General features: G+C 62.7%; 43 protein-coding genes, 1 tRNA gene, 2 pseudogenes and 2 riboswitches (1 of these 48 cut by a window edge). Of the genes and pseudogenes, 29 read left to right on the top strand and 17 right to left on the bottom strand.

Annotated features, from left to right (window positions below; all coding sequences use genetic code 11):
- The first annotated feature begins 161 nt into the window (after positions 1-161).
- The 3 genes from NB311A_RS00585 to NB311A_RS00595 all read left to right on the top strand — a co-directional run bounded on the left by NB311A_RS00585 (position 162) and on the right by NB311A_RS00595 (position 5,328).
- Positions 162-3,329 carry a tetratricopeptide repeat protein gene (locus tag NB311A_RS00585; protein WP_009796446.1) on the top strand — a complete coding sequence of 1,056 codons (3,168 nt, stop codon included), beginning with the start codon at positions 162-164 and terminating at the stop codon, positions 3,327-3,329.
- A gap of 287 nt (positions 3,330-3,616) precedes the next feature.
- Positions 3,617-4,543, top strand: a complete 927-nt coding sequence (locus NB311A_RS00590) for a sulfite exporter TauE/SafE family protein (protein ID WP_040673706.1) — start codon at positions 3,617-3,619, stop codon at positions 4,541-4,543.
- Positions 4,544-4,545: 2 nt separating this feature from the next.
- On the top strand, positions 4,546-5,328 hold the full coding sequence (locus NB311A_RS00595) for a TIGR02186 family protein (protein WP_009796448.1): 783 nt from the start codon (positions 4,546-4,548) through the stop codon (positions 5,326-5,328).
- A gap of 64 nt (positions 5,329-5,392) precedes the next feature.
- Here the strand turns inward: NB311A_RS00595 and pdeM are convergent, their stop codons facing one another.
- Both pdeM and NB311A_RS00605 read right to left on the bottom strand, forming a co-directional pair.
- Entirely contained in the window at positions 5,393-6,064 is a 672-nt protein-coding gene (pdeM, locus tag NB311A_RS00600) for a ligase-associated DNA damage response endonuclease PdeM (RefSeq protein ID WP_009796449.1), read from the bottom strand.
- A 67-nt stretch (positions 6,065-6,131) separates the two neighbouring features.
- Positions 6,132-8,654: a ligase-associated DNA damage response DEXH box helicase gene (locus NB311A_RS00605; protein WP_009796450.1), complete on the bottom strand. Its 2,523-nt coding sequence runs from the start codon at positions 8,652-8,654 to the stop codon at positions 6,132-6,134.
- 288 nt (positions 8,655-8,942) lie between these two features.
- Between NB311A_RS00605 and NB311A_RS00610 the strand changes: the two genes are divergently transcribed.
- From NB311A_RS00610 to NB311A_RS00620, 3 genes are all read left to right on the top strand, one after another.
- Positions 8,943-10,304 carry an outer membrane protein gene (locus NB311A_RS00610; RefSeq protein ID WP_009796451.1) on the top strand — a complete coding sequence of 454 codons (1,362 nt, stop codon included), beginning with the start codon at positions 8,943-8,945 and terminating at the stop codon, positions 10,302-10,304.
- A gap of 311 nt (positions 10,305-10,615) precedes the next feature.
- The gene (gene htpX, locus NB311A_RS00615) at positions 10,616-11,539 is read left to right on the top strand and encodes a zinc metalloprotease HtpX (RefSeq protein WP_009796453.1); all 924 of its coding nucleotides are present in this window, start codon (positions 10,616-10,618) and stop codon (positions 11,537-11,539) included.
- Positions 11,540-11,969: 430 nt separating this feature from the next.
- Positions 11,970-14,789: a PAS domain-containing sensor histidine kinase gene (locus NB311A_RS00620; RefSeq protein ID WP_009796454.1), complete on the top strand. Its 2,820-nt coding sequence runs from the start codon at positions 11,970-11,972 to the stop codon at positions 14,787-14,789.
- 133 nt (positions 14,790-14,922) lie between these two features.
- On the opposite strand, the gene NB311A_RS00625 is transcribed toward NB311A_RS00620, so the two are convergent.
- Entirely contained in the window at positions 14,923-15,591 is a 669-nt protein-coding gene (locus tag NB311A_RS00625; RefSeq protein ID WP_009796455.1) for an MBL fold metallo-hydrolase, read from the bottom strand.
- A 281-nt stretch (positions 15,592-15,872) separates the two neighbouring features.
- Here NB311A_RS00625 and NB311A_RS00635 point away from each other — a divergent pair, with 281 nt between their 5' ends.
- The gene (locus tag NB311A_RS00635; protein ID WP_009796457.1) at positions 15,873-16,364 is read left to right on the top strand and encodes an MmcB family DNA repair protein; all 492 of its coding nucleotides are present in this window, start codon (positions 15,873-15,875) and stop codon (positions 16,362-16,364) included.
- Positions 16,365-16,514: 150 nt separating this feature from the next.
- Here the strand turns inward: NB311A_RS00635 and NB311A_RS00640 are convergent, their stop codons facing one another.
- The 3 genes from NB311A_RS00640 to NB311A_RS19865 form a co-directional block, all read right to left on the bottom strand.
- On the bottom strand, positions 16,515-17,069 hold the full coding sequence (locus tag NB311A_RS00640; protein WP_009796459.1) for an ActR/PrrA/RegA family redox response regulator transcription factor: 555 nt from the start codon (positions 17,067-17,069) through the stop codon (positions 16,515-16,517).
- A 91-nt stretch (positions 17,070-17,160) separates the two neighbouring features.
- Positions 17,161-18,501 (bottom strand): ActS/PrrB/RegB family redox-sensitive histidine kinase, encoded by a 1,341-nt coding sequence (locus tag NB311A_RS00645; RefSeq protein WP_009796460.1) that lies wholly within the window; start codon positions 18,499-18,501, stop codon positions 17,161-17,163.
- A gap of 9 nt (positions 18,502-18,510) precedes the next feature.
- A protein-coding gene (locus NB311A_RS19865; protein WP_116394691.1) for an IS5 family transposase occupies positions 18,511-19,280 on the bottom strand; the annotation gives its coding sequence in 2 pieces (ribosomal slippage) (positions 18,511-18,966 and positions 18,969-19,280; 768 coding nt in all).
- Positions 19,281-19,691: 411 nt separating this feature from the next.
- On the opposite strand from NB311A_RS19865, the gene NB311A_RS00660 reads away from it, so the two are divergent.
- Entirely contained in the window at positions 19,692-21,026 is a 1,335-nt protein-coding gene (locus tag NB311A_RS00660) for a polyhydroxyalkanoate depolymerase (protein WP_009796463.1), read from the top strand.
- Between the two features lie 208 nt (positions 21,027-21,234).
- Positions 21,235-22,071 (top strand): M48 family metallopeptidase, encoded by an 837-nt coding sequence (locus NB311A_RS00665; RefSeq protein ID WP_040673661.1) that lies wholly within the window; start codon positions 21,235-21,237, stop codon positions 22,069-22,071.
- Positions 22,072-22,224: 153 nt separating this feature from the next.
- On the opposite strand, the gene NB311A_RS00670 is transcribed toward NB311A_RS00665, so the two are convergent.
- Together NB311A_RS00670 and NB311A_RS00675 are read right to left on the bottom strand one after the other, a co-directional pair.
- A complete protein-coding gene (locus NB311A_RS00670; RefSeq protein ID WP_009796465.1) occupies positions 22,225-24,414 on the bottom strand; it encodes a transglycosylase domain-containing protein in 2,190 nt (729 codons plus the stop codon).
- A gap of 294 nt (positions 24,415-24,708) precedes the next feature.
- On the bottom strand, positions 24,709-27,486 hold the full coding sequence (locus NB311A_RS00675) for a [protein-PII] uridylyltransferase (RefSeq protein WP_009796466.1): 2,778 nt from the start codon (positions 27,484-27,486) through the stop codon (positions 24,709-24,711).
- Positions 27,487-27,768: 282 nt separating this feature from the next.
- Between NB311A_RS00675 and NB311A_RS00680 the strand changes: the two genes are divergently transcribed.
- Entirely contained in the window at positions 27,769-28,773 is a 1,005-nt protein-coding gene (locus NB311A_RS00680) for an Hsp33 family molecular chaperone (RefSeq protein ID WP_009796467.1), read from the top strand.
- Between the two features lie 222 nt (positions 28,774-28,995).
- Here NB311A_RS00680 and apaG read toward each other — a convergent pair whose 3' ends face one another.
- Positions 28,996-29,391 carry a Co2+/Mg2+ efflux protein ApaG gene (gene apaG / locus NB311A_RS00685; RefSeq protein WP_009796468.1) on the bottom strand — a complete coding sequence of 132 codons (396 nt, stop codon included), beginning with the start codon at positions 29,389-29,391 and terminating at the stop codon, positions 28,996-28,998.
- A gap of 201 nt (positions 29,392-29,592) precedes the next feature.
- On the opposite strand from apaG, the gene NB311A_RS00690 reads away from it, so the two are divergent.
- Entirely contained in the window at positions 29,593-30,840 is a 1,248-nt protein-coding gene (locus NB311A_RS00690; RefSeq protein WP_009796469.1) for an OpgC domain-containing protein, read from the top strand.
- The gene (locus NB311A_RS00695) at positions 30,837-31,601 is read left to right on the top strand and encodes a GDSL-type esterase/lipase family protein (RefSeq protein WP_009796470.1); all 765 of its coding nucleotides are present in this window, start codon (positions 30,837-30,839) and stop codon (positions 31,599-31,601) included. The genes NB311A_RS00690 and NB311A_RS00695 overlap by 4 nt, the downstream gene beginning before the upstream one ends.
- 268 nt (positions 31,602-31,869) lie before the next feature.
- On the opposite strand, the gene NB311A_RS00700 is transcribed toward NB311A_RS00695, so the two are convergent.
- Entirely contained in the window at positions 31,870-33,063 is a 1,194-nt protein-coding gene (locus NB311A_RS00700) for an O-succinylhomoserine sulfhydrylase (protein WP_009796471.1), read from the bottom strand.
- Between the two features lie 71 nt (positions 33,064-33,134).
- Positions 33,135-33,214, bottom strand: a riboswitch (SAM riboswitch).
- A 185-nt stretch (positions 33,215-33,399) separates the two neighbouring features.
- Between NB311A_RS00700 and NB311A_RS00705 the strand changes: the two genes are divergently transcribed.
- The 6 genes from NB311A_RS00705 (at position 33,400) to NB311A_RS00735 (ending at position 37,397) form a co-directional block, all read left to right on the top strand.
- Positions 33,400-34,506: a 2'-deoxycytidine 5'-triphosphate deaminase gene (locus NB311A_RS00705; RefSeq protein ID WP_009796472.1), complete on the top strand. Its 1,107-nt coding sequence runs from the start codon at positions 33,400-33,402 to the stop codon at positions 34,504-34,506.
- Between the two features lie 203 nt (positions 34,507-34,709).
- A riboswitch (Fluoride riboswitch) is annotated at positions 34,710-34,770 on the top strand.
- A gap of 52 nt (positions 34,771-34,822) precedes the next feature.
- Positions 34,823-35,008, top strand: a complete 186-nt coding sequence (locus NB311A_RS00710; RefSeq protein ID WP_009796473.1) for a hypothetical protein — start codon at positions 34,823-34,825, stop codon at positions 35,006-35,008.
- A 24-nt stretch (positions 35,009-35,032) separates the two neighbouring features.
- Complete coding sequence (crcB, locus tag NB311A_RS00715) at positions 35,033-35,413, top strand: fluoride efflux transporter CrcB (protein ID WP_009796474.1); 381 nt, start codon at positions 35,033-35,035, stop codon at positions 35,411-35,413.
- A gap of 105 nt (positions 35,414-35,518) precedes the next feature.
- Positions 35,519-35,592, top strand: a tRNA-Gly gene (locus NB311A_RS00720).
- Between the two features lie 511 nt (positions 35,593-36,103).
- Entirely contained in the window at positions 36,104-36,562 is a 459-nt protein-coding gene (locus NB311A_RS00730) for a hypothetical protein (protein ID WP_040673707.1), read from the top strand.
- A gap of 238 nt (positions 36,563-36,800) precedes the next feature.
- Positions 36,801-37,397, top strand: coding sequence for an SCO family protein (locus tag NB311A_RS00735; protein ID WP_009796477.1), 597 nt, complete (start codon positions 36,801-36,803; stop codon positions 37,395-37,397).
- Positions 37,398-37,402: 5 nt separating this feature from the next.
- Here NB311A_RS00735 and NB311A_RS19870 read toward each other — a convergent pair whose 3' ends face one another.
- Together NB311A_RS19870 and NB311A_RS22350 are read right to left on the bottom strand one after the other, a co-directional pair.
- Positions 37,403-38,272, bottom strand: coding sequence for a glycosyltransferase (locus tag NB311A_RS19870; protein ID WP_371256447.1), 870 nt, complete (start codon positions 38,270-38,272; stop codon positions 37,403-37,405).
- Positions 38,166-38,927 (bottom strand): annotated as a pseudogene (locus NB311A_RS22350) (glycosyltransferase); the annotation flags it as partial. The pseudogene NB311A_RS22350 and the gene NB311A_RS19870, both read right to left, overlap by 107 nt.
- Positions 38,928-39,474: 547 nt before the next feature.
- Between NB311A_RS22350 and NB311A_RS00745 the strand changes: the two are divergent.
- From NB311A_RS00745 to pyrE, 4 genes are all read left to right on the top strand, one after another.
- Entirely contained in the window at positions 39,475-40,410 is a 936-nt protein-coding gene (locus NB311A_RS00745) for a transporter substrate-binding domain-containing protein (protein WP_040673708.1), read from the top strand.
- Positions 40,411-40,459: 49 nt separating this feature from the next.
- Positions 40,460-42,091 carry a lysine--tRNA ligase gene (locus tag NB311A_RS00750; protein ID WP_009796481.1) on the top strand — a complete coding sequence of 544 codons (1,632 nt, stop codon included), beginning with the start codon at positions 40,460-40,462 and terminating at the stop codon, positions 42,089-42,091.
- A gap of 175 nt (positions 42,092-42,266) precedes the next feature.
- A complete protein-coding gene (locus NB311A_RS00755; RefSeq protein ID WP_009796482.1) occupies positions 42,267-42,785 on the top strand; it encodes a L,D-transpeptidase in 519 nt (172 codons plus the stop codon).
- Between the two features lie 208 nt (positions 42,786-42,993).
- On the top strand, positions 42,994-43,596 hold the full coding sequence (gene pyrE / locus NB311A_RS00760; RefSeq protein ID WP_050752041.1) for an orotate phosphoribosyltransferase: 603 nt from the start codon (positions 42,994-42,996) through the stop codon (positions 43,594-43,596).
- 93 nt (positions 43,597-43,689) lie between these two features.
- On the opposite strand, the gene NB311A_RS00765 is transcribed toward pyrE, so the two are convergent.
- Both NB311A_RS00765 and NB311A_RS00770 read right to left on the bottom strand, forming a co-directional pair.
- Positions 43,690-44,262 carry a thermonuclease family protein gene (locus NB311A_RS00765; RefSeq protein ID WP_040673662.1) on the bottom strand — a complete coding sequence of 191 codons (573 nt, stop codon included), beginning with the start codon at positions 44,260-44,262 and terminating at the stop codon, positions 43,690-43,692.
- A gap of 161 nt (positions 44,263-44,423) precedes the next feature.
- The gene (locus NB311A_RS00770) at positions 44,424-44,642 is read right to left on the bottom strand and encodes a DUF1674 domain-containing protein (RefSeq protein WP_009796486.1); all 219 of its coding nucleotides are present in this window, start codon (positions 44,640-44,642) and stop codon (positions 44,424-44,426) included.
- Between the two features lie 189 nt (positions 44,643-44,831).
- Here NB311A_RS00770 and NB311A_RS00775 point away from each other — a divergent pair, with 189 nt between their 5' ends.
- The 4 genes from NB311A_RS00775 (at position 44,832) to NB311A_RS00790 (ending at position 50,632) form a co-directional block, all read left to right on the top strand.
- Positions 44,832-46,184 (top strand): RsmB/NOP family class I SAM-dependent RNA methyltransferase, encoded by a 1,353-nt coding sequence (locus NB311A_RS00775; protein WP_040673711.1) that lies wholly within the window; start codon positions 44,832-44,834, stop codon positions 46,182-46,184.
- A 127-nt stretch (positions 46,185-46,311) separates the two neighbouring features.
- Entirely contained in the window at positions 46,312-48,066 is a 1,755-nt protein-coding gene (locus NB311A_RS00780; RefSeq protein ID WP_009796488.1) for a heparinase II/III family protein, read from the top strand.
- A 191-nt stretch (positions 48,067-48,257) separates the two neighbouring features.
- A complete protein-coding gene (gene purH / locus NB311A_RS00785) occupies positions 48,258-49,850 on the top strand; it encodes a bifunctional phosphoribosylaminoimidazolecarboxamide formyltransferase/IMP cyclohydrolase (RefSeq protein ID WP_009796489.1) in 1,593 nt (530 codons plus the stop codon).
- A gap of 125 nt (positions 49,851-49,975) precedes the next feature.
- Positions 49,976-50,632, top strand: a complete 657-nt coding sequence (locus tag NB311A_RS00790) for a cytochrome c (protein WP_009796490.1) — start codon at positions 49,976-49,978, stop codon at positions 50,630-50,632.
- A gap of 117 nt (positions 50,633-50,749) precedes the next feature.
- On the opposite strand, the gene NB311A_RS00795 is transcribed toward NB311A_RS00790, so the two are convergent.
- Complete coding sequence (locus NB311A_RS00795; protein WP_009796491.1) at positions 50,750-52,138, bottom strand: MFS transporter; 1,389 nt, start codon at positions 52,136-52,138, stop codon at positions 50,750-50,752.
- A gap of 107 nt (positions 52,139-52,245) precedes the next feature.
- Here NB311A_RS00795 and ggt point away from each other — a divergent pair.
- A pseudogene (gene ggt / locus NB311A_RS00800) lies at positions 52,246-54,002 on the top strand (gamma-glutamyltransferase).
- Between the two features lie 168 nt (positions 54,003-54,170).
- Entirely contained in the window at positions 54,171-55,091 is a 921-nt protein-coding gene (gene panE / locus NB311A_RS00805; RefSeq protein WP_040673713.1) for a 2-dehydropantoate 2-reductase, read from the top strand.
- A gap of 27 nt (positions 55,092-55,118) precedes the next feature.
- On the opposite strand, the gene NB311A_RS00810 is transcribed toward panE, so the two are convergent.
- Complete coding sequence (locus NB311A_RS00810; RefSeq protein ID WP_009796494.1) at positions 55,119-55,811, bottom strand: glutathione S-transferase family protein; 693 nt, start codon at positions 55,809-55,811, stop codon at positions 55,119-55,121.
- Positions 55,812-56,088: 277 nt separating this feature from the next.
- Here NB311A_RS00810 and NB311A_RS00815 point away from each other — a divergent pair, with 277 nt between their 5' ends.
- Positions 56,089-56,895 (top strand): undecaprenyl-diphosphate phosphatase, encoded by an 807-nt coding sequence (locus NB311A_RS00815; RefSeq protein ID WP_009796495.1) that lies wholly within the window; start codon positions 56,089-56,091, stop codon positions 56,893-56,895.
- A gap of 132 nt (positions 56,896-57,027) precedes the next feature.
- On the opposite strand, the gene NB311A_RS00820 is transcribed toward NB311A_RS00815, so the two are convergent.
- Positions 57,028-57,671: the 3' portion of a complex I NDUFA9 subunit family protein gene (locus NB311A_RS00820; protein ID WP_009796496.1), read on the bottom strand. 325 nt of this gene lie beyond the right edge of the window; 644 of the gene's 969 nt are visible here — the last part of the coding sequence; the start codon falls outside the window, past its right edge; its stop codon occupies positions 57,028-57,030.

Raw genomic sequence — 57,671 nt, forward strand, 5'->3', positions numbered from 1 at the left:
TTAGCAAGCGGAGACCCCGCTCCTTAACCGCTTGTTTACCGTAACACGAAAAGGTTGAGCCTCGAGGGCGAGACCCGCGCCGGTTTGAATCGTTCCTTATCAAGCAGGCGGGGGGAAACGCGAGGGCGCATTTGGGTGCGCGGTCGATACCGGACGAAAGCATGAATTCGCGTGGATCGTCGAGCGACGACGGAATCGAATCATCCGACGCTGCCGCGCGCCGCGCCGGCATAACCCCTCCCGACGGGCTCAGTTCCGGCGCCGGCAGCACCCTGGAGGATCCGGCCCAGCCCGAAGCCGCGAGCCAGGACATCCGCGACGTGGCGGATATTCATCAACGGCTGGATTCCATCACGCGCCAGATCGATCAGTTGTCAAACCCGGCCGCGGATAGCGGCGAACCTGCGGTCGCCCGCCAGCTCAACGATGCCATTTCGCGGCTCGATGCCCGGCTCGCCAGGGTCGCCGCCCAGACGGCCGGAGACGATCCGCAGCAACGTATGGCCGACCGGGGATTAACCGAGATCTACAATCGATCGCCATCGCCGGATTCCGTCACGCTCGAATCTGCGATCGCGGAGGTCGTCGCCCGCCAGCATGAACTCGATGAGGCTTCACGCGCGACGTTCTCAAACAGCTCGGCACCTTTAACCTCGGGGTTGAGAACACCGCGACCGGCGACGGATTTCTCCAGCCTCGAACGGCAACTCTTCAAGATCACGAGCCAGATCGAATCGTTGCAACGCCCGGAGGGAATCGAGCAGTCGATCGCCGCATTCCGCATTGAGCTTGCCGGTATCCGTCACGTTATTACCGAAGCAATGCCGCGCCGTGCGATCGAATCGATCGAAAACGAGATTCGCTCGCTGTCGCGGCGCATCGAGGAGGTCCGTCACAACGGCAGCGACGGTCAGGCGCTGGCGAGTATCGAACAGGCCCTCAATGAAATCCACGAGGCGCTGCGATCGCTGAAACCGGCGGAGCAGCTCGCAGGATTCGACGAGGCCATCCGCAATCTCGGCGGCAAGATAGATACGATCGTGCGGGACAGCGGCGATAGCGGCATGACGCAGCAGCTGGAGAACGCGATCGGCGCGCTTCGCAGCATCGTCTCGAACGTCGCCTCCAACGACGCGTTGGAGCGGCTCAGCAACGATCTCAGCATGCTGTCGTCTAAAGTCGATCAGCTTAATCGGCCCGAAAGCCACGGCGATTCTTTCTCCGCGCTCGAACAGCGCATGGCCGCGCTAACGGCGACCCTGGAGAACCGCGAAGGCCCGGCCCCCGGCGGCAGTTCCGAACAACTTGAAGAGGTGGTGCGGGCGCTGTCCGAGCGCCTCGACCGTCTGCCCGCCGGTCACGATTCGTCCTCTGCTCTGGCCCACCTCGAACAGCGAGTTTCACTGCTGCTCGAACGCCTGGAGACCGCGAGCGACCATTCAGGATCCCATCTCGGGCGCGTCGAGGAGGGGTTGCAGGACATCCTGCGTTGCCTGGAACGGCAGCAGGCCGGACTCGTGGCGATGTCCGAAAACGGTCCGCGTAGCGCCGCCCCAACCATGGACAGCGAGGTCGTCGAAGCGATCAAGCGCGAATTGTCCGAGATGCGCTTCTGCCAATCGGAAAACGACCGTCATACCCAGGACTCGCTCGAGGCCGTTCACAACACGCTGGAGCATGTGGTCGACCGGCTGGCGATGATCGAAAGCGACCTTCGCGCGGTTCGCGCCATGCCCACCCGGGCCGAGCCGTCCCGCGGCGGAATCCCAGAACGGGCAGCCGATCTGCCGCCCAAGCCGGAACTGCCGAACCCCGTTCTATCGCAGATGGCCACGCCGCCCGCTCCGACCCTCACCGCAAAAGCGGCGTCGACCCCGCACGCCAAGGCTGACGTCCTGATTCCGAGAGACACCTCCGATGCGGATCGCGTCGCGCCATCGGTGACCGCGCCCTCGCCGCGTCCGGCGATCGACCCGGCGCTGCCGCCCGATCATCCACTCGAGCCCGGCACCCGTCCGGCAGGACGCCCAGCATCGCCGCCGGAGCGAATCGCGGCCTCCGAAAGCGCGATCGGCGCCGTCGCCGAAGCCCCACGCGACCAGTCCGGCTCATCATTCATCGCCGCCGCTCGCCGCGCGGCGAAGGCGGCCGCCGCCGCTGGGGCATCGCCCGACAAATCCGGCCGAACCAAGGTCGCCATCGAACCGGCGCGTCCCGCCACAGGCGGATCGGACATCACCTCCAAAATCCGCTCACTGCTCGTTGCAGCGAGCGTGATCGTGATCGTTCTCAGCAGTTTCAAGTTCGCGATGACGCTGCTCGACAGTCCCCCGCGCGAGATCCTCAGCGAGAGCGGCCCGGCCGCTCCCGTGACGAAGCCGCCAGCCGAAGCCGAGCCCGGCGCCGAGATTCCGCCGTCGCCTTCGACGAACGCGCCCACACCGATCGACCGGCACTCGATGGTTACACCGCCGGCAGGCGACAGTGCGGCTCCGACCGAAGAGCCGTCAGATGTGCCGGCAAGCCAGCGGGCAACCACATCCGCCGACATCACGGGTACGATCCCTGACGAACACGTGCTCGAACCGGCGGCAACTTCGCCTTCCGAATCACTGCCCGACAGCATCGGCGGCGCGACACTGCGCACTGCCGCGCTGCAAGGCGACGCGGCGGCCGCATTCGAAGTCGGCGTTCGCTATGCCGAAGGCAAAGGCGTCGCCGTCAATTACAACGAGGCCGCGAAGTGGTACGAGCGGGCCGCGCATGCTGGCATCGTGCCGGCCATGTTCAGGCTTGGCACTCTGCATGAAAAGGGGCTCGGCGCGAGCAAGGACATCGATGCGGCGCGCCGCTATTATATGCTGGCGGCCGACCGGGGCAACGCCAAGGCGATGCATAACCTCGCCGTGCTCGATGCCGATGGCGGCGGCAAAGGCGCCGACTACACGAGCGCTGCGCAATGGTTTCGCAAGGCGGCTGAGCGGGGTATTGCCGACAGCCAGTTCAATCTCGGTATTCTTTACGCACGCGGCATTGGCGTCGAACAGAATCTCGCGAAATCCTACAAGTGGTTCAGCCTCGCCGCCGCCCAAGGCGACGTGGATTCAGGACGCAAGCGCGACGAAGTCGCCAAGCGACTTGATGCGCAGTCCCTGGCTGCGGCCAAGCTGGCGGTTCAAACGTTCGTGCCTACGCCCCAGCCTGACGATGCCGTCAAGGTTCCCAGTCCCGCCGGCGGATGGGACAGCGCGGCCGCAAAGCCCCACGCAAAAACCGCGCCGCGCAAGGCCGCGACGGCGAACCCGGCGACACGGCACACCGCACGTTAATCCAGATTCACCCACTTCGGACGTGATCGGCGGATCAGAAATGCCGGCCCGTCGCGAATTCTTTAACCCCCGCCGCCGATGATTTCGGCTATGCAGGGATGCGGCTCGCGGCCGTGCCGCGACTAGATCATGATCCGATCAAGTCGAATCGGATCATGCTCTGGAAACGATTGTCTGGTCGGATTTTCTTGCGACGAACCGGTATCCACTTCGCCGGAAAATGCTCCAAAGGTCCAAGCTGCGACAGGCGCCGGCCCGCCAGCAGCCAAATCCGAAAACGAACGCGCGTGCAGCTTTACCTTCCGATCGCCGATATTCCGGTCAACGTGTTCCTCATCCTGGCGATGGGGGCGGCCGTCGGGTTCGTATCGGGGATGTTCGGCATCGGGGGAGGCTTCCTTATGACGCCTCTGCTGATCTTTATCGGCATCGCCCCGGCGGTTGCCGTTGCAACGGTCACGAGCCACATCGCAGCCTCTTCGTTCTCGGGAGCGCTGTCCTACTGGCGCAAGCGCGCTGTCGATCCGATGCTCGCGGTGATTCTGCTGAGCGGCGGTATTATCGGAACCGTATTCGGGGTCTCGACCTTCACGCGTCTGCGCTCGCTGGGACAACTCGATCTCCTGATCGCGCTATCCTACCTCGTGCTGCTGTCCGGCGTCGGCGCGGCAATGTCCTGGGAGGGGCTGCGGGCGATGCTTCGGGCCCGGCAGGGCCGGACCGTGCCGCTGCGACGCTCGGGCGGCCATGGCTGGGTCCATGGCCTGCCGCTGAAAATCCGGTTCAAGCGTTCCAAGATTTACCTTTCGGCCATCCCGGTCATCGCCATCGGCCTCTTGATCGGTTTCATTGGTGCGATCATGGGCATCGGCGGGGGCTTCATTCTGGTGCCGCTGCTGATCTATCTGCTGCGCGTGCCGACGTCGACGGTGATCGGCACTTCCATGGTGCTCACGCTCATCACCATGACGTTCGCCACGGTGCTGCACGCCGCCACCAACCATCTCGTCGACGCCGTGCTGGCGTTGATCCTGATGACCGGCGGTGTGACCGGCGCGCAATTCGGGGCCCGCGCCGGCCAGCGTATCCGGGGCGAACATCTTCGGCTGCTGCTCGGATTGTTGATTTTGGCGGTCGGTACTCGGTTCGCGATCGAACTGGGCATCCGACCCGCCGATCTCTACACCGTTCACGACGCCACGGGCGGCACATGAGAATGCGCGCAACACGGTCGGCGGGATTCGCACTGCTGCTCGGGGCGATCCTCGGCGCCGGCGAGGCGCGCGCCGAGCACCTTATCGTTTCCGTATCGAACCATCGCGTCACCGTGACGCCGAACTATTCCGGCGAGGAACTGGTGCTGTTCGGCTCGATCGAGCGCGACGACCATACGCCGCTTCCACGCACCGGCTACGATCTCGTCGTAACTGTCAGCGGCCCGCCCGTCGACATGGTCACGCGTCGCAAGGAGCGTTGGTTCGGCATCTGGGTGAATGCCAATTCCCGGCAATTCCTCCAGGTCCCGACCTATCTTGCGGTGTTCGCCAACCGGCCGCTGGACAAGATCGCCGCGCCGGATCTTCTGCGCCGGCAACGACTCGGGCTGAACAACGTGCTGCTCACGCAGCGCGTCGGTTCCGACTACGCCGACGTGGTACCCAGCGATCCGTTCCGCCGCGCCTTCATCAGGCTACGAAGCGAACAAGGACTATACCGCGAGAACACTTCAGCGGTGACCTTCCTGACCCCGACCCTGTTCCGCACCGGCATCCCGCTCCCCGCGGAGGTGCCGACCGGCACTTTCACCATAGACATCAAGCTGCTTGCCGACGGAGCGCTGATTGCAAAGACCGATACGGCGTTCGAAATCGTCAAGGTCGGATTTGAGCAATTCGTGGCCACGGCCGCCAAGCAACACGGTCTGGCTTATGGCGTGGCGACGGCGCTTATGGCGTTGATGGCCGGCTGGATGGCGTCGATCGTTTTCCGCAGAGACTGAGTTCTTGACGTTCCTGGGGCGAGAGCAGCCACGCGGGGGCCGTGCGGAATCAGGTCAACCGCCATCAACAGCAACGCGAGGCCGCGATCGCGTGCAAACGGCTGTGTCCGAGCACATGCGCGGTGAAGTCGGCCGAGAAGATTCTGGCGAACGCCCTGTTTCGAATGCTCAAGCCTCCTGCATAGGCGCCGAACGCCGGCATCACCATGCGCGCGCCATCGCTGGCGAAACAACGCCGCTCCATCGAATGGCCCCGCGTCGAGACCCGCGCCTTGGGATGCAGATGACCTGCGATTTCGCCGAACGCGCCTGTCGGTTCATGACGAAACACGATCCCGCCCATCATCAACTCTGTTGCGACAATGCCACCGAGGCCGGAAGGCGGCTCCGGATCATGATTGCCCGAGATCCAGATCCAGTGGCGGCGCGCCTGCAAGGTCGACAGCGCCTCGCGATCCCGCGCGCTCAGACGTCCATGAGCGTCGCGATCGTGAAAACTGTCGCCGAGCGCGATCACCGTGCGCGGATCGAACCGCCGAATGACGGCGGCGAGCCGCATGAGCGTCGCAATCGTATCATAGGGCGGCAGCAGCACGCCGCGCATCGCGAAGCTCGATCCCTTTTCCAGATGAAGGTCGGAGACGACGAGCAGGCGCTCCCGTTCCCAGAACAGCGCGCCCGTGAGATCGGCAGCGAAGCCCGCGCCCGCGACGGTGACGGCGGCAACGCGGATCATCTGCTCTCCCTCTCCCTCGTGGGGAGGGGACGCGCCACGCGCGCGGCAATCCCAATTCGGCATCAGCTCACGTTCCCATCGCCTCGCGAACCAGTTGCGCGGCGGCTTCGGCCAGCAATTCGTCCGACGCTTCGCCATAGATCGCCTCGCGGCCGATCTCCAGCATCACGGGCACCGCGAGCGGCGAAATGCGGTCGAGCGGCTTGTGGGTAATCCGGCTCCTGATCCGCGCCAGCATATCGCTGAGGCGACGGATATCCAGCAGCCCGGCCGCGGCATCCGCCCGCGCCGCGCGCAACAGCACGTGGGCGGGCTGATGCTTGCGTAGCACGTCGTAGACGAGATCGGTGGAGAACAAAACCTGCCGCCGGCTTTTTTCCGTACCGGTGAAGCGGCGCGGAATCAGGCCGGAAATGATCGCGCAATTGCGGAAGGTGCGCTTCATCAACGCGGATTCCGCAAGCCACGCTTCCAGATCGTCGCCCAGCATGTCCGGGTCGAACAAGGCATCGAGATTCAGTCGCCGCTGCCGGATCATCGACGAGGGATCGCCGAGCATCCAGACCGCCAGCGCATACTCGTTGGCGACGAAGCCGAGCGGCCGCGCTCGCGCGCGCTCCAACCGCCGCGTCAGCAACATGCCGAGAGTCTGGTGCGCAAGCCGGCCCTCGAAAGGATAGCAGACCAGATAATGCTTGTCGGCGCGTGGAAAAGTTTCGACGATCATCTCACGCGCATGCGGTACGCGTGAAAAATGCGACTGTAGCATCAACCATTCGCGCACCTGATCCGGCAGGTCGCCCCATGCGCGCTTGTCATCGAGCAGATTGCGGACGCGTTCGGCTAGATAGGTCGAAAGCGGAAACTTGCCGCCCATGTAGGACGGCACCTTCGGGTTCTCGTCGTTGGCGCGTGAAACATAGACCTGATCCTCGACCAGCGCTTCAAAGCGCACGATCTCGCCGCCGAATACAAAGGTGTCGCCGGAAACCAGGCCTTCGATGAAATACTCCTCGATCTCACCCAATATCCGGCCGCTGCGTGCGATAGCACCGGTCGAACCGGAACCACCGTGCCGCGACCGTACCAGCCTCACCTTCAGCATCGCCTCCTCGACGATGGTGCCGACGTTGAGGCGGTAGCTTTGCCGCGCGCGCGGATGGGCGACGCGCCAGCGCCCCTCTTGATCCTGCCTGATGCGGGCGAAACGCTCGTAGCTCTTCAGCGCATAGCCGCCGGTGGCGACGAAATCGATCACGCCGTCGAAGTCGGCGCGCGTCAGCGCCGCATAGGGCGCTGCGGTCCGCACCTCGTCATAAAGCTCCTCGGCATGGAACGGCCCGCCGCAGGCGCAGCCCATCACATGCTGCGCAAGAACGTCGAGCGCGCCCGTGCGCAACGGCGGCGTGTCCTGCGCATTTTCGTTGACCGCATCGATGGCGGCGCGGCATTCCAGCACCTCGAATCGATTAGCCGGCACCAGAACCGCGCGCGAGGCTTCGTCAAGACGGTGGTTGGCGCGGCCGATCCGCTGCATCAGCCGCGAGGCGCCCTTGGGCGCGCCGATGTTGATGACGAGATCGACGTCGCCCCAATCGACGCCGAGATCGAGCGAGGAGGTACAGACCACTCCGCGCAGCCGGCCGGCCGTCATCGCCTGTTCCACCTTGCGGCGCTGCGCGACATCGAGCGAGCCGTGATGCAGCGCGATGGCGAGACCGTCGTCATTGATACGCCAGAGATCCTGGAACAACATCTCGGCCTGGCTCCGGGTGTTGACGAACACCAGCGTAGTCCTGTTGCGCCTGATGAGATCGTAGACCTCGGCCAGCGCATGGCGCGCCGAATGGCCCGCCCACGGCAGCCGTTCGCTTGTGTCCAGCATTTCGACAATCGGAGCGGCGGCGCCGCCGGCCTCGACGACGTCGGCCGAAACGGTCTTGCCGTCGGGCTGCGGCACCAGGAACCGCGCCAGCGAGTCCGGATCGGCCACCGTCGCCGACAGGCCGATCGTCCGCATTTGCGGCGCGAGACGCCACAGCCGGGCCAGCGCCAGCGACAACAGATCGCCTCGTTTCGAAGTCACCAGCGCATGCAGTTCATCGAGCACCACGCGCTGCAGCGACGCGAACAGGAAGGGCGCATCGTCCGATGCCAGCAAAAGCGCGATCTGTTCAGGAGTGGTCAGCAGGATGTCCGGCGGATAGCGCCGCTGCCGTTGCCGCCGTGACACCGGCGTGTCGCCGGTTCGGGTCTCGATCCGGATCGGCAGACCCATCTCCGTGATCGGGATTTCCAGATTGCGGGCGATATCGACCGCGAGCGCTTTCAGCGGAGAAATATAGAGCGTGTGAAGGTGTTTTCCCTTTCCCGCCCGGGGACAGGGAGACGAGATTTCCACCAGCGTCGGCAGGAACCCGGCCAGCGTCTTGCCCGCGCCGGTGGGCGCGATCAGCAGCGCCGAACGGCCGGCGCGAGCCTCTCGCAGCAACGCCAACTGGTGCGCGCGCGGCCACCATCGCCGCGCCGCGAACCAGCGCAGAAAGCGGTCGGGCAGCAAGGACTGTTTTTCGCGATCAGCGATTCCCACGCTGCCAGAGGTAGGCCGTCCCGCCTGTCCGGTCGAGTTCGGATGCAAGGCGCGCGGATCGAGGGCGAATCAGCGAATACCCGAACTCGTCGGGAGTTTAGCTTCAGTGAGGCCTTCAGACCGCGGACGAGCGGCGACCGGGTCTGGGATCGCCAAGCAAGGCTCTGATTTATGTAATATTTCCGCCGTCGCAGCATCATTCCCCGCAGGTGTGACTACCGAACCACAGACAAGTTTCCCTTCAAAGCGTACAGTCTCGGGGTTGTTTGCAGACGGGGACCATCAATAATGAAAAGAATTCTGCTCGGCGTTCTGCTGGCCAGCACCGCGATGAGCGCCCAGGCGGCGGATCTCGCACCGCGCCCTTACACCAAGGCGCCGCCGATGGCCCCGGTCTATGATTGGACGGGCCTTTACCTCGGCGTGAACGCCGGCCTGGGGGTCGGTCGCAATCGCGCCGTGCATGATTTCGGCCCGCTTGCAATTTCGACGCATCTACAGCCGCTCGGCGCAGTCGGCGGCGGCCAGATCGGCTATAACTGGCAGACCAATTCGTTCTTTGGCCCCATAGTGTTCGGCGTCGAAGCGGACCTCCAGGGCGCCGACATGACCGACAACCGGACCAACTTTATCGGCGCGCTCCAATACAACCAAAGACTCAACTGGTTCGGCACGGCGCGCGGCCGCGTCGGTCTGGTCAACGGTCCGATGATGACTTACCTAACCGGTGGTTGGGCTTACGGTAACGTTGGCACCACCGTCATTCAAGGCGGTGTGCCGTCAGCCTTCGGCGGCGGACGCAGCGGCTGGACCTGGGGCAGCGGCGTCGAAGCAGCGCTCGGCGGCAACTGGACCGGCAAGATCGAGTATCTTTATCTCGATCTCGGCAATCGCACCGACTTCATCGGCGGCCAGGCGCTGCATTCCGAGCTGCGCGAGAATATCTTCCGCGCCGGCCTGAACTATCGCATCGGCGGCCACAGCCCCTACGTACCGATGGTCACCGCAAACTGGAACGGCCTGTATCTCGGCGGCAATTTCGGCGGCGGCGTCGGTCGCAACCGCACCACCATCTCCAATCCGGCCGGCAATCTCGCCCAATTCAACCTCGCGCCCAACGGCTTCGTCGGAGGCGGCCAGATCGGCTACAACTGGCAGGCTGGCAACATCGTCTTTGGCCTCGAAACCGACTTCCAGGGTTCGACCTTGGAAGATAACAAGGCCTGCTTCTTCTGCGTGCCCGGAGCCTCGGTCGATTTCAATTCGAAGCTACAGTGGTTTGGCACCGTGCGTGGCCGTCTCGGCTACGCCGTCGGAAACTCGATGTTCTACGCCACCGGCGGTTTCGCCTATGGCAACGTCCAGACCGCGCTCAACACCCCGCTCAACAATTTCAGCTTCTCCAATACCCGCACCGGTTATGCCGTGGGCGGTGGCATCGAGACGCCGCTTCCCCTGGTGAACCTGTTCGGCGGGCCCCTATTCGGCCCGAACTGGACCTCAACGACGGAATATCTCTACGTCGACCTCGGCCGCTCGAGCTTCAATATCGGCGGCGGGCCGAACGTGCTGACGACAGGGGCGCAGGAGCATATCTTCCGCACCGGCCTGAACTATCACTTCAATATGCCGACGGTCGCGCACTACTGATCGTAACTGCCAGGTATTCCCAGCCCTGGTCTGGAAACCAAAGTTTGGGGGAGTGGGCAAGAAAGCCGCATCGCATCGCGATGCGGCTTTCTTCATCGATATGTGACCCACGCCCGGCGATGGCCGCGCAACACTGCCGGCGGAACCAGCGACGCAATGCGGGGCTGACCGGCTTCCCTCGGCCCGGCCCCGGATCCCAGCGGGATGATCTCGAAATTTCGTCGCCCGCGACGGGCCGTCGCACTTGCGCGCCCTGATCCGTCATTCCCATGTTCTGGATGTCGGCCATCTCTACAATCTTTCGAGGAAAGATGAATTATTTTCGCACTGCGATCCTGCTGGCGGGCCTCACGGGCCTGTTCATGGGCGTGGGTTATCTGATCGGCGGCGCCAGCGGCGCGATGATCGCCCTCGTCGTTGCCGCCGGGACCAATATCTTTGCTTATTGGAACTCCGACCGCATGGTATTGTCGATGTACGGCGCACATGAGGTCGATGCCGGCACCGCGCCCGACCTGCACCGGCTGGTAACCGAGCTGGCTGTGCGTGCCGGCCTACCGATGCCGCGGGTGTTCGTGATGGACAATCCGCAGCCTAACGCTTTCGCCACCGGCCGTAATCCGCAGAATGCCGCCGTGGCGGTGACGACGGGGCTGATGCAATCCTTGAGCCGCGAGGAACTGGCTGGCGTGATCGCGCACGAACTGGCGCACATCAAACATCACGACACGTTGCTGATGACCATTACCGCGACCATCGCCGGCGCGATCTCGATGCTGGCGCAGTTCGGCATGTTTTTCGGCGGTAACCGCGACAACAACGGGCCCGGCATCATCGGTTCGCTGGCGATGATGATCCTCGCGCCGATCGGAGCCATGCTGGTGCAGATGGCGATCAGCCGCACTCGCGAATACGCCGCCGACGAGATGGGCGCGCGCATCTGCGGTCAGCCGATGTGGCTTGCCTCGGCGCTGGCCAGGATCGACAATGCCGCGCATCAGATCCCGAACATGGAGGCGGAGCGCGCGCCCGCGACCGCGCACATGTTCATCATCAACCCGCTATCGGGCCAGGGCATGGATAATCTGTTTGCTACCCATCCCTCGACCGAAAACCGCATCGCGGCATTGCAGAAGCTCGCCGGGCAATCCGGCGGCGGCCTTGCGCCCGAGACAACGCCCGCGCCGCGCGGCCCGTGGAACCGCGGAGGGGCGCGCCGTGGTCCGTGGGGTTAAGCGGACCTCACGATCCTGACTGCGGGAAAAGCGTGAGGCGCGCCGACGCGCAGGATCGAACAGCCGCATTCACTCGCCAGCCCGCTCGAAACACCCTCGGAGTTGTCCGGGTAGCAGCGCATCGAGGACGAGAGCCTTTCCGCTTCTGATCGAACGAGAAGCGGGGACTATGATTTTGATTTGACACGCTTTCCTTCACGCAAACTGGTATCCATCCCCGGATCAAGCCCGAGGACGCGCTTCGCCGGAAAACGAAATTAGCAAATTGCAAATCGGCGTTTCGGGCCCGGATCATACCGGAGCTTGCCTCTCGTAAAAAATACTTGGAACCAAAGAGGGGACCAAGGCGTTTTATACCGATTGTGACCGGTATGCGGCGTCATTGGGATCACCCTTTCCCCCGACCGGCTACCCAACAACCTGTCCATTGATGCTCGAGAAGGAAAGTGTCAGGTCCGGAGCTTTTCTCGCCGGAGGCGGAGAAATGGGCGACCTGACGCGACGGTTTGATTGGGCCTCGACGTCAATCGGCGCTTCCGAAGCTTGGCCTCAAAGCCTGCGCACGGCGGTTCGGATCATGCTGAACACCAACCACCCGATGTTCATCTGGTGGGGGCCGGACCTGATACAGTTCTACAATGATGCTTATCGGCAAACCATGGGACCCGAGCGGCACCCTAGTGCGCTCGGTCAGAAAGGCAGGGAGTGCTGGAGCGAGATTTGGGACATCATCGGCCCGCAGATCGAGTACGTCATGGCCGGCCACGGCGCGACTTGGCATGAGGATCAGCTTGTTCCGGTCACGCGGCACGGCAGGCTGGAACAAGTCTATTGGACATATGGCTTCAGCCCCATCGATAATGATGAAGGTGTCGGGGGAGTGCTCGTCGTATGCCGCGATGTCACACGCGAACATTCCGCCAGATTGGCCTTGCAGGAGCGGGAGATCGAACTCGCGCGCGTGCAGGCCATTGGGCGGATCGGCGGCCTTGAAGTCGATCTGCGCACCGGGCATCGCAGTCGCAAGTCGCCCGAATATTTGAAGATACATGGACTTCCGCCCGAAGCTGTCCACGAGAGTCGCGAGGACTGGCTGCGCCGCGTTCATCCCGACGATCGCGCGATCGCCGAAGGACAGTTCATCGATGCGGTGCGGGGCGGTGATCGCGAATATGCGGTACGCTACCGTATCATCCGTCCGAGCGACGGCGAGACACGCTGGATTTCCGCCCGATCTGTGATCGAGCGGGACGCGGACGGGAAAGCGATTCGTCTGTTCGGCGCCCACATCGATGTCACCGATCAGGTGGAATCGGAACGCTCGATCCGCCAGCGCGAGGAGGAATTCCGCACGCTTGCAGAGGCGCTGCCGCATCACGTCTGGACCGCCACATCCGACGGCTCGTTCAACTGGTTCAACCGACGCTTTTACGACTATGTCGGTGCAAGGCCCGGCGAATTCAGCGGCAAGGACTGGAGCAAAATTGTCCATCCGGACGACGCATCGGCCACGGCCGATGCCAGGACCCGCGCGGTGACCAGCGGCGAGTCCTACGAGATCGAGTTCCGGCTGCGGAGGTCTGACGGCATCTATCATTGGTTTCTGTCCCGCGCGGTGCCGGCGCGCGATGAAGACGGTCGCATCATTCGGTGGATCGGCACCGACACCGACGTCCATGATCAGAAGCGGATCGCGGGAAAGCTCGCCGAGCTGAACGCGACACTCGCCGAGCGCGTCGAGGAAAAAACCCGCGAGCGCGACCGGATCTGGAATGTGTCCCAGGACTTGCTGCTGGTCATGGACCAGCACGGCATTTGGCGTTCGGTCAATCCCGCCTGGACCCGGACGCTCGGCTGGAGCGAGGCCGAACTGATGGAGCGCACCGCCGAATGGATCGAGCATCCCGAAGACATCGTTAAGACACGAGTTGAGGTCCGCCGCCTTGCGCGCGGCAAAGCTACCGTTCGGTTCGAAAACCGGCTCCGTCACAAGGACGGCTCATACCGATGGCTGTCCTGGACCGCGGTTCCGGACCAGGACCTGATCTACGCCGTGGCGCGCGACGTCACCACCGAAAAGGCCGCTGCCGAACGGTTGAGGGCGGCCGAAGAAGCGCTGCGTCAATCGCAGAAGATGGAAGCCGTCGGCCAGTTGACCGGCGGCATCGCCCACGACTTCAACAACCTGCTCACCGGAATCGTGGGCTCGCTGGATTTATTGCAGACGCGCCTCAATCAGGGGCGAACCGATCGCGCAGAACGCTACATCGAAGCCGCAATGGCCTCGGCCAATCGGGCCGCGGCGCTGACGCATCGCCTGCTGGCGTTCGCCCGCAGACAGCCCCTGGTGCCCAAGCCGGTTGATGCCAACCAGCTCATCCTCTCGCTGGAAGACTTGCTGCGCAGGACCATCGGCGAGACCATCGAGTTGAAAATCGCGCCATCGAAACAGCTCTGGCCGACGCTGTGTGATCCCAACCAGCTCGAAAGCGCGTTGCTCAATCTCGCCATCAATGCGCGGGACGCCATGCCCAACGGCGGCAGGCTTACGATCGCCACGGCGAACGTGAGCATCGACGCCACCGAGTCCGGTTCCTCCACCAGGCAGCCGGGCGACTATATCTGCATCACCGTCGCCGACACCGGAACAGGCATGCCCCCCGATGTCGCAGCGCGCGCGTTTGATCCATTCTTCACCACCAAGCCGATCGGCCAGGGCACCGGACTCGGCCTGTCGATGATCTACGGATTCGCTCGGCAATCGAACGGCCACATCGCCCTCGACACCGTGCCGGGACAGGGCACGTCGATCCGTCTGTCCTTGCCGCGCCATGATAGCATAGTTCAGACTGATCAGGTGTCTCCCACAAACAGGATCAGCGCTACCGGCGAAACCGTACTGGTTGTCGAGGATGAGCCGGTCGTGCGCGGCATCATTGTCGAGATGCTGCATGATCAGGGCTATGTGACGCGCGAGGCCGCGGACGGAGCGGCGGGCTTGCGGATCCTGCAACTGGACAAGCCTGTCGATCTCCTGCTCACCGACATCGGACTTCCGGGCATGAACGGACGCCAACTCGCGGATCAGGCGCGGGAAATCCGACCAGATCTGAAAATTCTCTTCATGACCGGCTACGCCGATAATGCCGCGAACGCCAAGGGTTTCCTTCGGCCCGGCATGGATATGATCACCAAGCCGTTCGACCTCTGCCATCTATCGCAGCGCATCCGCGACATCATCTCACGCTGATGTCGGCCGCGAAGGGGTTTGGTGCGATACATCCCATGAAGATCGCGGCCACGAAGATCGCGGTTTTGCGCGTGGCGTCGTCCGCTCCGTGCCGGGGCGGTGCGAGCGCTCTTGGCCTTAAACTTGGGAATGATCACACATTGCCGGTCAGGAACGGATTGCTTACACGCTCGCGGCCAATGGTCGACCCCGGGCCATGTCCGCATATGAAAGCAACGTCATCCCCGAGCGGCAAAAGCTTGTCGGTAATTGACTTGATCAGCATGGCATGGCTGCCGCCGGGCAAGTCGGTGCGGCCGACGGAACCATTGAACAACACGTCCCCGACATGCGCAAAGCGCATCTCCGGATTGAAAAAAACCACGCTTCCCGGCGAATGACCGGGACAATGAAGGACATCGAACGTAAGCTGGCCGAGTTCGATCCGGTCGCCTTCCTCGAGCCAGCGGTCGGGGGTAAAGTTGCGCATTCCGGTCATGCCGTAGTGGCGTCCGCTTTCGACGACATGGTCAAGCAGGAACTTGTCGGCGATATGCGGCCCCTCGATAGGGACCTTCAATGTGTCACGCAACTCCGCGGCGCCGCCCACATGATCAATATGGCCGTGCGTCAGCCAAATCCGTCCGACGCTCACATCGGCTTTCTTGATGGCGGCCATGACGAGCGGAATATCGCCTCCTGGATCGATGACCACCCCATTCTTAGTGGCTTCGCACCACAACAGGGTACAGTTCTGTCGAAACGGCGTCACCGGGATGACGGTGGCGCCGACTTTGGCGCTGGTCGGGTCGTCCTGGGTCATACCCGTACAATGCCGATTTTTACGACATCGCCAAGCGATTTGCGCGGCGTGACCGGTTTCACTTTCGAAAAACCCGAAACACGGCGCCAAAGCGCGCATGGTCGGCGTCCTCATCCTCGTTAGAGCGTTTCGAGCGAAGCATGTCCTCGGGTTTGACCCGGTTCGCGTGAAGAAAACGCGTCAAATCAAAATCTGAGAGCCCCGCTTTTGATTCAATCAGAAGCGGAAAGGCTCCCAGGGTTGTGGTGAACCACGGAATCGGACAGACCAAGCCCAATCGCATGAAAACGAACGCCGATCACATCACCCTCGTGGCCCCGCCGGATCGTCGCCAGTCAGGAACCGCGCTGGCGGTCGCGCGCGGGACCGGGAGACTTTTGCGATCGCTTGGGTTTGCCTGTCTCAGCGAATTGTCGCTGCCGTCCGGACGCCGCGCCGATCTCGTTGCTGTCAATGGACGCGGCGAAATCTGGATCGTCGAGATCAAATCATCGGTCGAGGATTTGCGCGCAGACAGAAAGTGGCAGGATTACCGGGAGCATTGCGATCGCCTGTTCTTCGCTTTCACGCGCGATCTGCCATGCGATATTTTCCCCGGCGACACGGGGCTGATCGTTGCCGACGCCTATGGCGCGCACTTGCATTGCGAGGCGCCGGAGCACCGCCTGTCGGCGCCGACGCGCAAGGCGATGATGCTGCGCTTTGGGCTGGCGGCGGCGCAACGCCTCAATCGCCTAGCCGATCCGCAGGGCCACGCCGACGGCGAGCTTTAGGCATGATCCCGAAAAGTGGAAACCGGCTTTCGGAAAAGATCATGCTCGACAAAAAAGATAAGCGACGCATCTGAGCTTCGAAAACGCTGCGCCTGATTAAAGCTGAAACGGCGGTCGTTCCTCCGCGGAACGCAGGATGACCCTTCAGTCTCAGCGAGGCGCGCGTTTTGCCAGAATACGTTGCAGCGTGCGGCGGTGCATGTTGAGCCTCCGGGCCGTTTCCGATACGTTACGATTGCACATCTCGTAAATGCGCTGAATGTGCTCCCAGCGCACGCGATCGGCCGACATTGGATTCGGCGGCACCTCGGATTTTTCCGTGCCGCTGGCAAGCAACGCCGCAACCACGTCGTCGGCATCGGCAGGCTTGGACAGGTAATCGATCGCTCCCATCTTCACCGCCGTCACAGCGGTCGCGATGTTGCCGTAACCGGTCAGCACGATCGCTCGAGCATCGGGCCGCTCGCGCTTGAGCGTTGACACAACATCGAGGCCGTTGCCGTCGCCCAGCCGCAGGTCGACCACGGCGAATGCCGGCGCGGACTTTCCGATGTGCGCAAGGCCATCAGAGACGCTGTCGCAGGAGGTCACTGTGAAGCCACGAGTTTCCATGGCACGCGACAGACGCTCCAGAAACGGTTTGTCATCCTCAACGATCAACAGCGAGCGGTCGGCCTGCGGAATAACGTCGGGATTGGCGTTCACAATGATACCTCGCGCTTGGTTGGTCCGAAATCATATGATCTCTGAACCCCGCACCGCAAGCCATTGTTGCCCAAAGCCGGGGCCTGGATACCTAGCCTATTGTCTCCGCAATCGTTTTTGCCGTTTCAAAACGGATACGTGGCCACACGATCCGGACTACCGCGCCATGCTCGGGAAAGATTCGGTTCTTGAAGGACACTTTGGCGCCGGTCCGCTCCAGCAGGGTTCGGGCGATAAAGATTCCAAGACCCAGCCCTGTGCGCCCGCCTTGTGCTTCGCCGGCGTTGCGACGGCGTGACAGGTAAGGCTCGCCGATCTTCTTCAGAATGTCGGGAACAATGCCCGGCCCGTCGTCCGCAATGACGATCTCAACGCTGTCTCTGTCCCACCACGCGTTCACTTCGACCGCGCTGCGGGCGAAGTCGACGGCGTTCTCCAGAATGTTGCCAACGCCGTAGAGGATCGCGGGGTTGCGTATGCCGACCGGTTCGGCGTCGCCCGCGGCCTCGATCCTGATCTTGATGTCGATGCCGAAGTCACGATGCGGCGCAACAGTTTCTTCAATCAGGGTCGACAGCGGCATGCGATCGAAGGGCGCGTCGGATGAGGACAGTTGCGCAATCTTGGCAAGAATATCGCGGCAACGCTGCGCCTGCTCCCGCACAGTCCTGAGATCGCCGGCGAGCCGTTGCGGATCCTGAGCGCTATTCTCCTGAAGGGCTTTTTCCAGTTCGCGTGAAATCAGAAAGATGGTTGAAAGCGGCGTTCCGAGTTCGTGGGCGGCCGCGGCGGCAAGACCGTCGATCTGGGTCAGATGCTGTTCACGGGTCAGCACCAGCTCGGTCGCCGCCAGGGCGTCGAACAGCTTGCGCGCCTGCTCCGTCACCTGGAATGTGTAGAGGCTCGTGACACCGATCGCCAGAACGATGGATAGCCAGACCCCTATGAGATAGATCGGCGGCAGGACCAGCGGATTGGATGCATCCCACGGCAGTGGCAAATGCGTAAAGCCCAGAACCGTCGCGCAGGCGACCGCGAAGCCACCGAGCGCCATGGTCATTCGCGTCGGCAAAGCGGTGGCCGAGATCAGGACCGGCGCCAGAAACAGATATGAGAACGGATTCTGCAAACCTCCGGTCAGGAACAGCAGGGCGGCCAGTTGAGCAATGTTCAGCGCAAGCAGCGCCGCGGCATGCCACGGCTCAAGCCGCTGCATCGGATTGAAGCTGATTTGTAAAGCAAGGTTGAGCAGCGCCGACAATCCGACGATCGTCAAGCAGGGTATGATCGGCAGATCGAACTCAAGTCCCTGCGCGACAACGAAGATCGCCGCGAGCTGCCCCAGGACCGCGAGCCACCGCAGCCGCAAAAGGGTGTCCAGCCGGACGTAGCGGCGGGGATGACGGAAATCGGAGGCAGCAACGTCGGTCATTCCCAAAGACTAGGTCATCGACTCATTAAATCGCAACCAGATGCGGATTGCGGCGAGTTTGATGCCAGCGAGGAAGTTGTCGTCACGCTTGTCGTAGCGGGTGGCGACGGCACGGTAATGCTTGATTTTATTGAAAAAGCGTTCGACCAGATTGCGCTTGCGATAGAGCCGCCTGTTGAAGCGCAGAGCCATGACGCGATTTGGCATCGGCTTCACGTTGGCTGTCGCGCCGCGCGCGGCCAGGGTCTGGCGCAGGGCGTTGGAATCATAGGCTCGATCGGCCAGCAGCACGTTGCCGCGCTCCACGGTGTCGATCATGTCCTGCGCGCTGCGTCCATCGTGGGCCTGGCCTTCGGTGATCTTGAGGTAGATCGGCAGGCCGCAGGCATCCACCAGCGCGTGGATCTTGGTTGTCAGCCCGCCGCGCGAGCGACCCATGCAACGGGATCTGGTCTGTTTTTTTGACCGTTGGCCGCATGCTGATGCACGCGGATCGACGAGGAGTCGATCATCTGGATGTCGCCATCATAAGCCTTTGAAACCGCCGACAGAATACGATCCCAAACGCCTGCCTTGCGCCACCGGTTGAAGCGGTTCACGCAGGTCGTATGCGGGCCGTAGCGCGCCGGAATATCCGCCCACGGCGCACCGGTACGCAGCCGCCAGAAGATCCCGTTCAGCACCCGCCGGTCATCCACCCGTGCAACGCCGCGCGATTTGTTCGGCAAAAGCGGCTGAATCACAGACCACTCGAAATCCGTCAGATCAAAACGAGCCATTCAATCCTCCTCCCTCCGGAGATTGAATCACGCCTCCCGTCCAAACGGAATCCCATTTATGGGTTCGTGACCTAGAGCATCATCCCTGAAAGGTGAGAACCGCTTTTCGGATATGAGACATCTTCAAGATATGAAACATCTCAAAATGAAACCGAAGCCCGGGATTTCGTTTTCCGGGACCAGAAATCGCTAGTGTCGAGGCAGAGACAAGCGTCACGAATGTCCGGGACCGACAACGCGGCACCATCACCATCTTGCGCCGCATAGCACGGCCTCGGAAAGAGACCGGCAGGGTTTTTTCCACCTGAGGTTCTCATAAGAGCTTCACCCTACTATATTTAGAGGAACGATGGATTGACGCCATGTATCGCAACCGCCACTATGTTGCGACGCAAAAGAAAGGGCACGCTAATGCCGATCGGTGAATTTGGACTGCCTCCGGAAATACCGGCGGAAGTCGGCCCGTCGATGACGGCACCGATGTACTGGATGTACGAAATGGCGCACGCGTCGCTCAACCCGGCTCGCGCCGTCACCGATGCGACTAGGATGCTGTTCCAGAACCCGCTCAATCCGTGGGCGCATACCGAGCTGGGCAAATCCGTCGCTGCGGGTTGCGAACTGTTCGAGCGCACCACCCGCCGTTACGGAAAGCCGGAATGGGGCCTTCACGAAACCAACGTCAACGGCGTCCGTACGCCGATCGAGATCCGCTCGGTTTGGGAAAGACCCTTTTGTCGTCTGCTCCACTTCGATCGAAAGCTCACGCGTCCACTGCGCGCGCCGCAGCCCCGGTTGCTGCTGGTGTCGCCGATGTCGGGTCACTACGCGACCTTGCTGCGCGGCAGTGTCGAAGCGTTCATGCCGACACATGAGGTCTATATTACAGACTGGTCCGATGCCCGAATGGTTCCGGTAGCAGACGGACGCTTCGATCTCGATGATTTCATCGACTACCTGATTGAAATGTTGCATGTGCTCGGCGGAAACGTCCACGTCATCGCTGTCTGCCAACCATCGGTCCCGGTGCTGGCAGCCGTATCGGCGATGGAGGCCGCGCGCGATCCGTATGTTCCGCTGTCGATGACATTGATGGGCGGGCCGATCGACACCCGCAAGAATCCGACCGCCGTCAACAATCTCGCCGCCGAAAGAGGCACCGACTGGTTCCGCAATAACGTCATCACCAAGGTGCCGTTTCCGCACCCCGGGGTGATGCGCGACGTCTATCCAGGCTTCTTGCAGCTTAACGGCTTCATCAGCATGAATTTCGATCGCCATGTGAACGCTCACAAGAGTCTGTTCGAGAATCTCGTCAAGGGCGACGGCGACCTGGTCGATAAGCACCGCGATTTCTATGACGAGTATCTCGCTGTGATGGACCTGACTGCGGAATTTTATTTGCAAACAGTGGACCTGGTGTTCGTCAAGCACGCTCTGCCAAAGGGCGAGATGACCCACCGCGGCCGGCTGGTCGATCCTTCGAAGATCACGCGCGTCGCGCTGATGACGGTCGAAGGCGAGAAGGACGACATTTCCGGTCTCGGCCAGACCGAAGCGGCGCACGCGTTATGCACATCGATCCCAAACAACCGGCGAACCCATTACGTGCAGAAAGGTGTCGGCCACTACGGCGTGTTTAACGGTTCGCGGTTCAGGTCGGAGATCGTCCCCCGCCTCAATGACTTCATGCAATCGAATGCTAGACATCCGGCACAAGCATCGCGCGCTGCGGCCGTGGAATGAATCGTACGTGATGCGAGATTCGAACCGGGGCGCGTGATCCGCGGGTCATTGAGGGCGTGCCGCAATCCCGTGACGACTGGCTTCGCTTTAGGAATGAATCTTCTTTCACCCTTTGAGGAAGATATTCAGGCGAATGAGCTCAAAATATTTTGTTCCGATCCCCTTTATATAGCGGAATCAGGAAGAGAAACCCCTGTATATTGGGCAAATGATTTGTTTTTGCGCCGAACGATTCGAGGGGCGGCGGATATGGCAGAATCCGGGCAATATTTCCCCTTCCGGATTTGCAGACATGGCCCGCGCACTCCTTTATCGACGTCCCGCCGAACCGTCCCGGCTTCTCATCAAGCACGGATCTCAGATCTATTCGGTCCGTTTGCGCAGGCATCGCCGCGCGCGCCGCTACACCTTGCGCATCCATCCGAGTGACCGCGAAGCGATCCTGACAATGCCGCCGCGGGGAACGCTCGCGGAGGCGAAAGACTTCGCGCAACGTCACGGCGGCTGGATCGCGGCGCGTCTCGGACGCCTGCCGAAGGCGGCGCCCTTCCATCACGGCGCCATCATTCCGCTGCGCGGCATTGCCCACCGGATCGTGCATCGCGCCGGCGAGCGCGGCACGGTGTGGACCGAGACGCGCGACAGCGGCGAACGCGTTCTTTGCGTCGCCGGCGGACTCGAATATGTCGATCGACGTATTCATGATTTTCTGAAACGTGAAGCACGGCGAGACTTGCAGAAAGCTTCGCAGCGCCATGCCGATACGCTTGGCGTCAAGGTCAAGCGCATTTCAATCCGCGACCAATCGAGCCGCTGGGGATCATGTACATCCTCCGGATCGCTGTCGTTCTCATGGCGGCTCATCCTGGCGCCGCCGTTCGTGCTCGATTATCTCGCCGCGCACGAGGTCGCCCACCTCGTTGAAATGAATCATTCGCCACGATTCTGGAAGGTGGTGGCCCGCATCTGCAATCATGTCGAGCGGGCCAAGAGGTGGCTCGACGTTGAAGGTAACGACCTCCATCGCTACGGAATTCAGGACTGACCGCCTCTTTCGGTGCGCGTGAAGAAAACGCGTCGAAGCGTATGAATAGAACCGGCTTCTGATTCCGTCAGGAAAAACAAGACTTGTTCCTTATCTTTATTGTTTGAGCATGATCTTTTCCGAAAACCGGCTTCCCCTTTTCGGGATCATGCTCTATCGCCCGCCGAACAGCCGGTCGGTCAGCCAGCCGTCCAGTCCCAGACCGCTCGCAGGTTCCGGCCGCGCATTCGCGTTGGTCCTCGCCGGCTGTGGCTGGCGCCCGAGAGCGGGCGAAGACGCCGGGACCGGTACGTCGACGGGCTGGCCAAACTGCGCGACTTCAGGCAGGAAGCCGCCCCGCTGGGCGCCGGGGATCGGTTCGGGCCGCGCACCCTGATGCGCCGCGCGCATGAAACGGGTCCATACCTCCACCGGCAGACCGCCGCCGGTCGCCTTGCGGGTCGGCGTATTGTCGTCGTTGCCGAGCCAAACCCCGGTCACAAGCCGCGCCGTGTAGCCGATGAACCATGCATCGCGAAAATCCTGGCTGGTGCCGGTCTTGCCGGCCGCTGTCCATCCAGGAACCCCGGCCTTGCGCGCTGTGCCGCTGATGAGCGTCTGCTCCATCATGGTGTTCATCATGGCGACGCCGCGCGGATCGATCACGCGATCGGTCGATTCCTTGCCGCGCGCATAGAGAAGCTTGTTGCCGCCGACGGTGCGGATACGCTCGACGACATGGGGACTCGCGGCATATCCGCCGTTGGCGAACGGGGCGTAGGCGCCGACCAGTTCCAGCGGCGACACCTCGGAGGTACCGAGCGCGATCGATGCGTTCGGCTCAAGTTTCGACGCGATGCCGAGCCGGTGCGCGGTTCGCACCACTTTTGCAGCGCCGACTTCCAGTCCGAGCCGGACGGCGACGGTATTGAGAGACATTGCAAGCGCCCGGGTCAGCGTCACCGCGCCGAAGTATTCGTGACTGTAGTTCTCCGGCCGCCAGCCTTTGACATCGAGCGGAGCGTCCTGCCGGACCGTCTCGGGCGTGAGGCCGGCCTCGATCGCGGCAAGATACACAAACGGCTTGAACGCGGAGCCAGGCTGGCGCTTCGCCATGGTCGCGCGATTGAACTGGCTGTCGGCGTAGTTGCGGCCGCCGACCAGAGCGCGGACGGCGCCGTCGGGCGTCATCGCCACCAATGCGCCCTGGCTGACATTGAACTTGACGCTTTTCGCAGCCAGTTCGTCAATCAAAGCGGTTTCCGCCGCGCTCTGCAATTTCGGATCGATGGTGGTTTCGACGACGATGTTCTGATCGACCTGGCCCACCAGATCATCGAGCACCTCGCCGACCCAGTCGGCAACGTAGTTGATGGTACCCGCGCCGGCAGGCTTCACGGCGTAGGAGGGTCTGGTGGCCGCGGCGCGCGCCTGTTGCGCGGTGATGAGATGAGCATCCGCCATTGCCGCGAGCACGATTTTTGCGCGGGCTTCGGCGCCCTCCGGGTTGCGATCCGGTGCGAGCCGCGACGGCGATTTGACGAGACCCGCCAGCATGGCGGCTTCCGCGAGCGTGACGTTCTTCGCGGGCTTTCCGAAATACTTCTGCGCCGCCGCCTCCACGCCATATGCGCCGGACCCGAAGTAGACGCGGTTGAGATAAAGTTCGAGAATCTGCGCCTTGGAGTGCTTGCGCTCCAGCCAGAGCGCGAGTTCGACTTCCTGGAGCTTCCGCTCAAGCGTGCGTTCCTGGGTCAGGAACAGATTTTTGGCGAGCTGCTGGGTCAGCGTCGAGCCGCCCTGCGATACGCTACGGTGCAGCACGTTGGCAATGGCTGCGCGCAGGATGCCGATCGGATCGACGCCGTAATGCGAATAAAATCGACGATCCTCGATCGCGATGAAGGCGTTCGGCAAATAGGCGGGAACGTCCTTGAGTGACACGTTGCTTCCGGCCATTTCGCCGCGCGTCGCCAGCACGCTGCCGTCCGCAGCAACGATCTGAATCGTCGGCGGTCGTTTTGGAATTTCCAGCGACTGGATCGGCGGCAGATGCGCGCCGATGTAGATCAGCAGGCCGACGACGGCAATAACCGCCCACAATGCGAGCACGGCGCCCCAATAGACCAGCCGCGAGAGGCTCGCACGCGTTCGCTTCTTTGCTCGGCCCTTACGGCCTCCCGGCGGCCGGCGCGGCCCGTCGCCACTCGGAGCGGCTGTCTTGCGCGGAGCTCGCCTGGCCGGCTTGTCGTCAGCAATCGTAATGCGATCGAGCGGATTGATGCGCAGCTCCGACAGCGAAGCCGCGAACCCGCTGAAGACCGGCTCCTTGCGCCCGCCACGCTTTTTTTGTCCCCACGCCATACGCAACAACGCTCACGCCAACCCTGCCGCACGCCAGAGCATGATCCCGAAAAGTGGAAACCGGTTTTCGGACAAGCTCGTGCTCGAGCAAAAAGTGTGTCGATTTCGAAATTCGCAAGTCCTTGCGGCAACCGTCGATGCGAACTTCAAAATCAAAGGGACCCTAGCGGCCGGGCTTTAAGGCGCGGTTACCTGAAAGTTAATGCAAAATTAGGCGGGGAACTCGATCCGCCGCCCAAGCTGAACCAGCCGCATCCAGGGCGGAGCCCGTAAACCGTCGTCGGCGACGGTGAATCATTTCGTCGTGTTGCCGCTGGCGAGCAGATGGACCAGCGCGCGCTTGATCGCGGTCTGCCGCGTGGGGGCGGTGATCCGGGCACCGAGCAGGTCGGTGACGTAGAACACATCGCGCGCGCGCTCGCCAAATGTCGCCACATGGGCCGAGGCGATGTTGAGGTTGAGCTTCGAGATCGCCGTGGTGAGCTGAAACAGAAGTCCGGGGCGATCCAACCCTGAAACCTCGATCATGGTGTGGCGGTCCGACCATTGATTGTTGATGGTGACCTTGGGTTCGACCACGAACGGCCGCAGCCTCTTTCCGCCGGCGCGGCTCGGCACCACGTCGGGCAGACGCAACCGGCCTTCGAGCACCTGTTCGATGATCTCGGCGATGCGGGTGGCGCGCCGGCCTTCGTCCTCGTCGTGCTCGTATTCGCGTGAGATCGCAATGGTATCGAGCGCCTGTCCGTCGGTGGTCGTATAAATCTGGGCATCGACGATGTTGGCGCCGGCCGACGCACACGCTCCGGCGATGATCGATAGCAGCCACGGGTGATCGGCGGCAAGGATCGTCAGCTCGGTGACGCCGCGCGCCTCATCGAAGCCGACATTGATGTTGAGCTTCTTGCCGCTTCGTTCGCTGGCGCGCAGGAAACGCGCATGCTTGATCTTGTGCTCGAGATCGACCTTGAGCCAGTAGGCTGGATAATGCCGGACAATGTAGGCATCGAGCTCATGGCTGGACCATTCGGTGAACGCGGCGCGGAACTCGGCCTCGGCCGCCGCCATGCGCTGCGCGCGATTGACCTCGGAGAAACCGCCGGTCAGCACGGGTTCTGTCTCATAATAAAGAGTGCGGAGCAGCTGGGCCTTCCAGCCGTTCCAGACGCCGGGGCCAACGCCGCGGATGTCGGCGGTCGTCAGGATAGTCAGGAGCTTCATCCGCTCGACCGACTGGACCACGGCCGCGAAATTCTCGATGGTCTTACGATCTGACAGGTCGCGGGACTGAGCCACTTTGGACATCGTCAGATGCTGTTCGATCAGCCATGCGACCAGTTCGGTGTCGGCTGCGCTGAAGCCGAGGCGCGGGCACAATCTGCGTGCCACCTTGGCGCCCGCGATCGAATGATCCTCGGGCCGACCCTTTGCGACGTCATGAAGCAGCGTGGTGATGTAGATGACGGGCCGGTGTTCGGGATGAATCTTGCACATGAGCTCACTGGCGAGAGCAACCTCGTCGTTCTCGCCACGCTCGATGTCTTGAAGGATGCCGATGCAGCGGATCAGATGCTCGTCCACCGTGTAGTGATGGTACATGTTGAACTGCATCATCGAAACGATCTTGCCGAAAGCGCGGATGAACTGACCTAGCACCCCGGTCTCGTTCATCCGGCGCAGCACGGTCTCCGCGTCGTTCGAGATCAGGATCTCCATGAACAGCCGGTTGGCTTCCGGATTTTCGCGAAGCTGCGCGTTGATCAGCCGACGCGACCGCGTCACCATCCGCAGGGCGTCCGGATGGAAAGCCAGGTTGTTCTTCTGCGCGAGGCGGAACAAGCGGATCAGGTTGACAGGATCGCGCTTGAAGAGGTCGGGCGCCGCCAGATTGATGCGGTTGTTGTCGATGATGAAGTCATCGTTGTGCGGAACCCGCCGAATCTCGGTGCTCCGCGGTCCCAGCATCAGGCGGCTGAGAACCGGCGCCGGCTTGGCCTGCTGATCCTCGAGCTTCGCGCATAGAATTGCGGTGAGGTCTCCGACGTCCTTGGCTGTCAGGAAGTAGTGCTTCATGAAGCGTTCGACATCCTGCATTCCCGGATGAGACGTATATCCGAGCCGGACCGCGATCTCGCGCTGCAAGTCGAACGACAGCCGCTCCTCCGCCCTTCCCGTCGCGAAATGCAGATTGCAGCGTACCGACCACAGAAAATCGGCGCAGCGGCGGAAGATTCGGTATTCGCGAACATCGAACACATTGCGCCGGAGCAACTCTTGGCTTTCACGCACCCGGTAGACATACTTCGCGATCCAGAACAACGTATGCAGGTCGCGCAATCCCCCCTTGCCGTCCTTGACGTTGGGCTCGACCAGATAGCGCGACTGGCCGGCGCGGTGATGGCGCTCCTCACGCTCGGCAAGTTTGGCGGCGACGAATTCCGCCGCTGTTCCCTGCACCACTTCGGTGTCGAAGCGGCTGACAAGTTCGTCGTAAAGCGCCCGGTCGCCGGTGAGGAAGCGGGCTTCCAGAATTCCGGTACGGACGGTCATGTCGCGCCGCGCCTGCCGGATCGATTCATTGACCGAGCGCGTCGCGTGACCGACGTTCAACCCCATGTCCCACAGGCAATACAAGATCGCCTCGGCGACCTGTTCGCCCCACGCGGTCTGCTTGTAGGGCAGAATGAACAGCAGATCGATATCGGACTCCGGCGCCATCAGCCCGCGGCCGTAGCCGCCTGTCGCCACCACAGCCATGCGTTCGCCGTCGGATGGAATCGGGGAATGATAGAGATGACGGGTCGCTGCCGAAAACGACAGGCGGATGATTTCGTCCTGGACGAAGCAAAGCCATTCGGCGCAGCGCCGCCCGTGGCGGTCGCGCAGCAGCTTCGCCTGCGCCGCATCGCGCACCCTGGCGAGCTCGGCCTTCAACAACTTGGACACCGCGGCGCGGAAAACGTCCTCATGTCCGGCATGCTTTTCAGCCAGCGCATCGATGTCGCCGGTAATCCGGGCGGTATCGAAATCGGCGCCGGCCTCAGTCGCGTCTTTTGTCGTTGCGAGGTCCATTGCTTATCCGGATAACGGAGGCTGGGCGCGCTGTCACCGCAGTTTGTGGATCGCCGGTACGGTTCCATGCTCAACGCCGTCAATCCTGAGCAGGATGTGCTCAGGCCGGCGTCTCCAAAGGTATCTATTTTTGCCGATGGATATTACTAGATGACTGAAATGAAATGCTTTTCTCTATCTGCGGCGCCGATATTCGCAGCCAGCCCGCGCACGGAGCTTTATATGCCGCCCCTCACTTCCAAGGGGTTTCGGTCCCGGCCGCCCGACCCCAGATAGAGCGGTATGACCTCACGAATCTCCGAGCCCGCCGCGTCGCGCGATCCCCCCGTTCGCGCGCCCTCATCAGTCCCGGTCGACGATGCCGTGATTCCGTTCGAGGTGAGCGCCCTCGACCTGCGCGGACGGCTGACCCGGCTAGGGCCGGCGCTCGACGAACTGCTGGTCCGGCACGACTATCCCGCACCGGTTGCCAAGCTGCTCGGCGAGGCGATCGTGCTGACGACGCTGCTCGGCTCATCGCTCAAATTCGAGGGCCGGTTCATCCTGCAAACCCAGACCGACGGACCGGTGTCGTTCCTGATTGTCGATTTTCGGGCGCCGGCCCGGCTGCGGGCCTATGCCCGTTTCGATCGGGCCCGGCTCCGCGATGCCTCCGACTCGGGCGCGCTGCTGGGGCGCGGCCATCTCGCCATGACCATCGATCAGGGCCCGGACATGAGCCGCTATCAGGGGCTTGTGGCACTGGAAGGCGGCAATCTCGAAGATGCGGCGCATGAATATTTCCTGCGCTCGGAGCAGATTCCGACGCGGGTCCGGCTCGCGGTCGGCGAGGAATGGCGCCGGGAGGGGGATGGGCCGAAGCGCGGCTGGCGGGGCGGCGGCATGCTGCTGCAATTCCTGCCCAAGGCGCCGGAGCGCGCCCGCCAGGCCGATCTCCATCCCGGAGATGCCCCCGACGGCGGCGCCGTGCATACGGTGACCGAGGACGATGCCTGGATCGAGGGTCAGTCGCTGATCGGCACCGTCGAGGACCTCGAACTGATCGATCCTGACCTATCCGGCGAACGTCTGCTTTATCGCCTGTTCCATGAGCGCGGGGTCAGGGTTTTTCCGCCGCAATCGCTGCAAGCACGGTGTTCATGCTCGCGCGATACCGTGGAAGCCATGCTGAAGAGCTTCACGCCGGAGGACCGCTCGGGCATGGTGCAGGATGGCAAGGTCGCCGTGACCTGCGAGTTCTGCAATTCGGTGTACGAATTCACCCCCCAGGAAGCCGGCGTGGAGTAAGCGCGATCGGACACGACATAATCGCGTTTCAAGCGCAGCCTATGCGCGGGACCGACCCGGGAAGGGCATTGGTTCACGCGAAGAAACGCATCAAATCAAAATTATAGAGCTGGCTTCTGATTCAATCAGAAGCGGAAAGGGTCTCAATCTGACCAAGCATGATCGATTCCGAAAGCCGGCTTCCACCTTGCGCCGGCGCGGCCCATCGCGCCGGGATCATGCTCAGTTCAGCACCCGCTTGCTGTCGGGACTGTCGAGCGAGAACGTCGGAACGTCTATTTCGAAGGGTTCGCCACTCCGGATCGAAATCATCTGGTAGCGGCCGCTCATGAACCCGGTGGCGGTCGGCAGCGGAACGCCACTCGTGTATTCGAAGCGCTCGCCGGGCGCAAGCACCGGCTGCTCGCCTACGACGCCCTCGCCGCGAACCTCCTGCTTTCGTCCCGAGGCGTCGGTAATAACCCAGTGCCGAGTGCGCAACTGCACGGTATCTGGGCCGGCGTTGGTGATAACCACCGTATAGGACCAGAAGAAATGGCCTCGCTCGGCGGACGATCTCTCCGGCATGAAATTCGGTTCGACGGTGACTTCGATCTGGCGGGTAACGGCACGGTACATCGCAAACTCTCTAATATCGGGCGATCATAGCCAAAACAAGCGAATGAACCAGCCCCACTTCGTTGTGATCGTGCGTCAGCCTGGTTCCGCACTGAGATCCCGGCGGCAATATTGCTTTTTTGCCACCGTTAGCGTGTAGCTGGCCTTCCGTAAATCCATCGATCGCGCAGGCGTTCGAGAGGCCTTATCGAAGCCTAGGGTATGCCGCCAGTTACCGATCAGGTTGTCGCAGCCCGCACGAGAGCGGCCCTCGCAAGCGTCACGCGCGAGGCGCCGGTCATTTTGATTCCGACCGTGCCGCGCGAGCGCGAGTTGCGCCTCGACCTGTTTCGCGGGCTCGCACTGTGGCTTATTTTCATTGACCACCTGCCGCCAAACCTCCTGAGCTGGCTCACGATCCGCAATTACGGCTTCAGTGACGCCACGGAGATTTTCATCTTTATCTCGGGCTATACCGCAGCCCTTGTTTACGGACGCGCCATGCGCGAGCGTGGATTTGTCATCGCCGCCGCACGTATTCTCAAGCGCGTCTGGCAAATCTACGTCGCGCATATCTTTCTGTTTACGATTTTCCTTGCGGAAGTTTCCTACGTCGCGAGCAGCTTCGAGAACCCACTTTACACCGAGGAGATGGGCATCCTCGATTTTCTCAAGCAGCCGGACGTCACGATCGTTCAGGCGCTGCTTCTGAAATTCCGCCCCGTCAACATGGACGTGCTGCCGCTCTACGTTGCGCTCATGCTTTTTTTCCCGCCGGTGCTGCTGGTGATGCAGCGCAAGGCTGATCTGGGGCTGGCGCTGTCGGTCGGCTTATATGCACTGACCCGATGGTTCGATCTGGCGCTGCCAGCCTACCCCAACGGGGTCTGGTTCTTCAATCCGTTCGCCTGGCAATTGCTGTTCGTGTTTGGCGCGTGGTGCGCGCTTGGAGGCGCAAAGCGCATGTCGCGCATCCTGTCTTCGTCCGCGACGCTTTGGATCTGCACCGCCTATCTGCTGTTCGCCTTCTACACCACACTGACCTGGCATGTGCCGCAGCTCAATCACCTCATGCCGCACATCGCCGAACAGTGGATGTATCCGATCGACAAGACCAATCTCGATCTGCTGCGCTTCATCCACTTCCTTGCACTCGCCGCACTGGCCGTCCGGTTCCTGCCCGGCAACTGGCCGGGACTGGCGTCGCCATGGCTGCGGCCGCTGATCCTGTGCGGCCAGCATTCGCTGCAGATCTTCTGCATCGGGGTCTTCCTGGCCTTCGCCGGACAGTTCATCCTCGCAGAATACTCCGGCGACACCACGACTCACTTCATTATCAGTGTTTGCGGAATCCTGATCATGTCCGCAGCCGCATGGGTGTTTTCGTGGTACAAGCGGGTCGCGGGCAAGGGCGGAAGCCGCGCCAAGCCCGCCGACAGCGATGCGGATCTTGCGGGAGGAGGCACATGAGGGCCGGCTTGGCGTCGGTCTTGATCGCGCTGGCGGCTTCATCTGCCGCCGTCTCCGCGCGTGCTGATGACCGGCCCAGAAGCTGCGACGTGTCGGCCTATCTACTGACCAGCGACAGTCCGCTGCCCCGGGTCGCTTCAGCGGTCAAGGCGGGCGGCCCGCTCAACATTCTGGTGGTAGGCGGCCGCTCCTCCACCATTTCCGGAGCCGAGAGCGAAGCCTATCCGGCGAAGTTGCAAGCCGCGCTTCGCGAAAAATTGCCGACCGTTCCCGTGAACGTATCCATGGAACTGACTCCGCGCAAGACCGCCGGCGATATCGCGCCCAGCCTCGGCAAACTCGCGGAGGCGAAAAAATCGACGCTTGTGGTGTGGCAGACCGGAGTTGTCGACGCCATCCGGTCCGTTGACGTCGACGACTTTCGCGAAGCCCTCGATCAAGGCGTGACCGCGCTGCAGAGGGCAGGGACCGACATCGTGCTGATGAACATGCAATACAGCCCGCGCACCGAAACCATGGTTTCAATGGCCTCTTACATCGACAACATGCGCATCGTCGCGCAGCAGCACGACGTGCCGGTGTTCGACCGCTTTACCATCATGAATCAGTGGAACGAGAGCGGTGAATTCGATCTGTTCAGCCCGGTGCATGGAGCGAGCCTCGCCAAACGCGTTCACAGTTGTCTCGGCCGCGCCTTGTCGACCTTCGTGATCAAGACCGCCCGCATCAACCCTGCCGAACTCGGGACCCGGCGCCGATAATCCCCAGCCGCTTCTTCGGAACCGCCGGCCCGGTTGTGCTGGCAACTCGGTGGATCAGGTCCAGGCTGGCGTCGGGCCACCGGCAGCCGCGACGGTCAATCGACCGTTGTGAGATTTTCCCTCTCCCCTTGCGGGAGAGGGTGGCGAGCATCGTCAGATGCGAGCCGGGTGAGGGGCTATAACCTCTCACGATCAAACAAGTCCCCTCACCCGCCCTCGATGCAAGCATCTCGGGCACCCTCTCCCGCAAGGGGAGAGGGAAAAAGCCTCACACCTTTTCCAGCGCGGCGACGAGATCCTCGATCAGGTCGTCCTTGTGCTCGAGCCCGACCGAATAACGGATGAAGCTTTCGCCGATACCGAGCCCGGCGCGAACCTCAGGGGCGAGCCGCTGATGGGTGGTGGTGGCCGGATGGGTGACGAGACTCTTGGCGTCGCCGAGGTTGTTCGAAATGCGGGCGATCTTCAGCGCGTTGAGACAGCGGAACGCGGCCGCCTTGCCGCCCTCGACCTCGAAGCCGATCAGCGTCGAGCCGGCGCGCATCTGCTTTTTCACCAGCGCCGCCTGCGGATGGTCAGCCCGGCCAGGATAGATGAGGCGAGACACTTTCGGGTGCGATGCCAGCGCCTCCGCGATCGCCGCGGCGCTCTCGGTCTGCTGGCGCACCCGGACGCCGAGCGTCTCCAGCCCTTTCAGGAGAACCCAGGCATTGAACGGCGAGATCGACGGCCCGGTCTGGCGTATGAAGGTCTGGAGATGATCCTGGACAAAATTGTTCGACGACAGGATGACGCCGCCGAGCGTACGTCCCTGACCGTCGATGTGCTTGGTGGCCGAATACACCACGACGTCGGCACCGAGCGCCAGCGGACTTTGCCAGATCGGCGTCGCGAACACGTTGTCGACGATCAGCCGCGCGCCGGCCTGATGCGCGATTTCGGCGATGCCGCCGATGTCGAGCACGTCGAGCGTCGGATTGGTCGGGCTTTCGATGAAGCAGGTTTTTGTGTTCGGACGCATGGCCTTGCGCCATTGATCCAGATCAAGGCCGTCGACCAGCGTCGACTCGATGCCGTAGCGCGGCAGCAGGTCTTCGACCACATAGCGGCAGGAGCCGAACAAGGCCTTTGCCGCCACCACATGATCGCCGGCCTTCAGCGGCGCAAGCATCGCGGTCGTCACCGCGGCCATGCCGGTCGCGAGCGCGCGCGCCGTTTCCGCGCCTTCGAGCGCGGCCATGCGCTGCTCGAACATCGCGACTGTCGGGTTGGAGTAGCGCGAATAGATGAAGCCGGGATCGTCGCCCTTGAACCGCGCCTCGCACTGTTCGGCGGTATCATAGACGTAGCCTTGAGTCAGGAACAGGGCTTCCGAGGTCTCGGCGAACTGCGAACGCAGCGTGCCCGAATGAACCAGCCGGGTTTCGGGGCGATAACGGGATGCGGACTTGGCCTCGGGCATATGACCTCCTGCGGGACCGCGGTGGAAAGCGGCCACAAAAAAACCGGCCTGGGAAAATTCCACAAGCCGGGATCGCGCTGTCCCCGGCCTGTTTAGCGACTTGTTTAACGTGGCTGCAAGCCGGCCGGCTCAAATCACCACGGAGCGCGTCATGCCTAGTCCCGCGTCTTCCGCCCGTCAAGCCAACCAATTGACATTCGCAACCGGCTGGCCGCAAATCCTGATACAAACGACAGCACCCTGCGTCTGACCACCGGAGAGTCCGTCCCAAAAAGCTCTCGTACTAAAATTACTCCTGTTTCGGGTCATTATCGCCCAGGCCGTAAAGACGACATCGTGTCATTCTCGCTCCCTCCCGACGCCAACGGCATTCTGCCCGACCGCATGATCGCGGCGATGGCCGACGCAGGCCTGATCCTGCCGGAATATCCGTTTGTCGAAAGCCAGATTCAGCCGGCAAGCCTCGATCTGCGGCTCGGCACCATGGCTTACCGGGTGCGCGCCAGCTTTTTGCCGGGGCCGGACGCGACCGTCGCTGAACGCATCGACGAACTGAAGCTGCATGAAGTCGATCTTACCGACGGCGCGGTGCTGGAAACCAACTGCGTCTACATCGTGCCGCTGCTGGAGAGTCTGGCCCTGCCGCCCGAAATCGTCGCCGCCGCCAATCCGAAAAGCTCGACCGGCCGGCTCGACGTGTTCACGCGCGTGATCGCCGACGGCACCCGGCGCTTCGACATGATCGGCGCCGGCTATCACGGCCCGCTCTATGCGGAGATCAGTCCCAAGACGTTCCCGGTGCTGCTGCGCGAGGGATCGCGGCTGTCGCAGGTCCGCTTCCGCACCGGCGACGCCGTTCTCGATGCCGACGAACTGGATGAACTGCATACACGGGAGCGGCTTGTCGATGCAGACGACGCCGATTTCGTCAACGGCGTGGCGCTCAGCGTCGATCTTTCAGGGGATCATGCCAACGGCTTCGTCGGCTATCGCGCCAAGCGCCATACCGGCGTCATTGATATCGATCGCCGCGGCGGCTATCCGGTCGGCGAGTTCTGGGAGCCGATCGCGGCGCGGCCGGACGCCAGCCTGATCCTCGATCCCGGCGAGTTTTATATTCTCGCCTCGAAGGAAGCGGTGCAGGTGCCGCCGGACTACGCGGCGGAAATGGTGCCGTTCGATCCGCTGGTCGGCGAGTTCCGCGTGCACTATGCCGGCTTCTTTGACCCGGGCTTCGGTTACGCCGGCGCGGGTGGAGAGGGTTCGCGCGCGGTGCTGGAAGTGCGCTCGCGCGAGGTGCCGTTCATTCTCGAGCATGGCCAGATCGTCGGCCGCCTCGTCTATGAAAAGATGCTGGCGCGGCCCGACGCGATGTACGGCCAGCGCATCGGCTCCAACTACCAGGCCCAGGGCCTCAAGCTGTCGAAGCATTTTCGGCTATAGGATCGCAAAGGTCCCGCTGCGCGTTCCGTCAGAGGCAAAGCCCTAGATTTTTGTTTGACGCGTTTTCTTCCCGCGAACCGGATTCCACTTCGCTTGAAAACGCCATACCTCATCTTTCGATCGAGCATGACCTCATCCGAAAACCGGCTTCCACTTTGCGCTGGCGCGACCCTTCGGGTCGGGATTATACTCTAGCATAAAGTGAAATCGATGGGGATGGAGTTCCCCGATACCCGCCGCAAGGCTGATGACTCCTACCGGGCGCTTCGCGTCGGTAGGAGCTGTATCCTCCCTCGTTGCGCCCGAGAAAGGGCGCATGATGACCAGACTTCCGAGTTCTCTGTCGGTTTCGTTGTGGGGCGTCGGCGTCTGCTGGGTGGCTGTGGCGATCGGCTACCTGATGGATTCCGCGACGCTTCCGGTGACTTCCCTGTTGATCTCTCTGGTCGTTCTTCTAGTGATCCCTTTGGTGGTCATCGGCGTCTTGGGCGGTAATGACTGAAGGGCCGCAGAAGGAGCAAAAGCATTGAAGTGGACGTTTATTCTGGCCGTTGCGGCCGGCGGGGCGCTGGGGTCGGCGGCCCGCTATCTCACGGCCATCGGTTTCGGCAAATTGCTAGGCACGAAGCTTCCGTGGGGAACGCTGTTCATCAATATCACGGGATCGCTCCTGATCGGAATACTCGCCGGCCTGTTCGCCGTCAGATGGAGTCTGCCTCAAGCCGTGCGCATATTTCTCATCGTCGGAGTCTGTGGCGGCTACACGACGTTCTCCACTTTTTCCCTTGATTCATTCTATCTGATGGAGCGCGGTGAAGTGGCTGCCGCCGCCGCTTACATGATCGCTTCCGTCGTGCTATCCGTTGGCGCGGTGATCGCGGGTATACAGATCGTGCGGGTGCTTTAGAACGATCCCCCCGGACATGCTCCACTCTTGGGGCGGCTTGCCGTCTTGACCATCTTGGCGGACCAGGCGCTCTCGGCTACATCAGGAGGACAAGAGGCTGGATAAGCGGGCGTAGTTCAATGGTAGAACGGCAGCTTCCCAAGCTGCATACGAGGGTTCGATTCCCTTCGCCCGCTCCAAGATTTAGCGAATTTGCCCGACAGTTCTGTCATCGCGGTTTTGCAGGGTTTGTTCATTCTTTGGCCTCCAGCTTCATGATGTGCGCCTTGATGGCGGCGGCCCGGCCGACATAGCGTCGGATGATCTTTTCGGCGCGCTCCTTTCCCACGCGAGCATTTCGCCCATCTCGCGCACGACGAAACCCGCCCACGTAAAACTTCGTCGCGGCGGTTCCTTGCAAGTCGTTGAAATGCGAATCCCGCTCCGACATGCCGCCGTCAATCTTGGCCGTGTCGAACGTGCTGCCGAACCACTCGGCGGTCCTTGGCCCCGGGGCGGTATATGGAGGTAACCGGCCATGAGGCCGAACGGATATGCTCCGGCAAGTGCAGTGAAGCATGTTGGCAACACTGAATTCGAATCTCATTTGAGCGATCAAGGCCATCTGGACAAAACGCCGGTCTCGCCAGAGGCTACGGACTTGGCGTCGCACATTGATCGCCGCCGATACGGCATGACACGGGGCAGATGATGAGGATCGTGACGGGATTGCTCGCAGCCGTGTTCGTCTTGGGATACGTTGCCGCGAGCCAAGCCGTGGTCCGGATTGGCGAAGATCGGGGCGGCCGAATCGGAACCTACATTGATAAATATGAGGCCGTTCGCAATTCCGGACAGTCCGTCGTCATCGATGGTCTGTGTGCATCGGCCTGCACGATCGTTCTCGGTACGGTCCCACATGACAAGATTTGCGTGACGTCCCACGCTGCTCTCGGATTTCATGCCGCCTGGGACCTCGGATCAAATGGTCGCGCCGTGACCAATTCCGAAGCGACCCATATGCTGTATTCGATGTACCCTTCCGCGATCCAGCGCTGGATCCAACAGCGCGGCGGTCTGACGCGGCGCATGATCTTCCTGCGCGGTCGCCAACTCTCGGGCATGTATCGTCCATGCTACCTTGACGCGCAGGCGTCGTCGGCGCGCTGACTGCGTTGAACCAGACTCTGACATTGCTCATTCATTACAACGTGATCGCACCCGGTTGCGCTTGCCTTAAGGGCGGGACTGGCCTTATCTGAAGCCCCGCCGTGTCGGCGGGGCGCCGTGCGCCGACCGGCAGAGTTCATTGTTTTTGCCATTTACCGGATTCGCTCTGGGCCTGTTCCACGAGCTCCGAAGGGTCGTTGCACGCAACGTTCGGAAACCGCGACACCGAGGATATCCGATGTCAGATAGATTTGCCCGTCCGCTGATCCTGTTTGCGGCCTTCGCCGGCAGTCTTGTCGTCGGACTCACGGCCGTGATGTGGCTGCTCGGCGGGCTCGCCAGCAAACCCCCTGCAGCGTCGATCGGCAGTGGTTCATTCAAACTGATCGACCAGACCGGTCAGACCGTCACCGAGAAGAACATGGTCGGCCGTCCGACAATTGTCTTCTTCGGCTATACCCATTGTCCCGACGTCTGCCCGACCTCGCTGTTCGAGATGTCGGAGGTGTTGCGGGCGATGGGGCCGGACGCCGGACGCATCAACGCCTATTTCGTCACGGTCGATCCGGAGCGCGATACGCAGGAAACGATGAAAAGCTATCTTTCCAGCTTCGATCCGCATCTGAAAGGCTTGACCGGCGATCCGGCGGCTATTCAGAAAGCCCTGTCCGTCTTTCGGGTCTACGCAAAAAAGGTCCCGCTGAAGGACGGCGACTATTCGATGGATCACACGGCGCTGATCTATCTGATGGATCGCAACGGCCACTTCGTCTCGCCGTTCGATCTCAAACGTTCGGCTGAAGCGGCCGCCGCCGATCTCAAGCGTTATCTGTAGCGCTGCTACAGTTGTGCGGCCGTTTCGGGGGCGACCGGCAACTGCGAGGCGGAGGCTGATCGGATTTGCGGGGAAAGGCCATGCTCGGTCTTTTCCCACCTATACGGTTCTCTCAGCAGTTGATGCAGCGCGCGCCACGCCGCGATCGAAAGACAGGCCCAGTAGATCGGCGTCAACGCCAGGATCCAGCCTTGCCGCAACTGCCCGCGCCGCGCCAGCCCCATCAGGCCGACCACGATCGTGGAGACGAACCCGGCGGCAATCGTGGTCAGATGCAGCGGCGTGACCGCGCCGGTGGCAAATCCGCCGCCGATGGCGCCGGAACCCGCCAGCAAGCGCAATGCCATGTCGATCACAAAGATCGGAAAGGTCAACGCCGTCAGCACGTTGCCCCCGATGATGGCATTCAGCGTGAAAAACCCCTTCGCCCCCGCGTCCCTCCATAGCCGCCCGGGACGGCGCATATGCACGCTCCAGGTCTGCATCCAGCCCTTCATCCAGCGCGAGCGCTGGCGCAGCCATCCGCCGAAACGCGCCGGCGCTTCCTCGAAAGTCGTCGACGCGAAGGTGGCCGACCGATAGCCGAAGCGCGCCAGCCGAAAGCCGAGGTCGGCATCCTCGGTAACATTGTAGGCGTCCCAGCCGCCCACCTCGCGAAGGACCGCCGAGCGGCAGCGGCACGCCGAAAGAGGCGAGCCCGGGAAGAAAGACATCGAACTGTCCGGCATATTCGGCGGCGAACATGCGCGAGAGCCAGCTGTCCGACCGGTTTTCAATACAGAGGCTGGCCTGCACGCAGGCGACATCGACGCCTTGAGTGCGGAAGGCATCGAGCGCGGCGCGCAGCTGGCCGGGATCAGGACGATCTTCGGCATCGAACACGGCGGTGAAGCTGCCGCGTGCGAACGGCAGCGCGCAGTTCAGCGCCTTCGGCTTGGTGCGCGGCCCTTCCGTCGGAGCGAGCAGGACCTGGACATGCGGCATCGGCCCAAGCCGTGCCAGAGCGGCGCGGGTTTCGAGATCATCAAGCTCGATCACGATGATGACGTCGAGCTTTTCGCGCGGATAGTCCAGGGCCTCAATGGCGCGTAACAGTGACGCGACCGACGAGGCTTCGCGATAAAGCGCCGCAATCACCGTATAGACCGGCAGACAGCTATCGGGAATGGGTGGCGCACACCGGGCCGAGCGCCGCGGTAGAAAGCTGGCCGCGAGCCGCAGGCCGATAAAGGCGAGAAACCACAGCGCCAGCACGCTGCTCCAGATGTCCGGGGCAACAACCGTCGGCGTCAGCGTCATCATAATGCTCAGCAGGACGGTCTGGGCAAGACGTCGCATGGCGCGTAGTCCGCGGGAAACATCGCCGCCGGCGGCCGGGGCGGCCGACAAAGCGGGGAATCGCCGGCCGAGCGCATTGGCGGCGGCCCGGCCGAGCACAACGCCCGCCTCCTGCCGCAGCAAAAACTGATGGAGGTTTCGCCTCGATGTCAGCAGGATCCGATTGCGCAAGGAGGGATAGCCGGCCGCCATCCGGCAGAGCCGCCGCGCCGTAAAACCGCGTGGTGCAACGACCCAGATCAATTGCCCGCGGTGGTGCAGCGGAAGCAGCCCGTTTTGCGCGGCGCTGGACAGGTAACGATCGGGCAGGAGGCAATCGGAGCGGGAAACCTCGGCGAAAGTCTCGATCGCAAGACCGGTCTGAAAGGAAAGAGCTTGCAGATAGGCTTCCTCGCCGATGACGCCCGACCGGATCAGCACCTGATCCGCGCCGGTATCCACCTCTCGGCCGCGCGCTTCGGCGGCGCTCAGCAGCGCAGGAGCAAGAATATGGCGCAGGCAGTCCAGTTCGATCGCCGGACCGGGTTCGGGTTCGCCCAGCCAATTGTCGTTGCTCGACCGGGGGATGCGGATGAAGCCGGGAGGAAATGCCGATCTCTCAGGCACGGCACGGCGCAGCACGCCGGCGCGGCCGCCATCCTCCACACGATTCCGCCCCGCCAAGTCACGCCCCCACGCAAACGATACTCGCGTCCCGTTCCGGATGGTCTATAAACCCTCCGTCCGAAAGCCCCTGTCCATGCAACCACAGATTAGTAATTCCGCCAACGAAAGATTGAGTCCCCGCAGCGCGGCAACGCTGGGATGTCTGCTGGCCGCCGGCTGGATGCTGGTTGCAGGAGCGGCGATCGACCCCGCGCGCGCGCAAGCGGCGGCAACGACCGCCGCCGCGGAGACCGCCATCGTCGCGCCGCAGGCCGTGCCGGGTTTTTGGGATCCGCGTCACCGGCCCGACCGGCCCGACCTGTCCCGCCTCACCGTGATTCGGTTTTTGACGGAAACCGACTATCCGCCCTTCAACTATACCGGTCCCGACGGCAAGCCGACCGGCTTCAATGTCGATCTGGCGCGCACCCTATGCGAGGAGATCAAGGTCACCTGCACCATTCAGATGCGGCGGTTCGAGACGCTGGTGGACGCGCTCTCCGGCAACCGCGGCGACGCCATCATCGCCTCCCTCGCGGTCACCCCCGAGCTACGCAAGCGTATCGATTTCACCGATCCTTACTATCGAACGCCGGCCCGGTTCGTATCGCGGCGCGGCACCGTCATGGCCGAGGTGCGCCCGGAATATCTGGAGGGCAAGAAGGTCGGTGTCATCGCGGGGTCCTCGCACGAGGCCTACCTCAAGGCTTTCTTCACCGATGCCGAACTGCACGGCTATCCGAACGCCGAGACGCTGCGGCAGGCGCTACGACGGAACGAGGTCGACTTCATTTTTGGTGACGCCATTTCACTGGCGTTCTGGATCAATGGCACCGATTCGGAAAGCTGCTGCGCGTTCAGCGGAGGCCCCTTTATCGAAAGCCGCTATTTCGGCGAGGGCATCGGCATTGCCGTAAGAAAAGGCAATGACGTGCTGCGCCAGGCGCTGAACTGGGCGCTCTTCCGAATCTGGGAAAAAGGCCGCTATACCGATCTGTGGCTGCGGTATTTTTCCGTCAGCCCGTTTTAGTAGGAGACTGGTGTGGCGCAGCCGATGGCGCCGCGCCATGGAGAGTAGAATGTCTGACGTCCCATCAGCGAGCGATTTGCGTGCGCTCGCCGAGCAATCCAATGCGTGGCCCTTCGAGCAAGCCAAGGCGATCGTCGCGCGTCTGAAGAAGGCGCCGAAGGACGAGGTGCTGTTCGAGACCGGCTACGGCCCTTCCGGCCTGCCGCATATCGGCACCTTCGGCGAGGTCGCGCGCACCACCATGGTGCGTCACGCCTTTCGGGTGCTGACCGAAGACAAAGTCAAAACGCGGCTGCTGGCGTTCTCCGACGACATGGACGGCCTGCGCAAGGTGCCGGACAATGTCCCCAACAAGGATCTGCTGGCGCGGGATCTCGGCAAGCCGCTGACGAAGGTCGCGGATCCCTTCGGCACCCATCCAAGCTTCGGCGAGCACAACAACGCCCGGCTGCGCGCGTTCCTCGACACCTTCGGGTTCGATTACGAATTCGCCAGTTCGACCGCCTATTACACCTCGGGCCGCTTCGACGCGACGCTTCTGAAGGTGCTCGAAAACATCGACAAGGTGATGGCGATCATGCTGCCGTCTTTGCGCGAGGAGCGCGCGGCGAGCTACTCGCCGTTCCTGCCCATTTGCCCGCGCACCGGCGTGGTGCTGCAGGTGCCGATAACGGCGCACGACGCCAAGGCCGGCACGGTCTCCTACGACGACCCCGAGACAAAAGAGCGCGTCACCGTGCCCGTCACCGGCGGGCATTGCAAATTGCAATGGAAGCCGGACTGGGCGATGCGCTGGACCGCGCTAGGCGTCGATTACGAGATGGCCGGCAAGGACCTGATCGATTCGGTCAAGCTGTCCGGTAAAATCTGTTCGGCGCTCGGCGGCACGCCGCCGGAAGGTTTCAACTACGAACTGTTCCTGGACGACAAGGGCCAGAAGATTTCCAAGTCGAAGGGCAACGGCCTGACCATCGACGAGTGGCTGCGCTACGCTTCGCCGGAATCGCTGTCGCTGTTCATGTACCGCGAGCCGAAGGCGGCGAAGCGGCTGTATTTCGACGTGATCCCGCGCAACGTCGACGACTATCAGCAGTTCCTCGAAGGTTATCCGCGCCAGGATGCGCGGCAGCAGCTTGCCAATCCGGTCTGGCACATTCATGCCGGCCATCCGCCCGCGGCCGACATGCCGGTCACGTTCCAGTTGCTGCTGACGCTGGTGTCGTCCTCGAACGCGGAAAATGCCGAAACCCTGTGGGGCTTTATCGGCCGCTACCGGCCGGGCGTCACGCCGCAGACCCATCCGAAGCTCGATGCGCTGGTCGGCTACGCCATCAACTATTACCGCGACTTCGTGGCGCCTGCGAAAACGTTCCGCGAGCCGACCGCGAGCGAGCGCGCCGCCTTGCAGGACCTGCGCGACGCGCTGTCGCAACTGCCCGCGGACGCTTCGGCCGAAGACATCCAGAACACGGTCTACGAGATCGGCCGCCGCGAACCTTTCCTCAACCACAAGAAGCTCGCCAAGGACGGTCGTCCCGGCGTCTCGCTCGACTGGTTCAACATGCTCTATCAGGTGCTGCTGGGTCAGGAGAAGGGACCGCGCTTCGGCTCCTTCGTCGCGGTCTACGGCGCGCAGAACGCCATCGCCATGATCGACGGCACATTGGCGCGCGCGAGTTAGAGCATGATCCCGAAAAGTGGAAACCGGTTTTCGGACAAGATCATGCTCGATCAAAAAGTTAAGGCTGGAGTCTGATTCAACGCAGTTGGAACCAGACTCCAGCCTCTTTCTCTCTCGGCTCATTGATGCAAACAGATTTGAAGCAGGAACTTTCGAAGCGAACCGGGAGCAAGAAATGTTGACGCGGGCTGCGGCGGTGTTGGCCGCCTTGTGGGGAGCGGGCTTGCTCGCGATCGTACCGGCCGAAGCGCGGCCTGATATGGTCCGCTATCAAGGGGACTACGCGCCCGGCACCATCGTCGTGAGAACCAACGAGCGCCGGCTGTATCTGATCATCGATTCGGGTCGCGCTCTGCGATATCCCGTTGGCGTCGGCAAGGCCGGCAAGCAATGGACAGGCACCGCGCGCATCGAGGGCAAATATCGCGACCCGGCATGGGCGCCGCCGGAGGATGTCAAACGCGACAATCCGAAAATCGCGAACGTGATCGCTGGCGGGTCACCGGCGAATCCGATGGGTGTTGCGGCGATGACGCTGTCCGGCGGCGGTCAATACGCCATTCACGGCACCAACCGGCCGGGGACGATCGGCCGCTTCGTGTCATACGGCTGCATCCGCATGTATAATGCCGACATTGACGATCTCTATCGGCGCGTGTCGGTCGGCACGCTGGTGGTGGTAACGCAACAATAGATCAAGACGGCGGAAAGATCGCGAGCTGACTCCGTCTCCCGCTGTTGCGCCGGCTTCGCTTGGTTGCCGGAACCGCTCGTGGCGCCGAAGGTACGCAATCGAGTCTTAATATGCTCGACATGGGGCCGGCTAGCTGAGGAATCATTGTCATGGCGACCGGTTGAGCGTATAGACCGACTCTCCTCCCGATAATATACCGATGGACACGATGGCCCCTCAATTCGCCACATCGACCGAGCCCGGAGCCGTGGCTGAAGACAATAATCTACGCCAAAGGGCTTTTGAGATTATCCAGACCCGATCGTTCGGCCGCGGCGACATCAAATTGTCGTCCGGGAAAAGCAGCACGTTTTACTTCGATATGAAGCCGACGATGTTGTCACCTGAAGGAGCCAACGTCCTGTCCGAACTCATTCTGGCTCGCCTGTTCGGCAGGGGCATAAATTATATCGGCGGGTTGGAAATGGGAGCGGTGCCGCTGATTTCGAGCGTTAGCCTTCTCAGCCACATCAAGAAACAGCCGCTTCCCGGCTTCTTCGTTCGGAAAGAAATCAAAAAACACGGAACCCAGAGGCTCATCGAAGGAATTCCCAACGGCAGCCTCTCCGGCAAGAAAGTCGTCATCCTGGAAGATGTGACCACAAGCGGCGAGTCGGCGATGATCGCGGTGGCGGCCGCCCAGGCTGCAGGCGCTCTGGTCGTAATGGTTTTATCGATCGTCGACAGGGGCGAGGGAGCCGTCGCTTTCTACAAAGAGAAAAACATTGAATTCGACTCCCTGTTTACGGCGGGCGAATTCCTGGATTCTTAAACCTCTTATTCTGGCTCCGTTCGTCGGGTGGTCACGACGCAGCCGCGCATCGTGACCGGTAAAGGCTCACGCGGCTTTTTCTTGAAGCGACAACTACCGGCCCGCACTTTCGCACCAGCTTCCGCGGCGACCGCCGTGATAGGCGCGGGCGTGACCGCTCGCCATCATCGCCGCCGAGACGTCCGGCGTTCGCGCGGTCGCGGCATCGGCGATGACGCGCCCGTTATATTTACCGGGGCCGATATTGGCGATGGTGACGCCGCCTTCGCCGAGCAGATGCCGCAACCGGGCGCCGGCGGCCTTGGCGAGTCGCAATTCCTCGGGGCATGAAGCCTTCATTTCCGCCGTGTCGATGCCGCGCAGCCGCACCCGCGTCGTCATGTCGAGACCGGGCCACAAATGAACCAGCGCTTCGAAGGTATCGCCGTCGATCGTCCTGATCACGTCGACCTGATGCCGCCCCGCTGAACCAGCGGCGCGAGCCCAGATCGCCCGCGTCTCCGCAGGCGCTCGGGAGTTGGCGGTTTGCGGCCAGTCAATCCAGCTTCGGACCGGAAGCATGGTTCCGGCCACCACGCCCACGATAAAGATCCAGGGCAGAACCGGCGACAGCCGGTTGCGCCAGCGTGGCCCGGACAATGCATTTATTCTGGTGTATGGGTACATATTCCTATGTATAGAGCGAGTCGGGTCATCCGGCAAGCCCATGCCAGCGTCAAGCCGCAGGGAAAAGCGCGCCGCTCAGAGCATGATCCGATCAAATGGAATCGGACCCAACATTCCCGTCAGGTCGGATTTTCTTGCGGCGGGCAGGTCATCCATAAAACTCAAAAATCCGATGCGACGCCGTTGCGTTCCCAATCGCCGAACCGCGTCGGTTCGGGACCTTTTGGTCCCAAGATCTCCTTGGGCCGAGCAGACGCATCGGTCCGCGCGGCGCGGCGAGCCTCGGCTTCGGCAAGCGCGCGCTCAGCCGCCGGCGGAAGCCGCCTGCGCGCGTCCCTCGTCTCTCCGGCTGGCGGCAATACGGAAGGCTCGTCGGTCATGAATTTCCCCGATTGGCGAGACGAAGCGTCATCGCATGAAGCGTCTCCACAGATCATTGCGGAAATGCGTAAAGCCGGTGGCGATTCTTATATTTGGCTTATTCGCATGTCACGAATCTGGATATGCCACGGCGGACGTACAGCAGATGCGTCCGTCATCCCTGATCTCCTTGAGCGATGGCCCGCCTCATGCCGTCTACCAGATTCGCGCCGCCGACCGAGGCTCCTGGCCTGGCGACCCGGCGCACCGCAGCGGATATCCTCGACGGCATCCTGCACAAACGCCGCACACTCGATGAACAGCTCGAAGGCGCCACTGCGCATCCCGGCCTGAAAGCGCTGGCCGACCGCGACCGCGCCTTGATGCGGCGTCTGGTCGCGACGATCCTGCGCCGGCTCGGAACCCTCGGCCATTTGCTGTCGCGGCTTCTCGATCGCGGCATTCCGACAGATGCGCCGCGCGCGCAAAGCGCACTTTTGATCGGCGCGGCGCAGATTCTCTGGATGGACGTGCCGGATCATGCCGCCGTCGATCTGTCGGTACGGCTGGTGCAGTCCGATCGCCGCGCAGCGAAATATGCCGGACTTGTCAACGCGGTGCTGCGCCGCTGCGCGCGCGAAGGCCAGGCCCTGATCGAGGAGGTTCGCTCGGAGTCGCTTGATGTCCCGCCATGGCTGATGGCGCGCTGGAGCAGACATTACGGCGAGAACACCGCGAAAGCGATCGCCGCCGCGATCAACTACGAGCCCGCCCTCGATCTCACCGTCAAAGCCGACGCGGCCTACTGGGCGACGCGACTGCACGGCGAAGCCTTGCCGACCGGAACCGTTCGCACCTCGCTGCAAGGCTCGGTGACGATGCTGCCGGGATTCTCCGACGGGCAATGGTGGGTGCAGGACGCCGCCGCCGCACTGCCCGCGCGGCTGTTCGGCGATATTTCCGGCAGGCGGATCATCGACCTCTGCGCAGCGCCGGGGGGCAAGACTGCCCAACTCGCGCAGGCTGGCGCGGACGTGACCGCGATGGACCGATCGCCGAACCGGGTGGCGCGGCTACGCGAGAACCTTGGCCGTCTGTCGCTGACGGTACGATCGATCGTCGCCGATGCTATCGAATGGCAGAACGATGTCGGCGTCGACAGTTTCGACGGCGTGCTCGTCGATGCGCCCTGCTCCGCAACCGGCACCATCCGCCGTCATCCTGACGTGGCCTGGCTCAAGCAGGAATCGGATATCGGGGCGCTGACCGCCCTACAACAAAGGCTCCTGAAAAAGGCGATCACGCTTCTCAAGCCGGGCGGGACGCTGATCTACTGCACCTGCTCGTTGGAACCGGAGGAGGGTGAACAGGTCGTTGCCGCGCTGCTTGCATCCGAACCAGGCATCCGGCGCGTACCGGTCAGCGGCGCCGAAGTGGCCGGGCTGACGGATATCGTGACGCCCGCGGGCGATCTGCGCACTCTGCCCTGCCATCTGCCACACGATGATCCCACGCTGGGCGGACTAGATGGCTTCTATGCGGCACGATTGACCAAGTCCTGATAGGCGAGGCGAGGACGGGAGATTCGGGGCATTTCAAGATGGTGCGTTGCCGGGCTTTCCAGATTAAAAGGATTCGGTCCTCATCACCGTAAAGGGATTCGCGGCAATCCCCACACCGAAGGCGCGCGTGTCGGTCGCTCATCGAAGACGCATTTCAACTCTGATCGTCCGCCGTTTCGCTCGTCGGACGATTGCGCGCGCCGGCGACGGGCCTGCGGCGCTTTCGTGGCTATGGTCCGGCCGCTCCGACCGCCTGATGATCGCACCGCACGACCTTCGCACGGCCGACGCGACCCGCGCCGCCGAGATTTATGCAGGCCGCTTCGTATTCGCGGGCAAGATCGTCACCTGTCACTCCCGTTCCGTTTTCGATCTCGAACCGCCGTCCGAGGATTGGGAAGCCGCCCTGCTGGGTTTCGGCTGGCTGCGACATCTCCGCGCCGCCGACACCGCGATCACCCGCGCCAATGCACGATCGCTGATGGAGGACTGGATCTCAAATCCGGCGCGCAGGCGACTTGCGGGTCGGCGCGCCGACGTCATGTCGCGGCGCGTTATTTCGCTGCTGTCGCAGGCTCCGCTTGTTCTCGGCGATGCGGATGGAAAGTTCTATCGCCGCTATCTGCGCGCGCTTGCCCGTGACATCCGGCTGTTGCGTTTCGGCCTGCACGACGCGCCTGACGGCGTGTCACGGCTGCAGGTTGTGATCGCGTTGTGCTACGCCTCGCTGTGTCTTGCCAACCAGGCCCGCACCATCCACAGCGCGACCCGGAAGCTCTCAGAGGAATTACGCCGGCAGATCCTGCCCGACGGCGGCCATGTCTCGCGAAATCCGGGCGCCTTGATCGAACTGCTAATCGACCTGCTGCCGCTGCGGCAAACCTTCGCCGCGCGCAATATAGCGCCGCCGCCTGCGCTGCTGAACGCCATCGACCGCATGATGCCGATGCTGCGCTTCTTTCGTCACGGTGATGGCAGCTTTGCCCTGTTCAACGGCATGAGCAGCACACCGTCCGACCTTTTGGCGACGCTGCTAGCCTATGATGACACCCGCGGGATACCGATGGCCAGCATGCCGCACACAGGCTTCCAACGGATCGACGCCGGCACGACAATTCTGATCGCCGATGCCGGGCCGCCGCCGCCGCCACACCTCAGCGAGGAAGCGCATGCCGGCTGCCTGTCGTTCGAACTGTCTTCCGGGCTGAACCGGATCGTCACCAATTGCGGAATGTCCTCGACCAGCCGCGACACATGGCGCGTGTTCGCGCGCTCGACAGCCGCGCATTCCACGCTGGTCTGCCATCAGACATCCTCGTGCCAGTTCGTCGAACAATCGGCGATGAAGCGTCTGCTCCAGGGGGCGCCGATTGTCAGCGGTCCGGCCCGCGTCGAAATTCTTCGCGAAACCATCGACGGCGGCGAACGGCTGACGGCTTCGCATGACGGCTATCTCGCCCGCTTTGGCCTGATTCATCGCCGTGTGCTGACGATGGCGCATGACGGCTCGCGTCTGGAGGGCGAGGACATGCTGGAACCCGCCCCCGGCGGCCGCATCAAAGGGGGCCAGATTCGTTACGCATTGCGGTTTCACCTGCATCCGTCCGTCAAGGCCAACCGCCTCGATGATGCACATGGCGTGATGCTGGTCTTGCCGAACCGCGAGGTCTGGACGTTCGAGGCAGTCGACGATCGGGTCGAGCTTGAAGAGAGCGTTTTTCTCGCCGGCAACGACGGGCCGCGGCGCACCGCGCAGATCGTGATTCACCAGAATCCCCGGGACGTCTCCCGCGTGCGTTGGGGTTTGGTGCGTTCGTCCACCTCGGCCGCGGCCACCAACGCCCGCCGCAACGCGCGGCGCGAACCGGAATTGCCGCTGTAGGCGCCACGCATGCGGCCTCGCCGAAGCAGGTCGGTTTCATCACCCGCAGATTCATGCTAACCGGCTGCGTAGAAGCTGTTCGGCTCTGATAAAATCAAAACCGACATCGAGCTTTCGTTTTACCGCGTTTTCTTGACGCGAACCGACCCCTGCTCGCTCGAAAACGCTATGTTTTCCCAGGATCGACACTCATGACCGACCGACCGCGACGCGTGACCCGCGCATTGCTCTCCGTTTCCGACAAGACCGGCCTGACCGAATTCGCCAGCGCGCTTGCCGGCCTTGGCATCGACCTGGTGTCGACCGGCGGCACCGCCAAGGCGATCGCCGCGGCAGGACTGAAGGTCAGCGACGTCTCCGACCTGACGGGCTTTCCGGAAATGATGGACGGCCGGGTCAAGACGCTGCATCCGAAGGTGCATGGCGGCCTGCTCGCCATCCGCGACCATGCCGATCATGCGAAGGCCATGAAGGACCACGGCATCGCCCCGATCGACCTGCTGGTCGTCAATCTCTATCCGTTCGAGTCGACGGTCGACAAGGGCGCTGCCTACGAGGACTGCATCGAGAATATCGACATCGGTGGCCCCGCGATGATCCGGGCCGCCGCGAAAAATCATGATGACGTCGCGGTGGTGGTCGAACCGCAGGATTATCAGGCCGTGCTTGACGAACTCGAAGCCAACGCGGGCGCGACCACGCTCGGCCTGCGCAAGCGCCTTGCCGCGAAAGCCTACGCCCGGACCGCCGCCTATGACGCCGCGATCTCCAACTGGTTCGCGGTGCAGCTTGAGACCGATGCGCCCGACTATCGCGCCGTCGGCGGACGTCTCGCGCAGACGTTGCGCTACGGCGAGAATCCGCATCAGGCCGCCGCATTCTACCGCACGCCGGAGCGGCGCGCCGGCGTGGCCACCGCTCGACAGTTGCAGGGCAAGGAATTGTCCTACAACAACATCAACGATACCGACGCGGCGTATGAGTGCGTCGCCGAATTCGATGCGGCGCGAACCGCGGCCTGCGTCATCATCAAGCATGCCAACCCCTGCGGCGTCGCGGAGGGCTCAAGTCTCACCGAGGCCTATCGCAGGGCGCTCGCCTGCGACCAGACCTCGGCCTATGGCGGCATCATCGCCTTCAACCGCACCATCGACGCGGATGCCGCCAATGCGGTGGCCGGCATCTTCACCGAAGTCATCATCGCGCCGGATGCGACCGAGGAAGCGATCGCCATCATCGGCAAGCGCAAGAACCTGCGGCTTCTGCTGGCCGGCGGCCTGCCCGATCCGCGCGCGCGCGGCCTGACCGCGAAGACGGTGGCCGGCGGACTTCTGGTGCAGGGCCGCGACAATGCCGTCATCGATGATATGCCGCTGAAGGTGACGACGAAGCGCGCGCCGACCGAGGCCGAGATGCGTGACCTGCGCTTCGCCTTCCGCGTCGCCAAGCACGTCAAGTCGAACACCATCGTCTATGCCAGGGATCTCGCCACCGTCGGCATCGGCGCGGGGCAGATGAGCCGGGTCGATTCCGCGCGCATTGCCGCGCGCAAGGCGGAAGACGCCGCGCGCGATCTGAAGCTTGCCGCGCCCCTGACCAAAGGCTCGGTCGTGGCGTCGGATGCGTTCTTCCCCTTCGCCGACGGAATGCTCGCCTGCGTCGAGGCCGGCGCCACCGCAGTCATCCAGCCGGGCGGCTCGATGCGCGACGAGGAGGTGATCAAGGCCGCCGACGAACACGGCATCGCCATGGTATTCACCGGCGTCAGGCACTTCCGTCATTAGAGCCTCTCCGCTTCGGATTGAATCGGGAGCGAGGCTCTATGATTCTGATTTGACGCGTTTTCTTCACGCGAACCGGTGACCGCTTCGCTCGAAAACGCTATGGAGATGAATACGGGATCAAACAGATGAGATCTGTGATAGGCGGAGCGCTTCTGCTCCTGGGCGCGTCTTCGCTACCCACGCTCGCGGGCGATGGCAAAGGCATCAACAAGCCGCCAGGCAGAGCGGCATCCTGCACGCCATGTCACGGTCGGAACGGAGAGGGCCAGCCGATGCGAGGCATTCCACGCCTTGCCGGTCTCAATGCGGAATATTTTGAACGTCAGATCGAGGGTTTCAAGAACGGTACGCGCAGGAACCGGATCATGCTGATGATCGCGTCGGACCTGTCAGACGCCGAAAGCAAGGCGCTAGCCAGCTATTATGCGGGCATGACGACACTGAAGCCCGAAACCTCGCCCGCCGATCAAGCCGTGATCGCAGCCGGAGCCAAACTTGCCGCGACCGGCGACCCATCGAAAGACTTGCAGGGATGCGGACAGTGCCACGGTGCCGAGGGCCTCGGCGCGGGAGCGGACTTTCCCCGCCTCGCGGGACAATCAGCGCTTTATATCGAGAAAGCACTTCAATCATGGAAAGCCGGTGATCGCAAAAACGATCGCGATGGCGTGATGGCCGATGTCGCGAACAAGCTGACCGACGATCAGATCAAAAGCGTGGCGGCCTATTACGAGAGTTTGCCCATTGCCGCACCAGCCCCGAGTCCCGAAGCCAAGCCATGAGCCAGATGCGGGCGGCGGAGCCTTTCCGCTTCTGATTGAATCAGAAGCGGGGCTCTATAATATTGTTTTGACGCGTTTTCTTCACGCGAACCGGTATCCACTTCGCTCGAAAACGCTCTAATCGCGCACGCGCGACAGCAGCGCAAGCCCGGCGACGAAGAACAGCACCAGCACCGCCATGCCCGCCTTCTGGCTTGCCGTCACGGCGGTGATGAAGCCGATCAGCAGCGGACCGACGAACGACGTCACTTTTCCCGTCAGCGCGAACAATCCGAAGAACTGGGTGATGCGATCCTTCGGCGCCATCCTTATCAGCAACGTGCGCGAGGCCGCCTGCAACGGCCCGCCGGCGCCGCCGATCAGGCATCCGAGAATGAGATAGGCCTTCTCGGCCGGTGCGGCGAACAAGCCGCCGTCCGGCGAAGGCGGCGTCACGCTCACGAAAAGGATCGAATCCTTGTCCACCATCAGGATCGTGACGATCGACAACAACAAGACGGTCATGCTGGTGGCGATGACGGCCTTCGGCCCGACCCGGTCGTCGAGCTTGCCGCCGATCCACGCGCCGAGCGCGCCGGCGATCGCGAGCAGCATCCCGAAGGTTCCGATCTCGATGGTATGCCAGCCGAAGGTGCCTGCCGCATAGATCCCGCCGAACGCGAACAGCGACACCAGCCCGTCGGTGTAGATCATGTTGGCGAGCAGGAAGGTCGCCAGCGATCGACGTTGCGGCAATTCGCGCAGCGTATCGCGCAACTCGATCAGTCCTACCCGTAGCGCCGTTCGCACCGAGCGTTTCGCCGGAAGATCCGGCGTCAGCAGGAACATCGGCAGGACGAAGACGACGAACCAGAGGCCGGTCAGCGGACCGGTGATGCGATCGCCCTGGTGGGTGGCCGGATCGAGACCGAACAGCGGCGTCATGCCGAACAGCGTCCTGCCGGTCGTGGGATTGGCGGCGAGGAAACCCAGCACCAGGATCAGGCTGAGGATGCCGCCGACATAGCCGGTGGCCCATCCGGTCCCCGACAGGCGGCCGATCTTGTGCGGCGGCACCAGCGACGGCATCATCGCATTGTTGAACACGGTGGCGAATTCGACGCCGATGGTGGCGATGCCGTAGGCGGTCAACAGCGGCAGGATCACGCTGGCGTCGCCGGGTCTGCCGATCCACATCAGGCTGGAGCCGATCACCAATAGCGCGCCGAAAGCCGCGATCCACGGCTTGCGTCGGCCATTCGCGTCGGCGATGGCGCCCAGCACCGGCGAGGCGAACGCAATCACGAGGCCGGCCGCGCCGGTCGCAAATCCCCACAGCGATTGCCCTTCGGCCGGCGTCGCCGCCACGAAGGTCGCAAAGTACGGCGCGAACACGAAGGTGGTGATCAGCGTGAAATAGGGCTGCGCCGCCCAGTCGAACATGATCCAGCTGGCAATGGCGGCCCGAGAAGCATAGCGCTCTCGGAGATCAGCATTATCCGCCGGTAAGGCCGTCGTCACCGTCATGCCCGATATGTTGTGTCGAATCACCATGGGCGTCTGACCTCGCGCCTGAGTTCCTATAGCATCGTTGCCATTAACGAAAACGACTCCTCCAGATCGGGACCGAATGGATGATCCGTCGTAAGCCACGCCGGTACGTATTTTCCGTGATCGCCTTCTGCGTGATCATCGCATTGGCGCCCCTCTCCTCGCCCGCCCTCGCGCAGGATGCACGCGCCAAAGTCCCGGCCGCAACCTCGGCGCGATCCGTCCGGTCACCGCCAAACACGGCATGGTGGTGGCGCAGGAGCGGCTGGCGACCAAGATCGGCGCGGAGGTGCTCGCGCGGGGCGGCAACGCGGTCGATGCCGCGGTCGCGACCGGCTTCGCCCTCGCGGTCACCTATCCGCGCGCCGGGAACATCGGCGGCGGCGGGTTCATGCTGGTTCACCTGGCCGACCCCGGCCGCGACATCGCCATCGACTATCGCGAGACCGCGCCCGGTGCGATGGGGCGCGATACCTTCCTCGACGCCAGCGGCAGGCCCGACCCGGCGAAGTCGCGCGATTCGGCGCTCGGCATTGGCGTCCCCGGCACCGTCGCGGGGCTGGCGCTGGCGCTCGACAAATATGGCTCCGGCAAGTTCACCCTCGCCCGCCTTCTTCAGCCTGCGATCGCGCTGGCGCGCGACGGACTCGAAATCGCCGACGACAGCGCCGACACGTTGCCGCAGTCGCATGAACGTCTCACGCGATGGCCGTCCTCGATGAAGATTTTCGCGCATCCCGACGGCACTGCGCTGCGGGAGGGCGACCGGCTGGTCCAGGCTGATCTCGCCGAAACCCTGACCGCGATCGCCGAGCGCGGGACGCAAGGCTTCTATGAAGGGCCGGTGGCTTCGAAGCTGGTGAAGGCGATCGGCGCTGCCGGCGGGATCATGACGCTCGAAGACCTCAAGTCCTACCGGCCGCTGATCCGTGAGCCGGTACGTGGCAGGTATCGGGGCTATGAGGTCGTTTCGATGCCGTTGTCGTCGTCGGGCGGCACCGTGCTTCTCGAATCGCTGAATATCCTCGAAGGCTTCCCGATGCGCGATCTGCATCAGGGATCGCTGGATTCGCTGCATGTGCTGGTCGAGGCGATGAAGCGCGCCTATGCGGATCGCGCGCGCTATCTCGGCGATCCCGCTTTCGTCAACGCCCCCGTTAAAATCCTGCTTGCGAAAGACTACGCCGCGAAACAGCGCGCTTCGATCGACATGAGGCACGCGACGCCCGCAGCCACCGTGCTCGTGCCGCCGTCGCGCGAGGGAGACAACACCACGCATTTTTCCGTGGCCGACGCCTTCGGCAATGTCGTCAGCAACACCTACACGCTGAACTTCAGCTACGGCGTCGGACTGGTGGCGGAGGGCACCGGCGTCCTGCTCAACAACGAGCTTGACGACTTCACCGCCGCGCCGGGCGCGTCGAACGCCTTCGGGCTGGTCGGATTCGAAGCCAACCTGCCCGGTCCCGGCAAGCGGCCGCTCTCCTCGATGACGCCGACCATCGTTCTGAAGGACGGTAAACCGGTGCTGGCGACGGGATCGCCCGGCGGCAGCCGCATCGTCTCCACCGTGCTTCAGGTAATCGTCAACGTGCTCGATTACGATATGGACATTGCAGCCGCGGTCCAGGCCCCGCGGCTGCATCATCAATGGATGCCGGATGAGGTCCGCGCGGAACAAGGCTTCCCCGATGACATCATCGCGGGGTTGCGGGCGCGAGGCCACACTGTTGTCGTGCCGATGGGACAGACCTCGGCCAACTCCATCGCCATCACTCCCAACGGCTTGTTCGGTGCGCCGGACCCGCGGACCCGTGGGTCGCGTGCCGCGGGATATTGAGAGGTCAGGTTGTTGAGGCGATTACCTGCGACGAGGCACCGAGCTTCTGCCAAGGATTCGATCATGACCGCCACGCGACCATTGTCGTGGCGTACGTCTTTTTCCTGATGGCCGATGATGCAAACCGGTGACAAGAACAAGACGCGACCATGCAAGGAGCACACATCGATGCGCATTCTCATTGTCGGGGCCGGCGCCACTGGCGGCTATTTCGGCGGCAGGCTGCTACAGGCCGGTCAGGATGTGACGTTCCTGGTGCGCCCCAAACGCGCCGCCGAGCTGGCGAGCAATGGTCTTGTCGTCAGGAGCCCGCACGGCGACTTCACGCTCGATAATCCGCCGACAGTCCAGGCTGACGGCCTGAGCGGGACCTTCGACCTGATTCTGCTGAGCTGCAAGGCGTTTGACCTCGAAGACGCGATCGCATCGTTTGCGCGGGCGGCAGGGCCGCGGACAGCAATCATCCCGCTGCTCAACGGGATGCGGCACCTGCGGACGCTCGACGCTGTATTCGGCCGCGAGCGCGTGCTCGGGGGACTGTGTTCGCTCGCGGTCACGCTCAACGAGAAGCGCGAAGTCGTCCATCTCGCGCCGATGCAGTCGCTCCGTTTCGGCGAACGCGACGGCGGCATGAGCGAACGCGTCGGGGCGATCGCCGACGTCTTCGCCGGCGCCAGTTGCGGAGCACAGCCGTCCGAAACCATCATTCAGGACATGTGGGAGAAGTGGGCGTTTCTGGCGACGCTCGCCGGCGTGACCTGCGTGATGCGCGCATCCATCGGCCAGATCGTTGCCGCGCCTGGCGGACGCGACTTCATCCTCGCCTTGCTGGATGAAATCGCCGGTATCGCGACGGCGGCAGGCTACGCGCCGCGGGAAGAGTTCCTGAGCGGCGCTTCGACGATGCTGACGGCGAAAGATTCTCCGCTGACCGCATCCATGTTCCGCGATATCGAGGCCGGCGCGCGGATCGAGGCCGATCACATCGTCGGCGATCTCCTCACCCGCGCCGAGGCCGCGAAGCTGCCGGCACCGAGACTTCGCACCGGCCATACGCATTTGAAGGCATATGAGAACCGGCGGGGATGATTGCGGCGCGCGCGATGGCCGCCGTGTTCAGAAATCCAGGTCGACATAGGTGCGCGACGCCGGCACGCCCGCCAGCCATTCGCTCAGCAGCGGACGGAACGATGGCCGCGACTTGATCCGCGCATACCATGCCTTCGCCGCCTCGTCCTCGGCCCATGGCACGTCGCCGAGATAATCGATCGCAGACAGATGCGCCGCCGCGGCGAGATCGGCATAGGTCAGCCGATCGCCGGCCAGGTAATTCCGGGTTCGCGCCAGCCAGCCGATATAAGCCAGATGGTAGCGCACGTTGGTCCTGGCGGCGCGCATGACGTCGGTTTCCGGCGGACCGCCGCCGATGTCTTCCCCCATGAAGCGCTTGTAGATGCGTTCGGTCACGAGCGGACCGGAGGCCTCATCGAAGAATTTCTCATTGAACCAGGCCATCAGACGGCGCACCTCGATGCGCTCGGGCATCGACGTCGGCAGCAGCCGGCGCTCGCCGACGCGTTCGCCATAGGTCTCGTCGAGATAGTCCGCAATGATTGCGGCGCCGGGAACCGCCGGGATGCCTTCGGCGATCAGCACCGGTGTGGTGCCGGCCGGATTGAGTCTCAGGAAAGCTTCACGCCGCTCCCACACCCGCTCTTCCACCGGCCGGACATCGAGTCCATGCTCGCCGAGAACCAGGCGAATGAAGCGTGATTGCGGACAGAATGGATGATGAAGCAACGTGAACATGGGTCCTTGATAAGTTTGCGATGCTTAAGAAAGTATCTCTAAAGCGTTAACGGCAGAGCGTTAACGTCTCCCTCATCGCTGAGCTGGCACGTCGCGGGTGAAATCGCATTCGCCGCCATCTTCACTCGTCGCGAACGAAGCTCCCTGCAACGAAATCCGAATGAAAGTGGAGCCACGCGGGGCGCAGATTCATGGATTTTGGGCATTGCTGCCCTGCGGCGAATAAGCGAGAAGGACACCGTTCGCAGTCGACCAGAATTCAGAGCAGGCTATTCCCATGATTTCCGATGCGATCAGAGCCGTGATTCTCGGCGTCATTGAGGGCGTCACCGAATTCCTGCCGGTGTCCTCAACCGGCCATCTGCTGCTGGCGGAACGCTTCTTCGATCTCGGTTCAGGGAATTTCTGGGACACGTTCACAGTGCTGATCCAGCCCGGCGCGATTCTGGCGATTGTGGTGATCTATTTTGCCAAACTGTGGCAGGTCGCGCTCGGCATGTTCTCCAATCCCGCGGACCGGCGCTTCGTCATCGGTGTGCTCGCGGCCTTCCTGCCGGCGGTGATCGTCGGCCTGATCGCCGGCAAGTACATCAAGGAATTGCTGTTCAATCCGTGGGTGGTTTGCTTCTCGCTGATCGTCGGCGGCGCGGTGCTGATGTGGGTCGACCAGCTCGATCACCGGCCGCGTGAGCACGACGCCACGGCGTTTCCGCTGCCGATGTATGTCTGGATCGGAATCGCGCAATGCGTCGCGATGATTCCCGGCGTGTCGCGCTCCGGCGCCACCATTGTCTCTGCGATGCTGCTCGGCGCAGACAAGCGCGCGGCGGCCGAGTTTTCATTCTTCCTCGCGATCCCCACCATGACCGGCGCCTTCGCCTATGACTTCTACAAGAACCACGCCGACATGACGACCGACAATCTCGGGACCGTCGCGATCGGCTTCGTGGTGTCGTTCGTCACGGCGATCATCGTGGTCAAGGCTTTCCTGAGCTACGTCACGCGCAACGGTTTTACGTTCTTTGCGTGGTGGCGGGTAATCGTCGGCACGCTCGGTCTGATCGCGCTGGCGCTGGGGCGGTAACCTTCAACTCGATAGTGATCGCGACATCGACCGACGTACCGCCTGCTCTCTTGGTGAAGAGAGGCGTCGTAGATCACCGAGTCGGATTTTGCCCCTTCCCTTCCCCTCCCCCACAAGGAAATACTTAATGTCTCACGCCCCCTTCGGCGCGAACTGGCCGGCCTTGCGGAAGCGCCAGAGATATTGCGGCACCACGGCCTCCATCGAGTCCGGCGTGATCCCAAGTCCCTGTAGCGTCAGGCCTGCGGCGATCGCCGCGTTGGAAACGACGTTGTCGGTTTTGAGCAGCTCGACCTGATCCGGTGTCAGTTTCAGAGGCCCCGGCGCGAACTGTAGGAACATCGCTTTGAGGCGCGCAATTGCGAACGGCAACGGCACCAGCATCCGCTCGCGTTCGATCACGCGCAGGATGATCTGCATGATCTCGCGCATCGAGAGCACCTCGGGGCCGCCGAGCTCATAGACGGCGCCCGCTTTCGCCTTGCCGTCGACAGCGTCGGCCGCGGCGGTTGCGACGTCGCCGACATAGACCGGCTGCATCTGGGTCGCGCCGCCGCCGATCAGCGGCAGCACGGGCGACATCAGCGCCAGCGCGGCGAACCGGTTGGCGAACTGGTCCTCGGGACCGAACATCACCGACGGCCGCAGGATGGTCGCAGACGGCACCGCCGCCAGGACCGCCTTTTCTCCGGAGGCCTTGGCGCGGGCGTAAGCCGAGGCCGATGTCGGATCCGCGCCGATCGCCGAAACGTGCACCAGGCGCGCGCCGGCGGCCG

This window comes from Nitrobacter sp. Nb-311A, assembly GCF_000152905.1.
Classification (GTDB): Bacteria; Pseudomonadota; Alphaproteobacteria; order Rhizobiales; family Xanthobacteraceae; genus Nitrobacter.

Excerpts from the sequence above, each read along its gene's own strand:
- purH (WP_009796489.1), top strand. The coding sequence starts at position 48,258 with ATGACCGACCGACCGCGACGCGTGACCCGCGCATTGCTCTCCGTTTCC.
- apaG (WP_009796468.1), bottom strand. The coding sequence starts at position 29,391 with ATGTACCGTGCCGTTACCCGCCAGATCGAAGTCACCGTCGAACCGAAT.
- NB311A_RS00765 (WP_040673662.1), bottom strand. The coding sequence starts at position 44,262 with ATGTACCCATACACCAGAATAAATGCATTGTCCGGGCCACGCTGGCGC.
- NB311A_RS00810 (WP_009796494.1), bottom strand. The coding sequence starts at position 55,811 with ATGTTCACGTTGCTTCATCATCCATTCTGTCCGCAATCACGCTTCATT.
- NB311A_RS00665 (WP_040673661.1), top strand. The coding sequence starts at position 21,235 with ATGATTTGTTTTTGCGCCGAACGATTCGAGGGGCGGCGGATATGGCAG.
- NB311A_RS00750 (WP_009796481.1), top strand. The coding sequence starts at position 40,460 with ATGTCTGACGTCCCATCAGCGAGCGATTTGCGTGCGCTCGCCGAGCAA.
- NB311A_RS00690 (WP_009796469.1), top strand. The coding sequence starts at position 29,593 with ATGCCGCCAGTTACCGATCAGGTTGTCGCAGCCCGCACGAGAGCGGCC.
- NB311A_RS00625 (WP_009796455.1), bottom strand. The coding sequence starts at position 15,591 with ATGACCCAGGACGACCCGACCAGCGCCAAAGTCGGCGCCACCGTCATC.
- pyrE (WP_050752041.1), top strand. The coding sequence starts at position 42,994 with ATGGCCCCTCAATTCGCCACATCGACCGAGCCCGGAGCCGTGGCTGAA.
- NB311A_RS00675 (WP_009796466.1), bottom strand. The coding sequence starts at position 27,486 with ATGGACCTCGCAACGACAAAAGACGCGACTGAGGCCGGCGCCGATTTC.
- NB311A_RS00710 (WP_009796473.1), top strand. The coding sequence starts at position 34,823 with ATGATGACCAGACTTCCGAGTTCTCTGTCGGTTTCGTTGTGGGGCGTC.
- pdeM (WP_009796449.1), bottom strand. The coding sequence starts at position 6,064 with ATGATCCGCGTTGCCGCCGTCACCGTCGCGGGCGCGGGCTTCGCTGCC.
- NB311A_RS00770 (WP_009796486.1), bottom strand. The coding sequence starts at position 44,642 with ATGACCGACGAGCCTTCCGTATTGCCGCCAGCCGGAGAGACGAGGGAC.
- NB311A_RS00700 (WP_009796471.1), bottom strand. The coding sequence starts at position 33,063 with ATGCCCGAGGCCAAGTCCGCATCCCGTTATCGCCCCGAAACCCGGCTG.
- NB311A_RS00745 (WP_040673708.1), top strand. The coding sequence starts at position 39,475 with ATGCAACCACAGATTAGTAATTCCGCCAACGAAAGATTGAGTCCCCGC.
- NB311A_RS00660 (WP_009796463.1), top strand. The coding sequence starts at position 19,692 with ATGCCGATCGGTGAATTTGGACTGCCTCCGGAAATACCGGCGGAAGTC.
- NB311A_RS00755 (WP_009796482.1), top strand. The coding sequence starts at position 42,267 with ATGTTGACGCGGGCTGCGGCGGTGTTGGCCGCCTTGTGGGGAGCGGGC.
- NB311A_RS00775 (WP_040673711.1), top strand. The coding sequence starts at position 44,832 with ATGCCGTCTACCAGATTCGCGCCGCCGACCGAGGCTCCTGGCCTGGCG.
- NB311A_RS00635 (WP_009796457.1), top strand. The coding sequence starts at position 15,873 with ATGAAAACGAACGCCGATCACATCACCCTCGTGGCCCCGCCGGATCGT.
- NB311A_RS00620 (WP_009796454.1), top strand. The coding sequence starts at position 11,970 with ATGCTCGAGAAGGAAAGTGTCAGGTCCGGAGCTTTTCTCGCCGGAGGC.
- NB311A_RS00610 (WP_009796451.1), top strand. The coding sequence starts at position 8,943 with ATGAAAAGAATTCTGCTCGGCGTTCTGCTGGCCAGCACCGCGATGAGC.
- NB311A_RS00680 (WP_009796467.1), top strand. The coding sequence starts at position 27,769 with ATGACCTCACGAATCTCCGAGCCCGCCGCGTCGCGCGATCCCCCCGTT.
- NB311A_RS00815 (WP_009796495.1), top strand. The coding sequence starts at position 56,089 with ATGATTTCCGATGCGATCAGAGCCGTGATTCTCGGCGTCATTGAGGGC.
- NB311A_RS00730 (WP_040673707.1), top strand. The coding sequence starts at position 36,104 with ATGAGGATCGTGACGGGATTGCTCGCAGCCGTGTTCGTCTTGGGATAC.
- htpX (WP_009796453.1), top strand. The coding sequence starts at position 10,616 with ATGAATTATTTTCGCACTGCGATCCTGCTGGCGGGCCTCACGGGCCTG.
- NB311A_RS00645 (WP_009796460.1), bottom strand. The coding sequence starts at position 18,501 with ATGACCGACGTTGCTGCCTCCGATTTCCGTCATCCCCGCCGCTACGTC.
- panE (WP_040673713.1), top strand. The coding sequence starts at position 54,171 with ATGCGCATTCTCATTGTCGGGGCCGGCGCCACTGGCGGCTATTTCGGC.
- NB311A_RS00695 (WP_009796470.1), top strand. The coding sequence starts at position 30,837 with ATGAGGGCCGGCTTGGCGTCGGTCTTGATCGCGCTGGCGGCTTCATCT.
- NB311A_RS19870 (WP_371256447.1), bottom strand. The coding sequence starts at position 38,272 with ATGCCGAAGATCGTCCTGATCCCGGCCAGCTGCGCGCCGCGCTCGATG.
- NB311A_RS00585 (WP_009796446.1), top strand. The coding sequence starts at position 162 with ATGAATTCGCGTGGATCGTCGAGCGACGACGGAATCGAATCATCCGAC.
- NB311A_RS00795 (WP_009796491.1), bottom strand. The coding sequence starts at position 52,138 with ATGACGGTGACGACGGCCTTACCGGCGGATAATGCTGATCTCCGAGAG.
- NB311A_RS00735 (WP_009796477.1), top strand. The coding sequence starts at position 36,801 with ATGTCAGATAGATTTGCCCGTCCGCTGATCCTGTTTGCGGCCTTCGCC.
- NB311A_RS00790 (WP_009796490.1), top strand. The coding sequence starts at position 49,976 with ATGAGATCTGTGATAGGCGGAGCGCTTCTGCTCCTGGGCGCGTCTTCG.
- NB311A_RS00670 (WP_009796465.1), bottom strand. The coding sequence starts at position 24,414 with ATGGCGTGGGGACAAAAAAAGCGTGGCGGGCGCAAGGAGCCGGTCTTC.
- NB311A_RS00595 (WP_009796448.1), top strand. The coding sequence starts at position 4,546 with ATGCGCGCAACACGGTCGGCGGGATTCGCACTGCTGCTCGGGGCGATC.